This window comes from Pseudomonas emilianonis, assembly GCF_023072625.1.
GTDB lineage: Bacteria > Pseudomonadota > Gammaproteobacteria > Pseudomonadales > Pseudomonadaceae > Aquipseudomonas > Aquipseudomonas paraveronii.
The window spans coordinates 1-47512 of record NZ_JAKNRV010000006.1 but is presented as its reverse complement, the minus strand read 5'-3'; the positions used below and the strand labels follow the sequence as shown (position 1 = coordinate 47512).

Annotated in this window: 40 protein-coding genes, 1 tRNA gene and 2 pseudogenes; 11 read left to right on the top strand and 32 right to left on the bottom strand. The window is 57.1% G+C overall.

Annotated elements, in window-relative coordinates:
• From pqqF to L9Z73_RS01690, 4 genes are all read right to left on the bottom strand, one after another.
• On the bottom strand, positions 1 to 661 hold a 661-nt coding region (gene pqqF, locus L9Z73_RS01705; RefSeq protein WP_247395884.1), incomplete at its 3' end, for a pyrroloquinoline quinone biosynthesis protein PqqF.
• Positions 662 to 709: 48 nt separating this feature from the next.
• Positions 710 to 1504, bottom strand: coding sequence for a carbon-nitrogen hydrolase family protein (locus L9Z73_RS01700; RefSeq protein WP_247395881.1), 795 nt, complete (start codon positions 1502 to 1504; stop codon positions 710 to 712).
• 11 nt (positions 1505 to 1515) lie between these two features.
• Positions 1516 to 3198: a flavin monoamine oxidase family protein gene (locus L9Z73_RS01695; protein ID WP_247395886.1), complete on the bottom strand. Its 1683-nt coding sequence runs from the start codon at positions 3196 to 3198 to the stop codon at positions 1516 to 1518.
• 165 nt (positions 3199 to 3363) lie between these two features.
• Complete coding sequence (locus tag L9Z73_RS01690; RefSeq protein ID WP_017847827.1) at positions 3364 to 3810, bottom strand: Lrp/AsnC family transcriptional regulator; 447 nt, start codon at positions 3808 to 3810, stop codon at positions 3364 to 3366.
• 16 nt (positions 3811 to 3826) lie between these two features.
• On the opposite strand from L9Z73_RS01690, the pseudogene L9Z73_RS01685 reads away from it, so the two are divergent.
• From L9Z73_RS01685 to L9Z73_RS01670, 5 genes and pseudogenes are all read left to right on the top strand, one after another.
• Positions 3827 to 3994, top strand: a pseudogene (locus L9Z73_RS01685) (VOC family protein); the annotation flags it as partial.
• Between the two features lie 478 nt (positions 3995 to 4472).
• A complete protein-coding gene (locus L9Z73_RS01680) occupies positions 4473 to 5516 on the top strand; it encodes a DNA cytosine methyltransferase (protein ID WP_247395879.1) in 1044 nt (347 codons plus the stop codon).
• Between the two features lie 60 nt (positions 5517 to 5576).
• On the top strand, positions 5577 to 5849 hold the full coding sequence (locus L9Z73_RS31375; protein ID WP_430624272.1) for a hypothetical protein: 273 nt from the start codon (positions 5577 to 5579) through the stop codon (positions 5847 to 5849).
• A gap of 143 nt (positions 5850 to 5992) precedes the next feature.
• Positions 5993 to 8998, top strand: a complete 3006-nt coding sequence (locus L9Z73_RS01675) for an ATP-binding protein (RefSeq protein WP_247395878.1) — start codon at positions 5993 to 5995, stop codon at positions 8996 to 8998.
• Positions 8998 to 10707 (top strand): response regulator receiver domain, encoded by a 1710-nt coding sequence (locus tag L9Z73_RS01670; protein ID WP_247395876.1) that lies wholly within the window; start codon positions 8998 to 9000, stop codon positions 10705 to 10707. The genes L9Z73_RS01675 and L9Z73_RS01670 overlap by 1 nt, the downstream gene beginning before the upstream one ends.
• 264 nt (positions 10708 to 10971) lie before the next feature.
• Here the strand turns inward: L9Z73_RS01670 and L9Z73_RS01665 are convergent, their stop codons facing one another.
• From L9Z73_RS01665 to rpsU, 14 genes are all read right to left on the bottom strand, one after another.
• Positions 10972 to 11547, bottom strand: a complete 576-nt coding sequence (locus L9Z73_RS01665) for a plasmid mobilization protein (RefSeq protein WP_247395875.1) — start codon at positions 11545 to 11547, stop codon at positions 10972 to 10974.
• 480 nt (positions 11548 to 12027) lie between these two features.
• Positions 12028 to 12288, bottom strand: coding sequence for an antitoxin VbhA family protein (locus L9Z73_RS01660; RefSeq protein ID WP_247395873.1), 261 nt, complete (start codon positions 12286 to 12288; stop codon positions 12028 to 12030).
• 1183 nt (positions 12289 to 13471) lie between these two features.
• On the bottom strand, positions 13472 to 14506 hold the full coding sequence (locus tag L9Z73_RS01655; RefSeq protein WP_247395871.1) for a type IV secretion system protein: 1035 nt from the start codon (positions 14504 to 14506) through the stop codon (positions 13472 to 13474).
• Between the two features lie 43 nt (positions 14507 to 14549).
• Positions 14550 to 14822: an EexN family lipoprotein gene (locus L9Z73_RS01650; RefSeq protein ID WP_247395869.1), complete on the bottom strand. Its 273-nt coding sequence runs from the start codon at positions 14820 to 14822 to the stop codon at positions 14550 to 14552.
• The gene (locus L9Z73_RS01645; protein ID WP_247395867.1) at positions 14819 to 15289 is read right to left on the bottom strand and encodes a hypothetical protein; all 471 of its coding nucleotides are present in this window, start codon (positions 15287 to 15289) and stop codon (positions 14819 to 14821) included. The genes L9Z73_RS01650 and L9Z73_RS01645 overlap by 4 nt, the downstream gene beginning before the upstream one ends.
• 307 nt (positions 15290 to 15596) lie before the next feature.
• On the bottom strand, positions 15597 to 15851 hold the full coding sequence (locus tag L9Z73_RS01640) for a hypothetical protein (protein WP_247395865.1): 255 nt from the start codon (positions 15849 to 15851) through the stop codon (positions 15597 to 15599).
• A gap of 58 nt (positions 15852 to 15909) precedes the next feature.
• A complete protein-coding gene (locus tag L9Z73_RS01635; protein ID WP_247395863.1) occupies positions 15910 to 16689 on the bottom strand; it encodes a helix-turn-helix domain-containing protein in 780 nt (259 codons plus the stop codon).
• Positions 16686 to 16928 (bottom strand): plasmid-related protein, encoded by a 243-nt coding sequence (locus L9Z73_RS01630; protein ID WP_247395861.1) that lies wholly within the window; start codon positions 16926 to 16928, stop codon positions 16686 to 16688. Before L9Z73_RS01630 ends, L9Z73_RS01635 begins: the two co-directional genes overlap by 4 nt.
• A 255-nt stretch (positions 16929 to 17183) precedes the next feature.
• On the bottom strand, positions 17184 to 18239 hold the full coding sequence (locus L9Z73_RS01625; RefSeq protein ID WP_247395859.1) for a site-specific integrase: 1056 nt from the start codon (positions 18237 to 18239) through the stop codon (positions 17184 to 17186).
• A gap of 125 nt (positions 18240 to 18364) precedes the next feature.
• A tRNA-Ile gene (locus tag L9Z73_RS01620) sits at positions 18365 to 18441 on the bottom strand.
• 15 nt (positions 18442 to 18456) lie between these two features.
• Positions 18457 to 22200, bottom strand: coding sequence for a bifunctional diguanylate cyclase/phosphodiesterase (locus L9Z73_RS01615; RefSeq protein WP_247395857.1), 3744 nt, complete (start codon positions 22198 to 22200; stop codon positions 18457 to 18459).
• Between the two features lie 135 nt (positions 22201 to 22335).
• Positions 22336 to 24186: an RNA polymerase sigma factor RpoD gene (gene rpoD / locus L9Z73_RS01610; protein ID WP_247395855.1), complete on the bottom strand. Its 1851-nt coding sequence runs from the start codon at positions 24184 to 24186 to the stop codon at positions 22336 to 22338.
• A 67-nt stretch (positions 24187 to 24253) separates the two neighbouring features.
• Entirely contained in the window at positions 24254 to 26224 is a 1971-nt protein-coding gene (gene dnaG, locus L9Z73_RS01605; protein ID WP_247395854.1) for a DNA primase, read from the bottom strand.
• A 449-nt stretch (positions 26225 to 26673) separates the two neighbouring features.
• Positions 26674 to 26889, bottom strand: a complete 216-nt coding sequence (gene rpsU, locus L9Z73_RS01600; protein WP_002551877.1) for a 30S ribosomal protein S21 — start codon at positions 26887 to 26889, stop codon at positions 26674 to 26676.
• A gap of 203 nt (positions 26890 to 27092) precedes the next feature.
• Between rpsU and tsaD the strand changes: the two genes are divergently transcribed.
• Positions 27093 to 28118, top strand: a complete 1026-nt coding sequence (tsaD, locus tag L9Z73_RS01595; protein WP_247395853.1) for a tRNA (adenosine(37)-N6)-threonylcarbamoyltransferase complex transferase subunit TsaD — start codon at positions 27093 to 27095, stop codon at positions 28116 to 28118.
• A gap of 33 nt (positions 28119 to 28151) precedes the next feature.
• Here the strand turns inward: tsaD and plsY are convergent, their stop codons facing one another.
• A complete protein-coding gene (gene plsY / locus L9Z73_RS01590; RefSeq protein WP_247395852.1) occupies positions 28152 to 28721 on the bottom strand; it encodes a glycerol-3-phosphate 1-O-acyltransferase PlsY in 570 nt (189 codons plus the stop codon).
• Positions 28722 to 28793: 72 nt separating this feature from the next.
• Here plsY and folB point away from each other — a divergent pair, with 72 nt between their 5' ends.
• Together folB and folK are read left to right on the top strand one after the other, a co-directional pair.
• Positions 28794 to 29147, top strand: coding sequence for a dihydroneopterin aldolase (folB, locus tag L9Z73_RS01585; protein ID WP_026140135.1), 354 nt, complete (start codon positions 28794 to 28796; stop codon positions 29145 to 29147).
• Complete coding sequence (folK, locus tag L9Z73_RS01580; protein ID WP_247395851.1) at positions 29138 to 29656, top strand: 2-amino-4-hydroxy-6-hydroxymethyldihydropteridine diphosphokinase; 519 nt, start codon at positions 29138 to 29140, stop codon at positions 29654 to 29656. Before folB ends, folK begins: the two co-directional genes overlap by 10 nt.
• Here the strand turns inward: folK and L9Z73_RS01575 are convergent.
• The 11 genes and pseudogenes from L9Z73_RS01575 to L9Z73_RS01525 form a co-directional block, all read right to left on the bottom strand.
• Positions 29651 to 30880, bottom strand: a complete 1230-nt coding sequence (locus tag L9Z73_RS01575; protein ID WP_247395850.1) for a multifunctional CCA addition/repair protein — start codon at positions 30878 to 30880, stop codon at positions 29651 to 29653. The two genes, folK and L9Z73_RS01575, sit on opposite strands and share 6 nt — an antisense overlap.
• Before the next feature lie 63 nt (positions 30881 to 30943).
• Positions 30944 to 32506, bottom strand: a complete 1563-nt coding sequence (locus tag L9Z73_RS01570; protein WP_247395849.1) for a SpoVR family protein — start codon at positions 32504 to 32506, stop codon at positions 30944 to 30946.
• A complete protein-coding gene (locus tag L9Z73_RS01565; protein ID WP_247395848.1) occupies positions 32503 to 33774 on the bottom strand; it encodes a YeaH/YhbH family protein in 1272 nt (423 codons plus the stop codon). Before L9Z73_RS01565 ends, L9Z73_RS01570 begins: the two co-directional genes overlap by 4 nt.
• A gap of 113 nt (positions 33775 to 33887) precedes the next feature.
• Positions 33888 to 35810, bottom strand: a complete 1923-nt coding sequence (locus tag L9Z73_RS01560; protein ID WP_247395847.1) for a PrkA family serine protein kinase — start codon at positions 35808 to 35810, stop codon at positions 33888 to 33890.
• A 285-nt stretch (positions 35811 to 36095) separates the two neighbouring features.
• Positions 36096 to 36425, bottom strand: coding sequence for a thiosulfate sulfurtransferase GlpE (glpE, locus tag L9Z73_RS01555; protein ID WP_247395845.1), 330 nt, complete (start codon positions 36423 to 36425; stop codon positions 36096 to 36098).
• Between the two features lie 33 nt (positions 36426 to 36458).
• On the bottom strand, positions 36459 to 37310 hold the full coding sequence (locus L9Z73_RS01550) for a symmetrical bis(5'-nucleosyl)-tetraphosphatase (RefSeq protein WP_247395843.1): 852 nt from the start codon (positions 37308 to 37310) through the stop codon (positions 36459 to 36461).
• On the bottom strand, positions 37310 to 37690 hold the full coding sequence (gene apaG / locus L9Z73_RS01545) for a Co2+/Mg2+ efflux protein ApaG (protein WP_247395841.1): 381 nt from the start codon (positions 37688 to 37690) through the stop codon (positions 37310 to 37312). The genes L9Z73_RS01550 and apaG overlap by 1 nt, the downstream gene beginning before the upstream one ends.
• Before the next feature lie 87 nt (positions 37691 to 37777).
• A pseudogene (locus L9Z73_RS01540) lies at positions 37778 to 38557 on the bottom strand (ABC transporter ATP-binding protein); the annotation flags it as partial.
• Complete coding sequence (locus L9Z73_RS01535) at positions 38554 to 39411, bottom strand: ABC transporter permease (RefSeq protein WP_247395839.1); 858 nt, start codon at positions 39409 to 39411, stop codon at positions 38554 to 38556. The pseudogene L9Z73_RS01540 and the gene L9Z73_RS01535, both read right to left, overlap by 4 nt.
• Complete coding sequence (locus tag L9Z73_RS01530) at positions 39408 to 40355, bottom strand: ABC transporter permease (protein WP_247395838.1); 948 nt, start codon at positions 40353 to 40355, stop codon at positions 39408 to 39410. The genes L9Z73_RS01535 and L9Z73_RS01530 overlap by 4 nt, the downstream gene beginning before the upstream one ends.
• 3 nt (positions 40356 to 40358) lie before the next feature.
• Positions 40359 to 41246 carry a proline iminopeptidase-family hydrolase gene (locus tag L9Z73_RS01525; protein ID WP_247395837.1) on the bottom strand — a complete coding sequence of 296 codons (888 nt, stop codon included), beginning with the start codon at positions 41244 to 41246 and terminating at the stop codon, positions 40359 to 40361.
• Positions 41247 to 41430: 184 nt separating this feature from the next.
• Here L9Z73_RS01525 and L9Z73_RS01520 point away from each other — a divergent pair, with 184 nt between their 5' ends.
• Positions 41431 to 42195 carry a LuxR family transcriptional regulator gene (locus tag L9Z73_RS01520; RefSeq protein WP_247395836.1) on the top strand — a complete coding sequence of 255 codons (765 nt, stop codon included), beginning with the start codon at positions 41431 to 41433 and terminating at the stop codon, positions 42193 to 42195.
• A 93-nt stretch (positions 42196 to 42288) separates the two neighbouring features.
• Positions 42289 to 43221, top strand: a complete 933-nt coding sequence (locus L9Z73_RS01515; protein WP_247395835.1) for a proline iminopeptidase-family hydrolase — start codon at positions 42289 to 42291, stop codon at positions 43219 to 43221.
• 38 nt (positions 43222 to 43259) lie between these two features.
• On the opposite strand, the gene L9Z73_RS01510 is transcribed toward L9Z73_RS01515, so the two are convergent.
• Both L9Z73_RS01510 and punC read right to left on the bottom strand, forming a co-directional pair.
• Entirely contained in the window at positions 43260 to 44762 is a 1503-nt protein-coding gene (locus L9Z73_RS01510; RefSeq protein ID WP_247395834.1) for a nucleobase:cation symporter-2 family protein, read from the bottom strand.
• Between the two features lie 309 nt (positions 44763 to 45071).
• On the bottom strand, positions 45072 to 46256 hold the full coding sequence (punC, locus tag L9Z73_RS01505) for a purine nucleoside transporter PunC (RefSeq protein ID WP_247395833.1): 1185 nt from the start codon (positions 46254 to 46256) through the stop codon (positions 45072 to 45074).
• Between the two features lie 122 nt (positions 46257 to 46378).
• Here punC and punR point away from each other — a divergent pair, with 122 nt between their 5' ends.
• On the top strand, positions 46379 to 47293 hold the full coding sequence (punR, locus tag L9Z73_RS01500) for a DNA-binding transcriptional activator PunR (protein ID WP_247395832.1): 915 nt from the start codon (positions 46379 to 46381) through the stop codon (positions 47291 to 47293).
• Positions 47294 to 47512: the final 219 nt, after the last annotated feature.

The following is a 47512-nucleotide window of genomic DNA, read 5'->3' as shown; positions in this document are numbered from 1 at the left end:
GTCTCAGTTGCTCACCGAAGCGCCGCGCCAAGCGTTCGAGTTCTGCCAGCGGTTGCGGGCCGGCCAGGCTCAACGTCATTTGCCCCGACTGGTAGAAGTGTTGGTGGAAATCCCGCAACGCTTGCTGAAACGCCTGACGTTCCACCGGCAGGCTGTCGCGATTGCCCGCATGGAAGCCCCGAAGCGGATGATCGGCTGCCAGGCTTTCCAGCAGCGCGACCTGTTGTTGTGCGTTGGCGTCCTGGGACCAGGCGACAAATTCCGCGTGCAGCACTTCGCGCTCGCGCAGTTGATCGTCCAGCGCCAGGCGCGGATGGGTCAGCATATCGGCCAAGCGTTCGAGCCCGTCGGCGAAGGTCGGCAGCGGCAGTTCAAAGAAGAAATCCGTGGTGCGCTCACGCGTACTGGCATTGACCTGGCCACCGTGGCGCTGCACGTAGGTCATCAGCCCTTCTTCGGTCGGAAAACGCTCAGTGCCAAGAAACAATAAGTGTTCCAGAAAGTGCGCCAGGCCGGGCCACGCCAAAGGCACGTCATGGCTGCCGGCCGCCACCCGTAACACAGCGGCGCAGCGCTTTAAACGCGGTGCATGGCGCAGGGAAACCCGCAGGCCGTTGGCCAGGGTCAGGTGAAGGTGATGAGGCTGGGCCGGCGCAGGCATGGGCACTTCCGATACGAGGGAAGTGCCTATGCTAGCAAACCCTCCAGATCAGGGCTTGTGCAGCGTGCCGTACAGTTCGGGGCGACGGTCTTGCAGGTAGTCGTTGGCGGTGCGGGCATCGAGAATCGATTGGGGTTCCAGCGTGCCGACGATCAAGGCTTCATCCAGGCCGGCCTGGGCGATTCGCTGACCATCCGGTGCGGCGATGCTGCTTTGCCCGCAATACTGAATCTCGCCTTCGTGCCCGCAGTAGTTGGCGTAGGCCACGTAGCACTGGTTCTCAAAGGCCCGCGCCCGCACGGTGACGTCGGCGACAAAGTCGAACGGCACCATATTCGCGGTGGGCACCAGGATCAGAGTGGCGCCGGCCAGGGCCAGGCGCCGGGTGTTTTCCGGGAACTCCAGGTCGTAACAGATCAGCACGCCCAGTTTCCAGCCGTTGAGTTCCACCAGCGGAAAATCATCACCCCCGGCACTGAACATCGAATGATCGAGGTCGCCAAACAGGTGCGTCTTGCGGTAGTTGCACAGGCGCTGGCCATGAGCGTCGATCAACTGCACGGCGTTATAGATCTGCCCGTCCGCGGCGCGTTCCGGGTAGCCATACAGGATCGCCAGCCCGGCACTTTGCGCCAGTTCGGCAATCGTCTGCGCCGACTCGCCATCCTGCGCTTCGGCCAATGCGCCGACGGCTTCGGTGCCGATGTTGTAGCCGGTGAGGAACATCTCCGGCAGCACCAGCACGTCGGCGCCGGACGCCTCGTGCACGAGGCGGTGCAGGCGCTTGAGGTTGCCGGCCACATCCAGCGGCAGCGGTGGGCATTGGTACAGGGCGACACGCATGGCTTGGCTCCTTAATCGGCCAGGGCAATTGGCCCGATTTCATCGAACACATCACCCGGCCCTGGGTTCTCTGCGTGAGTGTGGCCGCCGAAGTGGGTCATGATGCCCCAGACGGCGTTCAACGAGGTTTGCACCGCGCCTTCGACCCAGGCAGGTGTCCAGGATACGTCATCGCCGGCGATAAAAATCCCACGTTGCTCGGCGGGCATGTCCTTCTGCATGAAGTGCGCGTACATCCGCTGGTTGTAGCGATAGTGACCGGGCAACGCACCTTTGAAAGCCCCGAGGAAATGCGGGTCGGCTTCCCAGGACACGGTGATCGGGTCGCCGATGATGCGCGCCTTGATGTCGACTTTCGGGTAGATCTTGTTCAGCGCGTCGAGGGCCAGCTTCACGCGTTTATCGATGGGCTGCGGGAGCATTTTCAGCGCATCGCTCATCCACGAGTACGACAGGCAGATCACGCCCGGCTTGTCGTCGCCGTTGTCGAACAGGTAAGTGCCACGGGTCAGGCGATCGGTGAGGGTCATGCTCATCAGGTCGCGGCCGGTTTCCGGGTCTTTGTCTTTCCAGAACGGGCGGTCGACCATCACGAAGGTCTTCGACGATTGCATATAGCGGGTGCGGTCCAGGGCCATCCACATTTTTTGCGAGAACAGGGTTTCGTCGCATTCGATCTGGGTGGTCAGCAGCCAGCTTTGGCATGTGGTCAGCACGGCGGCGTATTCGCGGGTATCGCCGTAGTTGTCGGTCACGGCGAAACGGCCGCCGGCCGCGTGGGCAATGCGTTTGACACCGGCCCGTGGCGCGCCGCTGTGCAACGAACTCAGGCTGGTGCCCGCTGGCCAGTGGGCGCAGCGCTCCGGCACATGGCGCCAGATACCCATGGGCACCTGTGCCACGCCGCCGACCACCAGGTGTTGATGGTCGTCGCAGTTGGTCATCACCACACGGAAGATTTCCAGCATGGAGTTGGGGAAGTCCGAGTCCCAGCCGCCGGTGCCGAAGCCGACCTGGCCGAACACTTCACGGTGATGGAACGACAACTTGGCGAAGGCCTTGGAGGTGGCGACGAAGTCGTAGAAGGTGCGGTCGTCCCACAGCGGCACGAGTTTATTCCACAGCGCTTTGAGGCGCGGTACGTCGCGGTCGCGGATGGCTTGCTGGATATCGCCGAACTGCGAGCCGGCTTCCAGGGCGTCGGCCCAGGCGTCAGCCACTTCCTGGAACAGCGCAGGCAAGTCGGACAGTTTTTGTGCGTAGTGGGTCTGGCCTTCCAGGTCGATGACCGTGCTGCCGGAAGCCGGCGTCAGCGGGTTGGGGAAGGGTTTGGTGTCCAGGCCAAGCTTGTCGACATAGTGGTAGAAGGCGGTGGACGACACCGGGAAACGCATACCGCCCAGTTCGGCGATGATGCCTTCGGCCCCTTCAAATGCCTGGGAGCGCAAGCGCCCGCCCATCTTCGAGGCCTCGTACACCACGGGCTTGAGGCCCAGCTTCATCAGCTCATAGGCGGCCACCAGGCCGGCAATCCCGGCGCCGACGATCGCCACTTCGGCGCCATGGTTGGCCGCCGGAATACTGCCCAGGCCGGCGGGGTGCTCGATCCAGTCATCAAACGCGAACGGGAAATCCGGGCCGAAGATGGTGATGGGTTTCTTACCGTCGGCGGGGTGGCGATTGGTCTTGCTGATGCTGCTGGACGGAATGCTCATGGCTGACCTTACTAGCGGCTCGCGGGACGTGCCCGCTGAGTATAGGAAAAGATGGCAGCCAGTTTAGGGAGCGTAGCGTTCGTAAATAAGACGCAAAGTGTCGTCGAATTGGATTGTTTTTAGTCAAAATGACGAGGTTGGTGGTCAGATTGGTTGTCTGCGATCGAGTTTGTTACTGAGGATGATCGACGTGGTGGTTTTTTCCACGCCATCGACGCTGCCGATCTGGTCCAGCAATTGATCGAGCTGCTCCGGCGAATCGGTGCGTAGCCATGCCACGTAATCGAACTCGCCGCTCACCGCGCACAGTTGCTGAACCTGGGCCATCGCACTGAGCTTGCGCAGCACGTCCTTGCCCGAACGCGCCTGCACGGTGATACCGACATACGCCTGCAAACCGCCATCCACCACACGCTGGCCAAGGCGCACGCCATAACCGGTAATCACCTGGGTTTTCTCCAGGCGTGCCAGGCGTGACGTCACCGTAGTTCGCGCAATACCCAACTGCCTGGCCAGCATGGCCACGCTCTCGCGGGCGTTGATCTGCAACGCGGCGATCAGTTGGCGGTCGATTTCATCGAGGACAGGCAAGGGCAGCTCCGGTGCGGACGGATGGGGGGCATATGTTACAGGCTTGCGTGGTCTTTTCATCGCCGGACACATTCGGTTCAAGGGCGAGGTGGGAGAGCGGGCGACGCTGTTCTTGTTTGACCCCTGCGGCAACGCGTTGGAGTTCAAGGCGTTCAGGGATATTGGGCGGTTGTTTGCGAAGTGAGTCTGTGGATGGTTGCGCTCGCTAAAACGGCAACGTCAGACACACAAAAGCCGCGCAATGCGCGGCTTTGGAGTTGGTGGGCCCACACGGACTTGAACCGTGGACCAAAGGATTATGAGTTGCTGGGCGAGCTGATATGCCTAGAGAAAGCGTCCGTAGGTGAACGTAGGTTGGCATAGCTGGCGGGCCCGTTTTTACAAGGGTTGAGCGTATTCTTGAGAAGCTTAAGCAAGCTGAGTACTGTACTGCAGATGTACTTATCTTGCACTCGTGCTTCTGATTGAGCATATTTTATCAGCCACGTTTTGTAGCGAAGAAAGGCTAGGGCACGATCCAGCCGACTTTGCCTTCATTCTGCCGTGCATCGGGACACTTTGGGCCTCGAACCTAGTATCCTAAGGGGCTTTAGGTACGTGAAAACTCTTGTGCTAATCACATTTTTCGTGTGCAAGAAGCATTCACTAGTCAGGAACACCCCATGGTCAGCAAAGCTCGAAAACCCCTTGCTCTCGATTTGTTCAGCGGTTCGGGTGCCGTCACCCTCGGGCTTAAGCAGGCCGGGTTCAACGTCGTTGGAGCTGTTGATCTCAATCCGGGAGCCTGCGAAACCTACCGGGCCAATCACCCGGATGTGATGCTAATTGAGGAGGACATCCGCAAAGTTTCTCCAGATGCCTTCTCAAGCGTAATCCCAGGGAACCTTGATCTTCTGGTTGTATGTGCGCCTTGCCAGCCTTTTAGCAGCCAAAATCGCCGTAGAAGCCCAAGTGACGCGCGTAATGATCTCGTCAGTACTGCCATTCCCTTTATTGAGCGCTTTTCACCTTCCATCGTCTTTTTAGAAAATGTGCCAGGGTTGGAGTCTAGTGATGTTTTCGGTGGCTTCAAAAACTGGCTTGAGGATGACGGTTATAGAGTATCGAAGCCGATGCGCATCGATGCGGCAGAGTTAGGAGTCCCTCAACGACGTACTCGTATGATTCTTGTTGCCGCTAAGGGAGTGTCCCTAGACCGGGCGATTGACATAGCAAAGTCGGGAAAAAAAACCGTCAAAGACACAATCGGAGATCTTCCAACTCCCCCAATTGGGCGTCCGCCCGAGGGGCACGACCCGTTGCACTTTGCTCGCAAACACTCGGCACTCAACATACTTAGGCTTCAGCACATTCCTGAAGACGGGGGTGGTCGCGAATCACTACCACTGCATCTTCAGCTCGCATGCCATAGGAGGAGCAAAAAGTCTTCTTTCTCCGATACGTATGGGCGTATGCGGTGGAGTGATGTATCTCCGACATTGACGACGGGTTGTACGGATATAACCAGGGGTCGTTTTGCACATCCGAAAGAGCACAGGGCTATAACATTGCGTGAAGCCGCGAGGCTTCAGTCATTTCCTGATCACTATATGTTCAAGGGTAATGCTGCCCAAGTCTCTACTCAGATTGGTAACGCGGTCCCGCCTGCAATGATGAAAGCCATAGGAGTAAGCCTGAAAGCTGCCCTTTTTATACAGGGTGACTGAGCTTGTGAAAAACAAGACGCAGCACCGCCCTCGCCATCCTCGGAGGCGGCGTCAGTGCGAATGAAGCGCGCTCGCATGAAGTGTGCAGGGCATGAACAGGCCGTTCGTAAACTCCTTTTTGCAATTGGCTTTCGCTATAGGATTAACTACAAACCAAAGAGCTTGGCTATAGGAGGAGCGAACATAGATATTGCATTCCAGAGGATCAAGCTCGCTGTATTGATTGATGGATGCTTTTGGCGCGGTTGTCCTGAGCACTGTACGATCCCTAAGGCGAACAGCGAGTGGTGGGCTGAGAAGCTTGAAGGCAATCGTATCGGGATGAGCGAGTAACCGGGGCACTGAAAGCGGAGGGGTGGACGGTGCTTCTTTTCTGGACTCATGATTTGCCAGGGGATATTGCGGAAGCGATCCAGTGCGCTATGAAACAACTCAAAAACTAAAGAGCTAGCTACGTTTAAGCCTCAGGAGTAATCATGACCCAGCTCAAGGTTAGAGCTAGAGCCGTCGACATGCTCGGTCGACAGCAAATTGCAGGTATCCCAACTGCGATTCACGAGCTTTTCAAAAATGCGCATGACGCTTACGCGGAGAGAGTAGAGGTCGATTTTTTCCGGCGTACCCGGGTTCTCGTCTTGCGCGACGATGGATACGGAATGACCCGGAGCGATTTGGAAAATCGGTGGCTTACCCTCGGTACTGAATCAAGAGTGAATGCCAACCGAGACGAAATCGAGGAAGAAACTGAAGAGGAAACTGAAGAGGAAGTTTGGAGGAAGTGGCGAGGCCCCAAAAAACTTCCCAAGCGGGTAATCATGGGCGAGAAAGGTATTGGCCGCCTCGCAATTGCTGTCATTGCCCCCATCACCATTTTAATGACTCGCGCAAGCCGTCCTGACGGCCTCCATAACCTTGTTGTGGCTCTGATTCATTGGGGGATATTTGAGCAGCCGGGAATAGACATCGGCGCTATTGATATTCCGATAGAGGAATTTTCAGGCGGCATTCTTCCTACAAAAAATGATATAGCTAAACTGATAGATAAAGTCAGTGAGAACCTGAAGTCTTTAAAAAACAGAATTGACCCTGATGTATTTATACAGTTACACCAAAATTTGGATTTGGCTAGAACTATAGGGCCAGACAAAATAGATGAAAACCTGAATCAGGGCCGAGATCAGCCGCTTACTCTTACTGGTGAGGGGTACGGCACCCATTTTATTGTTTTACCAGTTGCTCCTGAGCTAGATGACGATATTGATGGAGGCGCGGACAAGGAGGCGTCAAAGCTAGAGCGAAATCTTCTCGGTTTTTCCAATCTTATGAGTGGTGATGAGCCTGTAATTAAAACTGAGTTTCGTGATCATCACCTTTCTGAGGTTGAGGAATTAATCGGACCGTCTGTTTTTTTTACTGAAGATGATTTTACGAAGACGGACCATTTGTTTGAGGGCGACTTTGATGAAAATGGTCAGTTTATCGGCGATGTGATGATCTATGGAAAGCCTCGAAAATTCGTTTGTAATTGGAATGACGGGCGAGGTCGTCGACCTCGTTGTGGAAGCTTTTCAATTCGTTACGGCTACATACAAGGTAATCCGAAGGAATCTAGTCTAAATTCTCAGGATTGGACCGAGATGAGTTCCAAGCTAGAGCGACTTGGTGGTGTCTATATTTATCGGGATGGTATTAGAGTGTTGCCGTATGGGAATACGGATTATGACTTTTTAGAAATTGAAAAGCGAAGAACTAAGTCTGCGGGAGATTGGTTTTTTTCTTATCGTAGAGGTTTTGGCTATATATCTATTGGTCATGAGAATAATACATCTCTTACGGAAAAAGCAGGGCGTGAGGGGTTTCGAGAGAATCAAGCGTATCGTGATTTTAGATCGGTTTTAATCAATTTTTTTCAACAGTTAGCGCTCGAATTTTTTCGAGAAACTTCACCTCAGGGAGACTACTGGGAGGTGAAGAAGGAAATAAGTGCGCAAGCTGAGCTTTTGAAAAAGCAGAAGAAAAAAGCCGATGGTAGACGTACTGTTTTCGAAAAGGAATTGGAAGACTTTTCAAGTGAGTATGAAAGTGATTTCTATGAGCTTGAAGCTGAGCGTATATCTAGAAGTCTAGCGGAACGTCTAGATTTGCTTTTGGAAGAGAGGGACCAAGGGCAGCTTGCTGTTAAGTTAAGACTTTTGGAACTCGATGTGCGAAGTCAGTTTAGAACTCTGTATAATAAGTCTATTATTATGCGACCTAGGGGGCTGTCTTTACCCAAAAGGTTGGAAAAAGAATGGGCCGCTTATGAGCGCATGAGCTTAGAAGTCAGAGAAACCGTACTGGATCCATTGCGTCTAGAAATTGACGAAAAACTTCAAAAGGCAGCGCACGGCAATCTAGCGGAAGCCCAGCGTCGAGAAATAGCCATTCAGAGTATTGAGCGAGAACGAGACTCTACAGTTAAAGAACTTGTAGGTCTGCGCCGTGAGGCGTTTCAGGCATCTGATAAGATGCAACAGTCCTTGAAACAAGTGCTGCAATCTGAGTTTTCAGACCTCCGCGCAAACATTGAAACTCTTGTTGCCGAGTTCACTCAGCGTTCGGCGGAAAAACCAGAAGAACTTGACCATGTACGCCACGAAATAGAACAACAGATTGGGAACCTTAGAAAGCAGGAGTCCGAACTCTTTGATTCGTTTAGGCGCCAGATGATTGAACTGTCTGAAGGGATCGAAGAACGTGAGACTTTAGATGACCGCTTTGCTGCATTAGAAAGCCGAAATCAGTTGCTGGAAGAACAACTGGATTTTTATTCGGACTTCGCTCAGATGGGAATGTCTGTTGGTATTCTTCAGCACGAATTTGAGCGAGCGGCTCGGGGCATCAGAGTCGCAATGGCTGACTTTAAACCATGGGCAGATCGTAATCCCCCGTTATTCAAGATTTATAAAAATCTTCGTGAGCATATAGAGCACCTTGATGGCTACCTAAAGGTACTGGATCCTCTAGGTCGAAGAATGCATCGCTCAACTGTAGAGCTTTCCGGGGACGAGATACTGAATGTTATTCGTAGAGTTTTCAACGAGTCGCTAAAAGATGGCGAAGTTGAGCTGATAGCTACTAATGCATTTCGTGATAAAAAAGTGAAATGTAGGTCATCTGCGTTGCTTGGGGCATTCATAAATGTTGTCGATAACGCTATTTATTGGGTGGCTAGCCGCTCTGAAAATTTGCGAAAGATAATTTTAGATGCTGATGATGATGGCTTTTTAATTTCAAACACAGGACCAGGGGTTGAGGAGAGAATGCGAGATCAGATATTTGATTTCGGTACGAGTAAAAAGCCTGGTGGACGGGGTATGGGGCTTGCGATTAGTAGGGAAACCCTTCTCCGAGAGAACTTTACGATTGAGCTTGAAAAGACTGGTTTGGACGTGAATCCGGTATTCAGGATTAAGCCGATGGATAAGCAGGGAGAAGTATGATGCAAGCTGAAGTACTTGGAGAAGCAGCCCCGGCAGTTAATCCGCAAGAAGACTGGTTTAAACACTGTTTGTCCTCTGCGAGAAAATTTTTAAAAAATGCTGTTGTGATTGATAATGAACCGTTCGTTGAGAGCAAACGTAAAGTTTCAATTGACGAGTTTCGCATAGTGGCTCCAGATGACGGAATGGGCGACACAACCATTTTTGAAGCAGTAGTTCCAGTTGAGTTGGTGGCGGAAGAGCAAGAATATACTATTGATCCGCACAGGCTAGATGTTCGGAAAGTATCTGACGCATTTGCAGAGGAAGGTTTAAATTGTGCCTTTGTTTTACCTGATGATAATGACTTTAATGAAGAGATAGTTGTTAAGCGAGTTCTTAATGCTGCACTTATTTCTGATATCGTAGTCATTGACTGGTATTTGTACGGTGACTCTCCAAATCTTACTAGAAGGATTTTGAAAGAGATCGCGTTAAGTGATGTTGCAGAAAATGGCCGTCTGCGTTTCATTTGTATATATACAGGTCAGCCTGTAGTTGATCAGGTGTATATGGATGTTAGAGAGTCTCTTGGCGGGGGCGGCATATATGTTGAAGTGGTCGACGAAGGTGTGTTTTTTTCTAAAGAGCAAAGCTATCTCGTTACAGTCATAAATAAAGCCGCCGTACTTCCTTCTGATCTGCCAAGTAATCTGGTTTGCTCTTTTACTCGGTTTGCAGACGGCTTAATGCCGTCTTTTGCTCTTGCAGCTGTAGGGGCTATTAGAAAAAACATACATCATATGGTCACCCGTTTTGATAAAGGGCTTGATTCTGCATATGTGGCAAATCGTTTGATTACAAATCCGCCTGAAGATGTAGCTGAGTTGATGCGGGAGCTTTTAGTCTCTGAGTGTGATAATGCAGTAGGCCTTGAATCCGTTGCAGATCAGTACCTTGATAAGGAGGCAGTGGAGAAGTGGCTAAATATAAAAGAAGGTGAGATTGTTTCGCAAGCTTACGGAAAAAAGCAAGTTGATAAAACGTTACTTTATCTTTTGCTGAAAAACGGTATTGATGATAAGGGTGCGCGAACCGATGCAGGCGATTTGATCAGTCTGCCTGGGGAGCACCGGAATAAAGTTTCAATCTCTCTTGCCGGGGATGAAGAGAAGTCTAAAGAGGCGGAGCTTTCATTTTCTCGGCTCGTAGTTTTCAAACGAGAGGCTTTTGGAGACACCAAGCTCATAGGCACTGAGGGCTGGCTACCTTCCTTGACGACGGGTACTCTACTTAGGATGCAAGATGGTGAGGCTAGGCGGTATTTTATATGCCTTACACCTGCGTGCGATACGCTGAGACTGTTGAAAGAAACTCCCTTTGTTTTTCTCGAAGCTGTGATTGATGATAGTCGTTATAGCTTAATTCTTAAAGAGGAAGAAGGTAACAGTCGAGGGCTGTATTTTCGGGAAAAGCACCCAACGCTTATGACTTATTCTTTTCTGCCTACAGGTAACTCTCAGCGGGTGAGAGGAGAACAGCATAAGCCTGAAGGTGGTAAAACTTTCTTCACGTTCTCTTCGACAAGTAACCAGCAAAGATTTACATGGTTGGGTGAGGTTCGCTATGCGAGGGCTGCAAGTGAAATGGCCAAGCTTGCAGGTAATTGGATGAGGATAGGGATAAATGATTCAGAGTATTTACGATTAATTGAGTGCGGGAAATTCTAGTGCTTGAACTAGGAGGCCTCGTTCGTTAATGCCCTAGGGGGGGGGCTGGTAAGGTTATTTACTGACTTATAGGGATCTCGAGCCGTGGTTGGGTATGTTCTTTCCATCGGCTCGGGCAAGCTGTATTTGAGTTCGCACAGCGTGGTACTCAATACTCCAACGTTCAAGGCTGGCGCGGGCTTCGTTGTACTTTCAAATCAACCCGCTTAAGGCTTCGATCCTCTCTCTCACTCTGAGGCCGCAGGGCACTTGGTGCCGGGTATGTTACGAGGTGATCTTCCACCGACTCAAGCTAGCGTCTTGGAGTTCAGCAACAATTTCGGTATGGCTGTAGATGTAGTCCGAAAGCTGCTTTATTTCCATGGCTGAAATCTCCTGGCTGCCTCCCTCATTCAGTTTTTTAGCTAGCTGGTTCAGGTTTCTCCCGATGGCTCTGAGCTGACCTGATGAATCCCAAAGCGCCTTAGTAATCTCCATGGTGAATTGGGGCTGATTGGTCAAACTAGCTCGTACGCAATTGATTACCCACCGTTGTGCTGAGCAGCCCTCGGCTTCTGAACGTGTCACGATCTCATGGTGTTCACTTGGCGTTAATCGAACCTCAAGCCGTTGTTTCGGACCTTCGTCGGGATCGCCTGCGATTTGCCCTGATATCCAATTTTGAACGCCTGTGGGCATTTCATCTTGGATGACGTAGCGCATTAGCGCCCGGATCATGCCGTGCTGGGAGCTTCCTTTTTTCTCGCAGTGCGCCTCCCAATCTGATTTCAGGTCAGCCGGTATGCGTACACGGTAAACGGCGCTATCCCTCGTGGCGCCGATGCTAGGTTTGCGCGGCATTTACATTTTTCCTTCGGCATTAAAAACTGACCATATCAGTAGTGAACCACAATTTGCCGGCGAACGCCTATCCTGCACTAGTACTGCATCGTCTTCAAAATTTGTTCATGAACAAGGTTTTGTGAGAGAGGCTTGGTCACGGATTCAACTCGAGTATCTTTTGGGATTGGCCTTTGCTGCGGTAATAGGTGTGGCATTCAGCACGTTCATGGAGGCGGATGGCCCTCTCCAGTGTTCGGGCCGCAGTGTTTAATTGACGAGGTGCTACCGGGGTATTTTTCCGGTGCTTTGCCTATCCTGCACTAGATCTCCTTGCGACCGAATCCTTGTTCATGAACAACCTTTGGGCGCCTATTAACCGGCGATCTGCCTATCCTGCATTAGTGCTCCACGGGATTTAGTACTTGTTCATGAACAAGCTTTTTCTGGTTCGATGCGCGCACGCCTGCAATGAACATATGGGCATCTGTGGATCTCATTTCACTGAGCGTGTTCTAGCCGCGAGGTCGCTACAAATTCTTCCAGATCAATCTCGCCGCTTATGTAACGCTCGCCGAGGCGCTTCATACCGTCAGTGATTTCAAATGCAGACAGGTTTGTTGAGGCGTTGGCAAAGGCTACGGCTTCCCTTCGCTTGCTCCGCTCAGCCTCCGAGAGTTGGTATACCTTGGGATGGTCAATTCCAGCTGACAGTTCGATGTTGTTTTGATGTTGATCGGTTTTTTGGTCTTCCGAACTCATAGCGGTTCCTGATGGTTTTTTGAGAATTCTTGATCATGTAAAGGATAGCGGTTTGAGGCAGTCTCAGCAGTTAGTGATCTTGGTTGGCCCCCACACGAACGCGAAGCTCACGTCTGCGAAAGTACCAAGGTTTTTGCTGGATGTGGCGTCAAGGGCGGCACCGGAGGCCGCATGCGGAGCGGAGCCGAAGGCGAGCACCGAACGGGTGAGGATGACGGGCGTAGCCGTACCCTTGACTCCACAGGAAGCGCTCAGCCTATCGCTAGGGGTAGGTCAAGGGCTCCGCCCGCCGTGCCTGCCCCGCAGCCAGTCCGGCAAGTTCGGACACGGGATGCAACCGAAGGGGTTGCCCAAGCGGAGCGCGGAGCTTTAAGACCGGTGTTCAAACATTTCCATCGTTTGGATTACTGACCGGTGCAAGCGTCTTCTCCGGTGCCTTACTGGGGAGAACCTCGGTTAGACTAGTGGTTCTTCAAGGAAGCTTTTCAAAGGAGTGAATCGGTGCAAACCAACCAAACCGTCAGTTGCCCACATTGCATGAACAACGTTCCATGGGGCGCCTCAGTTTGTAGAGGCTGTCATGCTGAAATTTCCTATGGCACCCCTCGGGCAAGTATCGTCGTTTTCATTATCGTTTCGGTGGCAGCAGGCTGGTATGCGGCGAAGCTCGTTCACGATCACCTGTCTACCAATTCGACAGTGTTGTGGGTTGTTTTCGGGATTGTCTTCGCACTGGTAGGCGTTCTGTCCATAAAGATCTGTAAGCGCCTTTACACCGGCAGGACCTGGTTTCGACGGATCTACCGAACCAAGTGACCATCCGTCCCGGGATTGGTTTGCACGTATGAGTCATCAAGACAAGAACGCTGAAATTGTCTTGTTTTTGCGATTAGTTCATTAGATTCATAGTGTTAACGTTCTTCCATATCCCATCCCCCCGCCCTTCCCGCAAGCGGGAAGGGAGCGAGTCGCCCTCTGTCGTCAAGGGTGCAGGGGAGGCCTCCGGCCTTGATCCCCTACACCCATGCCGTGAGCGTTGGTCGCTTCTGCCGCGTCAAGGGGCCGAGTCCTCGTCGCTACGCTCCTGCGGGCCGCACCAACCCCTTGACCCGTCATCCGCTTGCTGAAAGTACTCAGAAAAAGACCCCGTTGAAACGAGGTCTGATCAGTCGTGAGTCACGGGCTACTGATTTACTTTGCCTCCAGTAGCACTTCCCCAGTTTTTGCCCATGTTCTGCATGACGTGCTGTCGGTACGCTGGATTCCAGGCTGTATTCCCAGCCGCGAGGTGGTTCAATCGTCCAGCTGTGACCATCTGGCCCGACTGCATGTCACGGCGCGTTGACTGTCTGTTGAGACCCTTGGTGATTGGTGCCATGGCGCCGTTTGCGATTCCGCGCAAGGTCAGTGCCGCACTCGATATACCTCCCGCAAGGCCTCCTGCAACGCCATGGGCTTGATACATCATGTAGAGCACGACGATGGTTGTAACCAGTAGCTCCAGGAACGTTGCGATTGGGTAATCGGCTGGGTTTGCCAATATGCTGGCAGCTATCGAGGAAAAGTATTTGATCCCAAAGCTGAGAACCGTACTAACCAGTGCCGTTTGCATGATGTAAGTGATGACCTGGGCAAACCAGCTATCGAACCACTTGGACGTGAACTGTCCAAACAGCAGCATCATGATGAAGACTGGCCCGATTCCGAGCATGATCGACAGCATGCCTTTTGCGACAATAATCATAGCTCCTGCCGGAACTGCGATGAGCAGCGTAGCGGCATAGACGATCAGGGCGTTCAGCCCATCCCACATAATCATTCCGATTTCGTAGGAGTGGCGTTGCCCCATTTTCGACAACATGTCTGCACCTATCTGCCAGCCGTCCGACATTGCCTTGTCAATGACTTGGAAAACCGAGTCTGAGATTGATGGATCACTCGTCGCTGTAAAGGCGGCCGTGACTCCTGTTTCAAGCCCCCTCAATGCCTCTACTACCCACGACATGTAGGTGTCGGCTTGCATGGCCAACCCGCTGATGAGCAGGAATTTTCCGCATGTTTTGAGAAAATGAGAGGCAGACTGCTCAATCGTTCCCGTGATCATCATGTAGCCGACCATCGTCAAATATAGCGTTCCGCCTATCGTCACGGTGAGCGTGAAATCCTCAATCACTCGACTCGAAGTGATGCTGATGAACGTATGGAGGGTTTGATCCATTGACCCTCCTATCCATTCAAATATTCCTGTTTTGGTCGCCATTCTATTTTCCCTGAGAAGAGAAATTCATGGGTTCACGCTGCTTGTACTCACGATTCTCAAGCACCAATGCGTTTGCGGCAGTTTTCGCGTTGACGCAGTTCGGGGTCAGAGCAAGCTCGCCAGGATTTGCCTTACACCTTTCCAGAACCTTAAGTCTTTCAGGCGCGTTTGCTTTGTACCAATCAACCGTCTGCACGGGCTCTTGTTTGCCACAGCCTGAGAGGGTGGCGGTTACGATCATTAGGACCGCGGGTGTAGTCAGGAGGGATTTCATTTTTCGTCCTTGGATTGAATGACGTTGAGGGTCCGTTCAGCGTGGATTGGTTTCGTGTGGGCGTGCGCGCGGTAGCCTAACTCAGTGGATTCGATAATTTGAAGCGCGGCGATGGTGCGTAGAACGCTTTCCCTTGTGCCTGCCCAGCTTCCGGCAAGTCGATCAAGAGTGTTATGCAGGACGGCAACTGAGGCACCTAGGCTCCCAGCTGCCAAGATGACGCCCAGTAGAGGAGGCATAGGTACTGATTGTCTAGGAAGGGTTATGCCAAGCCAGTCGATGAGCGCCATCGAGATAGGTACCAGTGCGAGGACTGCCGCCATGATGTCGCGCTTTAGCAGCATTGGTGCGCGTCGGGAGAGTTCGCGCATAAACCCCATGCTATCAGCGCAGATCCAAAATCTACGGATGGATATGATCAAGAATGCGCTCAGGACGAGCATGGGTAAGTAAACATATGAAATCATGGTGTTCCTCCTCGGATTATGGGGGAACGCAGAGCTGTCTCTCCAGCCGTCCGGCGACTCTTTTTATCGAGCTACTGTTCCCGCCAGTCAGGGCTTGTTTAAGGCCCGTATCCAGTACGCCTTTGCGGCGCTCTTGGGATGTGGTCTATACGGCGCGTCTTTCCGCTGCTTGTCCGGTGGCTCTTTCTATCGAGCTACTATTCCCACCTGTCAGGGACTTTCTTTTCAGCCCCAGCACCCAGTACGCAGAAGCATTCTTAGGGTATAAATTAGCTGCGCTCAGTATTTGATTGCTTCATTTATGTAATCAAGACCAAAACTTTCGATCAATCATAATCTGGTCAGAAATATAAGGGATATTTGCAAGCTCATCTAAAGCCATTTCTACTGTCCTAAACCAGTATGGGCGGTTTTCTTCGTCGATGACGGTGTGGTCGATTACCCCGTCCGATACGCTTAGCGCAAAGCCGTTCTTGTAGTGTGCTCGTAGGATAACTTGTATGTCGCCTGTTCTGTCCAAGCTGTCGCAATAGCTTTCCAGTTGTCTAAAATGAAGTGGCATTATTTTATCCTTTCAATACTGTTGATTTGATGCGCGGTTTTCTGATGATGTTGGCGCGTCACTGAAGGTGTGTTTTGTTGCGTGTTTGTCGTTTCAAAGCATTCATGCTTTCTTTTTTATTATCAGTACGGATCCACAATGGTTTGTCGCTGTTGTAAGGTTCGATTGGATCTTCAACTTTAGGCTTCGGCCTGCTCGGCTTTGCAAGCGCGCAAAAATTACCTTTCAAATAATTTTTCTTTAGTCCATAAAACCACCTTTGAGGTGTTGTGATAATTATCCCAGATTTCAGTGCTTCAGATAGTTCATCAAGAAGCATTTGGTGATCCTGTCTCGGAACGTCGTTTAAGAGCTGAACAATCCATGCGCTATCACCAGCTTTTAGACGCTTGGGGAAACGAAGATCATCATCTGCTGTTTGTTGTAGTTCTTTTTTTGGTTCCGTTGGTAGTTCTTGGCATGTCATCGCTGTGTCATGCCCCCCGTGACACGTTGCTGACCGGGGCAGGGGTGTCACAGCTGTCATCCCCCCTATGACATCTCTGTCAGTTGGGGCTAAGGCTTGCGCGGAAGTAAGGTTTATGAAGTACCTATTCGTCGTCTGACCACCATCGCGGCGGTATTTTTTTTGGATGGTTAATAGGCCCGCTCGCTCAAACTCTTTAATGTGACGTTGTACTGTTCTGGAAGAAATACCGCAAAAGCTTGCGAGAGTTTTCACGCCTGGCCAACCTTTACCCTTTTCGCTTGCATGTTTGGCTAATGCCATCATTACAAGCTTGGCGGTCGTAGACTCAAATTCGTGCGTCCAGACCCAGTCATAGGCTTTGTAGCTCATTGCAAATTTCCCAGAGGACTCACCTCAATATTCAAGTTAAGGGCGTCATTGATCTGCATTGTCCTAAAATATACGCGGCGGCCGATCCTGATCATTGCCGGTTTGAGTTTTCGGGAAATATCGGTGTCTGAATATAGAGAGACCCTTACTCCATCAGGCGAGCGCCCTAGTAGAATGGCAATGTCCGGGATGCTCATCAAAGGGCCAAAACGGTTCAGTAGATACTCTTCAGTTGTCATGTGTAAGTTCGCCATGGTGGGAGAAATTCAGCGAATTTTTACGCGGTGATTTGCTGGTGTCAAACCAAGTGGTGACGCGTATCGACCAGTTGGTAGTTGTGCTGTCGCCATATTGCTACCAAGATTATATATGCTGGTTTTCTTGAGGTTGGCTAGGCCCTTGTAATTCAAGGGCTCGTATCGATGTCTAGGTTATTTTTGAAATAAATGTAAATTTTTGTGTTTTTTTTGATGATTTAGCTTCAAGGGTTACTGTTATCTTGAGATTTTATCCAGCTTCTCAACTAGGTCTTCAGCCCGAAGGTGCGTATATCGCTTGAGCATCTGCATCGACTTGTGACCACTGATGGCCGAAACCTCTTGGTCAGAAAGCCCGCCTTCGACAAGCCGACTCACAGCCTCATGGCGCAGATCGTGAAACCTGAAGTCAGGTAGATCGAGCTTCTTCTTCAGCTGACCCCAAATTTTGGTGAAGGTATACGGCCGACGCTTCCCGTCCTTACCTGGCTCACCAAAAAACACCAGATTGCAGTCGATTGGGCGCACCGGATTATCCATCGCAGCTTTGAATACTTCAGTGGCGCGCTTGCTCAGTGGAACGGTTCGGGGGCCGTCGTTCTTCGTGTCTGAGAGACGTATAACACGCTTTGCCAGATCCACTTGAGGTCGTCGTAGGGATGAGATCTCAGACGAGCGCATACCCGTTTCCAGAGCGATGCAAACAATCCAGCCCAACATAGGGTTGCTGTGTCGATTCACTGCCGCGAGCAGAAGACGTTCTTCCTCCGGCGATAACCTTCGGTCGCGACCATCCCCAGGGCTTGGCTTACGGATGTTCAGCACTGGGTTGAACGTCAGACCCAAACCCCACTCCTGAATCGCTACCGTGTACAGGTGGCTCAATAGGGCCAGTTCGAGACGCACGGTGTTGTTGCTGATGGTCCCACCACGGCTGGGTTCGTTTAGGCGCTTGTCACGATAACCAGCGATGATTTCAGCGGAGAGGGCAGCCATCGAGTATTTGCCCAGGTGCTCGATCAGCTTCTTGGCTTTCGAGGTTTCACCACGCTGAGTCGTGGGCTTCTTGGTGGGGGTTATGTCGCTCAGATAGCGCTTGAGTGCAGCCTCTAGCGTCATTTTCTCCGAGCCGCTACGCCGGATGTACACGCCACGCACCATTTCTTCTTCGGTACGCCTCGACCAGTCCTCCGCATCACGCTTTGTGCGGAAGGTTTTGGCGACAGTGGGCCAGCCATTTTTACGAATGAGCGCCTTCCAGGTGCCGGAAGGGGTTTTGACGAGAGTAGCCATGAGAGGGGGCTCCTAGGCGGCTGGCGAACCAGCACTGTACCTAAATTGTACCCTTGGACCATAGGACTGTATCTGTGATGGTTCCGCCAGAAACGCTAAAGCCGCGCAATGCGCGGCTTTGGAGTTGGTGGGCCCACACGGACTTGAACCGTGGACCAAAGGATTATGAGTCCTCTGCTCTGACCAACTGAGCTATAGGCCCTTAACAGGTCGCGGATTATAGCGATGGTTTCTCCACTGTGCTATCCGAAAAATCCTGAACCTTCATACGAAGAAACGTCGCGGCAAAAAGCTCCGGTGGCAGGGGCAGGCTGACGATGTAGCCTTGCATCTGTTCGCAGCCTTCGGCGGCGAGGAAGGTTTGTTGTGCGGGGGTCTCCACGCCTTCGGCAATGATGGTGAATTGCATGCTGTGGCCCAGGGCAATGATGGCGCGCACGATCGCCACGTCGTGGGGGTCGTCGGGCAGGCCACGGATGAAGGATTGGTCGATTTTCAGGAAGTCCAGTGGCAGGCGCTTGAGGTAGCTGAGGGATGAATAGCCGGTGCCGAAATCATCGATCGCCAGTTGTACGCCAAGGTGTTTGAGCTGGTGCAGCACGTCCAGCGCTTCTTCGGCCTGGCTCATGATGAAGTTTTCGGTGATCTCCAGTTGCAGGCAGCCCGGTTCGAGACGGTAATCGCGCAGTAACTGTTCGATGCGTGACAGCAGGTTGGGCTGGCGCAGTTGTGCGCCGGCGAGGTTGACTGACAGCGGGCCGAAGCGCTCGAAGGCGGTTTGCCAGGCGTGCATTTGTTGGCAGGCCTGTTCCAGGACCCAATCGCCGATTTGCAGGATCATGCCGTTCTCTTCGGCCAGGGCGATGAAGTGTTCGGGCGACACGTCGCCGAAGGTCGGGTGGCGCCAGCGGATCAGGGCTTCGGCGCCGATCAGTTGTTGGGTCTCCAGGCTCAGTTTGGGCTGGTAATACAGGCTCAGCTCATCGCGCTCGATCGCCCGGCGCAGTTCGTGCTCCAGCGCCACGCGTTCTTTGGCCTGGGCGGTCAGGTCGCGGGTGTAGCCTTCCACGCGGTTGCGACCCTTGGCTTTGGAACGGTACATCGCGGCGTCGGCGTTTTTGACCAGGGTGGCGACGTCCGTGCCGTCCTGGGGGTACAGGCTGGTACCGATGCTGGCGCTGATAAAAAACTCGTGTTCGCCCGCCTGGAATGGCGGGGTGAAGCAGGCCAGCAGTTTATTGGCCAGGTACTGGGCGTCGCTGGCTTGCTGCAGGCCGGGCAGGAGGATGATGAATTCGTCGCCGCCCAGGCGGGCGACGGTGTCGATGTCGCGCAGTTGCTCCTTGAGGCGCACGGCGATGTTCTGGAGCAGCAGATCGCCAATCGGGTGGCCGAGGCTGTCGTTGATGTGTTTGAAGCGGTCCAGGTCGAGGAACAGCACGGCGCCCTGGTGGCCGCTCTCCTGTTGATTGGTGAGCGCGGCCTGTAGCCGATTTTCAAACAGCGTTCGGTTGGGCAGTCCGGTCAGCGGGTCGTGATGGGCCTGGTAGTCGAGGCGCGCTTGGGCGTGTTTCAGGCTGGAGATGTCGGCAAACACCGCGACGAAGTGCGTGATCGCCTGGTCGCGGTTGCGCACGGCGCTGATGGTCAGCCAACTGGGGTAGACCTCGCCGTTCTTGCGGCGGTTGGCGATCTCGCCTTGCCAATGCCCATAGGTGGTCAACTGGTGCCACATCGCGGCATAGAACGCGCTGTCATGCAGGCCGGAGGCGAGCAGGCGCGGGGTGTGGCCGAGGGCCTCGGCTTCGCTGTAGCCGGTGATTTCGCTGAAGGCGCGGTTAACGGCGCTGATGTTTTGTCGGGTGTCGGTGATCAACACGCCTTCGGCGGTGCTTTCGAAGACGGTGGCGGCCTGTTGCAGTTTTTCCTGCATCTGTTGGCGTTCGGTGATGTCCCGGGCGATGGTCAGCATGCAATCGTCATTGCCGATGGGCAGCGGGCTGCTGGACACCTCGCAGAGCCGAATCTGCCCGTCGCTGCGGCGGATATGGCAGATGAAATCGCGGACAGACCCGTCGCGTTGCAGCAGCTCCAGCATGTGTTTGCGTTCGTTGAGGTCTACCCAGATGCCCAGGTCCAAGGTCGACTGGTCAAGGGAGGTTGCGGCGGGGAAGCCGGTAATGCGGCTGAACCCCTCGTTGACCTCAATCAGCAGACCGTCGCTCTGACGGCTCAGCAGCAAACCGTCGGGCGAGGCGTGGAAGGCCTTGGCGAATTTTTCTTCAGACGTTTGCAACTGTTGCTGGGTTTCCTTGAGCTCGGTGATGTCGCGCACCACCACTACCAAGGCTTCGGTCGTGTCGAGCTGGAATGGCTCGGCGGAAATCAGCCCGGTAAAGGCTTGGCCGTTGCTGCGCAGGAAGGGCATTTCCAGGTTGCGAATGCTGGTGGACTGCACCCGTTTCAACAGCTCCAGGCCGATGCCCGGGATACCCCAGATATTCAGCGTAGTAGCGGTTTTACCGATCACGTCCTCGGCCTTCAGGCCTACTTGATCCTCAAACGCTTTGTTGACCTCCAGCAGGCAGCCATCGGACATCCGTGCGATCACCAGGATGTCGGGGCACTGCTGGAACACCGAGGCAAACTTTTGCTCGGATAACTGCAACGCCTCTTCCGTGCGCTTGGCTTCGCTGATATCGATCATCAAACCGCGCAGCACCGGTTCATGGCCGTGTTCGATCAGGCTGACAATGTCGCGTACCCACAGGCACCGGCCGTCGGCGGTGATCACTCGGTAATCGACGCTGTGATCGCGGTTAGCGCGGGTTTCGCGGTAGCAATAGGCTTCTGTGCGCGTCAGGTCGGCGGGGTGAATGATGTTGCGCCAGAAGCCTGGAATCAGCCAATGGGCGCTAGGGTAGCCGAGTAATTCTTCGGCATGCGGCGACACGTAGCTGTAGGTGAAATCGGCAATGCTGGCCTCCCAGGCAATGGCGGACAAGCTTTCCACCAGGCCGCGATAGTGATATTCGCTGCTGCGCAATTCCTGCTCGAGGGCGACACGCCGGGAAATTTCTGAACTGAGCCGACGATTGATCCTAATCACGATGACCAATACGGTGCTCAGCAGCAGTATCGTGGGCAGGCCATACGTCAGCAGATCCGTCCAGAACGTGTGGTGATCGGTGAGGCTGCCGCCCCAGTGTTGCTGGATCGCTTGCGTTTCTTCCGGGCTGAGGTCGGCAAGGACCTTGTCCAAAATCCCCACCAGCATTTTGTTGTCACGAGGCACGCCCATTGCGAGTTGGTAGCGGTAGGGCGTTTCACCGCTGACGTACAAGCCATCGAGCTTGAGCTGGCGCAGGCTCCACACGATCGAGGCCAGGTCGCCGACCACCGCGTCCACTTCATCAGTGGCCAGCGCTTGCAGGGTCGAGCTCACATTCGGCATGGCCACCAGGTTGAGGTCGGGGTGGTGGGTGCGCAGCAATTCATGGGGCGCGTAGTTTTCCACCACGGCAATCTTGAGCCCGTAGAGGTCCTTCAGGTTGCGCGGTTGCGCACCGCCTTCATGGGCGAGGATGACGATGGGGAAATCCAGGTATGGCCGCGTGAACGCCATATAGGCCTGGCGCTCGGGGGTGGACATGATGCCCGGCAGCAGGTCGAGCTGGTTGTTGCGGGCCTGCTCGAGTACAGCGCTCCAGTTTATCGGCTCGATCAGCTTGATCCTGACGCCCAGGCGGTCCTGGACCAGGCGCACGTAATCCGCCGCCAAGCCTTGGTAGCGGCCATTCTCGTCGCGGTATTCGAAGGGTGGCCAGGAGGCATCCACCCCCAGGCGCAGCTCCTGATGGTCCGCCAACCAGCCCCGCTCATCCTCCGTGAGAGTCAAGGCGCCAGCCGTTGCGGTCCAGGTCAGCAGCGACAGCAACAGCACAGTCGGCAATCTGGGCATAACGGTCTCGTTATGGCACGGGGAATGTTTCGAGTGTAGACGGGCATTGCGGGGGTGGGGAGTTGCGCGGCGGTGAATCTATAGAAAGTAATCGGTAGAAAGCAAAACCCCCGGCCTGGGCCGGGGGTTTTGGGATCACTCGTCGAGGAAGGAGCGCAGATGCTCGCTTCGCGTCGGGTGGCGCAACTTGCGCAGCGCCTTGGCTTCGATCTGACGAATCCGCTCGCGGGTCACGTCAAACTGTTTACCGACTTCCTCAAGGGTGTGGTCGGTATTCATGTCGATGCCAAAACGCATGCGCAGTACCTTGGCTTCACGGGCAGTGAGGCCGGACAGTACGTCGCGAGTCGCTTCTTTAAGGCTCTCAACGGTGGCGACATCGATTGGCGACTGCATTGTCGAGTCTTCGATGAAGTCACCCAGGTGGGAGTCTTCGTCATCACCGATCGGGGTTTCCATGGAGATCGGCTCTTTAGCGATCTTCAATACCTTGCGGATTTTATCCTCAGGCATTTCCATGCGTTCGCCCAGCTCTTCCGGGGTCGGTTCGCGACCCATTTCCTGCAACATCTGCCGGGAAATACGGTTGAGCTTGTTGATGGTCTCGATCATGTGCACCGGAATACGGATGGTGCGGGCCTGGTCGGCGATCGAGCGAGTGATCGCCTGACGAATCCACCAGGTGGCATAGGTCGAGAACTTGTAGCCGCGACGGTATTCGAACTTATCCACAGCCTTCATCAAGCCGATGTTGCCTTCCTGGATCAGATCGAGGAATTGCAGGCCACGGTTGGTGTACTTCTTGGCGATGGAGATCACCAGACGCAAGTTCGCTTCAACCATCTCTTTCTTCGCGCGGCGGGCCTTGGCCTCACCGATCGACATGCGACGGTTGATGTCCTTGATCTCGGCAATCGTCAGACCGGTTTCGGTCTGAAGTGCGGTCAACTTGTGCTGGCAGCGGATGATATCGGGCTGCAGGCGACCAATGGCTTCAGCGTATTTCGCCTTGCCCTTGGCCAGTGCGTCGGTCCAGCTTTCGTCAACTTCGTTGCCCGGGAACTGGCGCAGGAAGTCGGTACGCGGCATGCGCGCATCACGAACGCAGAGCTGCATGATCGCCCGCTCTTGTGCGCGCAGACGCTCAAGGGCACTGCGAACGCGTTCAACCAGGCCTTCGAATTGCTTCGGCACCAGCTTGATCGGCATGAACAGCTCAGCCAGCGCCACCAGCTCGGCAATCGTCAGCTTGTTGGAGCGACCGTGCTTTTTCAGAGCCTTGCGGGTGATTTCCATTTGATCGGAAACCGCGCCGAAACGCTGGGCAGCGACGATCGGGTCTGGACCGCTTTCGACTTCATCTTCGTCATCGGTGCTGGCTTCAGCGTCGTCCTCTTCGGCATCGTCGTCCGCTTTCACGGCTTTCGGGTCGACAGGCGGCGGCACTTCGGCAGCAGGTGGCGCAATGCCGTCGTCCGGGTCGATATAACCGCTCAGGACGTCGGACAGGCGGCCACCTTCGGTGGTGACGCGAGTGTACTCGGAGAGAATGTGGTCTACCGTGCCAGGGAAGTGCGCGATTGCGCCCATCACTTCACGGATACCCTCTTCAATACGCTTGGCGATTTCAATTTCGCCTTCGCGTGTCAGCAACTCGACGGTACCCATTTCACGCATATACATGCGCACAGGGTCAGTCGTGCGACCGATGTCGGTCTCCACCGCGGCCAACGCGGCAGCGGCTTCTTCAGCTGCTGCCTCGTCGGTATCGGAGTCGGCCAACATAAGGGCGTCCGCATCCGGAGCACTCTCGTGTACGGGGATCCCCATGTCATTAATCATGCGGATGATGTCTTCCACCTGCTCTGGATCTGAAATATCCTCAGGCAGGTGGTCGTTGACCTCTGCGTAAGTCAGATACTTCTGCTCACGACCCAGGGTGATCAACTCTTTGATACGAGACTGCTGTTGCGCTTTTCCGGACATAACACCCTATCCACTGAAGGTCTTGGCGGGCAAAAAACAAGCCGAGGATTATACCCGAGCTACGACCTCACGCGCCAGTTAAGGTCGGGTTTGATGCGGAAACATTCTGTTTTAAGAGGTCGCGCATCTGTTTTGCTATCTGAATTTGCTCTTCAGCCGATAATCCCGGCTGCCTCGCTCTCTTGATGAGTTCATCGAGGGTCTGCGTGTGCTGACCCGCAGATAACCTAGTAATGGTGTCTAAAAACTGTTGTTCAAGGTTATCGCCGTCAATTAGCCACTCCTTTTCCGCGAGGGCTTTCAACAAACGACCTTGTTCGGTGCCATGCCAGCGGGCCATCAGTTGGATGGAGTTTAGCTTAGGATTTTTCTGCACGGCCTCGATCAGTGCGATCAGGACCTGGGCATAGGTGTTGCTCTCGTTGGCAAAGTGCTCGGCACTCTCCACCTTGCCCGCCAATTGCGGGTGGTGGATGAGCGTGCGCAGGGCAATCAGCGTAGGTGCTTCTACGGCCACCGGCGTGCGCGGGGCGTAGGCCTCGTCGCGATCACCACGCTTGCCGTTTTTGCTCCAGGGTTTCTTGTCCCATTTCTTGCCGCCGGCGCCGGGCTTTTTCGGTGTCCACTCCTGCTGGGGCGTGTAGGCCTCCTGCGGTTGGTGGAAGTCGGAATAGTCCGGCATAGCGTCGTAATCCATGCCTGGGTCGTAGGCGGGCGGTGCATCTTGCGGCGCGCTGTGGACCAGTTGGCTGACCGCTTCGCCGCTCAGTCCGGTGATTTCCAGCAGGCGCTGGCGCATCAGGATGCGCAGGTTGGCGCCCGGCACTTTGTCGATCAGCGGCGCTGCGAGGGTGGCCATGTGCGCCTTGCCTTCGAGGGAGCGCGGGTCGGCTTCTTCGGTCAGTTGCTGGAAGAAATAGTCCGCCAGCGGTTGCGCGTGTTGATTGATGCGCGCGCGGAAGGCGTCGGTGCCTTCGGAGCGGACCAGGGTGTCCGGGTCTTCGCCTTCGGGCAGGAACAAAAAGCGTGCGCGGCGTCCATCCTGCAGGCACGGCAGCGTGGCTTCGAGGGCGCGCCAGGCGGCGTTGCGGCCGGCCTGGTCGCCGTCGAAACAGAACAGCACGCTGGGCACTACACGGAACAGGCGCTTCAAGTGTTCTTCGCTGGTGGCGGTGCCCAGGGTCGCCACGGCATTGCGCAGGCCTTGCTGGGCGAGGGCGATCACGTCCATATAGCCTTCAACCACGATGATCTCGTCGAGGTTGCGGTTGTTCTTGCGCGCTTCGAACAGGCCGTAGAGTTCCTGGCCCTTGTGAAACACTGGGGTTTCCGGCGAGTTGAGGTACTTGGGCTTGTCGTCCCCGAGTACCCGGCCACCGAAGGCGATGATCCGGCCGCGGCTTTCGCGGATCGGGAACATCACGCGGTCGCGGAAGCGGTCGTAGCGTTTGCCGGTCTCGGCGTTTTCCACCAGCAGGCCGGCGTCGATCATGGCTTTTTGCTGGAGCGTGTCGCTGCTCAGGTGTTTGTACAGGTTGTCCCAGCCCGGCGGGGCGAAGCCCAGGCCGAAGTCGCGGGCGATTTCGCCGGTGAGGCCGCGACCCTTGAGGTAGTCGACGGCGGCCTTGCGCTGCGGATGGCTCTTGAGCGCCTGGCGATAAAAGTCGGCGGCGGCGGTCAGTAGTGGGTACAGCGGCGAATCGGTGGGTTGTCGCGGTTTGTGCGGGCGGCCACTTTCTTCGCGGGGAATTTCCATGCCGGCGGCTTTGGCCAGTTCCTCGACGGCCTGGGGGAAGTCCAGGTTGTCGTGGTCCATGATAAAGCCGAGGGCGTTGCCGCCCGCGCCGCAGCCGAAGCAGTAGTAGAACTGCTTGTCGGGGCTGACGCTGAACGACGGGGTCTTTTCCTTGTGAAACGGGCAGCAGGCGGTGTAGTTCTTGCCCGCCTTCTTCATTTGCAGGCGCGAGCTGACCACATCGACGATGTCGGTGCGGTTCAGAAGGTCGTCAATAAAGCTCTGGGGAATTAGCCCGGCCATGGCGTTCTCGTCATCACTGCGTGGGAATGAGGGCCCGTGAAGTGCTCAAGCGCACGTATCGTATGGCTCGACCATCAATCGTCTGCTTGGGCTGTCAGGAAGTGTATCTGCCGAACATTCACTGACGTTAATTTCTATTCAGTCTGTTCGGCGAAGAAATGTCGCCCCGGCGTCCGGTTCAGGCCAATGGCGGGCCTCGGAAGCGCATCGATGGGCACAGCCGACACAGTCGATCGTCTGCTTGAAGAAATTAAGTGTGCTCGTCAGTAGCCTTGTTAGACTCGTCAGAAGAGACGCGCACCGCTGGCAGAAGAGCCAGTCCTGACGTGTGAAGCTGTGTCTCGGTCGCGTGTGCGGCGTCGACGATGAAGCATCAAGCGATATCCGCAAATGCCAACAGCCCGGCTGAGGGCCGGGCTTGGCAGAAGCTTGCTACGAACGTCTGTGTATTAGTACAGACGAACGGCGCGGCGCTGCTCGCGCTGAACTTTCTTGGCGTGACGCTTAACAGCGGCTGCTGCTTTACGCTTACGCTCAGAAGTTGGCTTCTCGTAAAATTCGCGGCTACGAACTTCAGCCAGAACACCGGCTTTTTCGCAGGAGCGCTTGAAACGACGCAGAGCTACGTCGAAGGGTTCGTTCTCTTTTACTTTGACGGCTGGCATCCAGAGCTACCTTCTTTCATTACCGGGAATCAACGTTCTCGTCGCAAAAAATTCGCGGCTGAGGTCGTCGGTTTTTAAGGGTTGCGGATGTTAACCCCTCATTGCCAGGAATGCAAAGCCTCTGATCGAAAACCGCTAGTCGGGAGGGGGTGTGGCGACTATTATGCGCGCCTTCGAATTCAGCCTCTACAAGGCGCAAACCCATGCTAGTACTGGGACTTGAAACCTCCTGCGACGAAACCGGTGTCGCACTTTACGACAGTGAACGCGGGCTTTTGGCCGATGCACTGTTCAGTCAGATCGACCTGCACCGTGCCTATGGCGGCGTGGTGCCGGAGCTTGCCAGCCGTGATCACGTCAAGCGCATGCTGCCGTTGATTCGCCAGGTGCTCGACGAGGCCGGCTGCGTGCCGACCGAGATCGATGCGATCGCCTACACCGCCGGCCCCGGATTGGTCGGAGCCCTGCTGGTTGGGGCTTCTTGCGCCCAGGCGCTGGCATTTGCCTGGGACATTCCGGCCCTCGGCGTACACCATATGGAAGGCCATCTGCTGGCGCCGATGCTGGAAAAAACACCGCCACAGTTCCCGTTCGTCGCTTTGTTGGTTTCGGGGGGGCATACGCAGCTGGTTCAGGTCGATGGGATCGGTCAATACACGCTGCTGGGCGAGTCCCTGGACGACGCCGCCGGCGAAGCATTCGACAAGACCGCGAAGATGATGGGCCTCAATTATCCCGGCGGTCCGGAAATCGCGCGCCTGGCTGAAAAGGGTGTCGCCGGCCGCTTCACCTTTCCGCGGCCGATGTGTGATCGCCCGGGCCTGATGTTCAGCTTCAGCGGCTTGAAAACCTCCGCCTTGAACACCTGGCAGCACAGCGTCAGCGCCGGGGACGACAGTGAGCAAGCCCGTTGCGACATCGCGCTGGCGTTCCAGCAGGCCGTGGTGGAGACTTTGACCATCAAGTGCAAGCGCGCCCTGAAACAGGCGGGTATGCAGCGCCTGGTGATCGCAGGCGGCGTCAGCGCCAACAAGGCTTTGCGCGCGTCCCTGGAGAAAATGCTCGGCGACATGAAGGGCGATGTGTTCTACGCGCGCCCTGAGTTCTGCACCGACAACGGCGCGATGATCGCTTATGCCGGCTGCCAGCGCCTGCAGGCCGGACAGCACGAAAGCCTGGCGATCAGCGTGCAGGCACGCTGGCCGATGGAGCAGTTGTCGCCGTTGTGAGTGCTCAAGGTGAGCGGGATTCATCAGCCGGATTTAAAAATGCCGTTCGCGCCCGGCAAATAGGTCGCGTAAATTGCCGCGATGGCGCCAGACGATCAGCAGGGTCAGCACGCTCATCGGCAACAGCGCCGCCGGTTCCTGCCAGGCCAGCAACGGCAGGGTGAGCGGCGTGGCGATCAGCGCGGCCAGCGAGCTGGTGCGGGTCAGGTAGAACGTCAGCAGCCAGGCGAGCACCGCCAGCAGCGCCGCCGGAGGGTAAATCCCCAGCAGCATGCCGGCAGCCGTGGCGACACCCTTGCCGCCGCGAAAACGAAAGTACAACGGAAACAGATGGCCGAGGACGGCGCACACGCCAATCCAGGCTTGCTGTTGCAGGGTAAGGCCGGCGAGGCTGGCGATCAGTACGGGCAGCAGGCCCTTGCAGGCGTCGCCCAGCAGCGTCAGGACGGCGAGCTTCTTGCCGGCCAGGCGCAACATGTTGGTGGCGCCGGCATTGCCTGAGCCACTCATTCGCGGGTCGGGATTTCCCGTCAGGCGGCTGAGCAAAATGGCGAAGGACAGCGAGCCGAGCAGGTAGGCGAGAATCGCCAGTGACCAAAACATGCTAACTATTCCGGGCGAGGACGCCCTGATTCTAACGGGGCATCGCGCCCTTGTCGTGCTGCGGAGAAGAGCTTGGACAGAGTGTTTATCGAAGGCCTGGAAGTCGACACCGTGATCGGGGCCTACGACTGGGAGCGCGGCATCAAGCAATGCCTGCGCCTGGACCTGAGTTTCGCCTGGGACAACCGCCCGGCCGCCGCGGGTGACGACCTCACTCTGGCGCTGGATTACGCCAGTGTGTCCGCGCGCATCCAGGCCTTTGCCGAGCAGTCGCAATACCAGTTGGTGGAAACCTTTGCCGAGCGTCTGGCCGAAGTGCTGATGAGCGAATTCCAGATTCCCTGGCTGCACCTCAAATTGACCAAGCCGGGGGCCGTGCCGGCCGCCAAGGGCGTGGGCGTGGAGATCGAGCGCGGATGTCGCTAACTCAGGTTTACCTTGGTCTTGGCAGCAATATCGAGCGCGAGCCCCATCTGCGTGCGGGCCTGGATGCGCTGGCGAGCTTCTTGATCGACGTGCGCTGCTCGGCGGTGTTCGAGAGCCAGCCGGTGGGCATCAAGAGCGGGCCGTTCTTCAACCTGGTGGTGTCGGCTTTTACCGACCTGTCGTTGATGGAGCTGGATCGCCGGTTGAAATCCATTGAGGCCGACAATGGCCGTTATGCGCCGGATCGCAAAGGCCTGCCGCTGGATATCGATGTGCTGTTGTACGGTGACCTGGTGGGCAACTTCGATGGCCTGATCCTGCCGCGTGCAGAAATCCTGAAAAACGCCTTCGTGCTGTGGCCGCTGTCGATGATGGCGCCGGATCGTGTACACCCTGAGGTGGGCAAGACGCTGGCTGAGCTGTGGCGGGATGCGCAGATCGATCAGGTGCTGGCGCCCGTCGGATTCGAATGGCAGGGCCAGCAACTGACGCCGAGCACGCTCCTATAGGGCGTGTTGGTCCTTGTAGGCTTTCAATGTCTTGAGCCGTTCGCGCTTCAGGGCCTCGCCCAACTCGGGGCCTTTAAAGCCCTTTTCCAGCAACGGCGCCACCGCGACCTCGCGCGCGGCCTTTGCGGCGCCGCGTAAATAATCTGCCTGTGGATAACTGCGTTGCTCGAAGCCTGTGCGGCCACGGGCGTCCATTTCGCAGGCGACCACAAACTCTTCAAAACGCTGCGGCCGGCGGTAAACGTCAAAACTCTGCAGCAACTCCAGCAATGTCGAGGCTTTCAACTCCAGCGCGCGATGACCATGGGTGTGGTATTGGCCCACCAGTAGCGCCAGTTCCTGGCAGTCCTTGGGTGCCTTGAAGCGTTCATTGATCGCTTTGATCAGCTTCAAGCCGCGCTGCTCGTGGGCAATATGCTGCGGCAACTTATCCACAGGCGTCAGGCCTTTGCCGACGTCATGGAGCAGGCAGGCCCAGCGCACCGTCAGGGGCTGATGATGCACGGCGGCCTGCCGGAGCACGCTCAAGGTGTGAACACCGGTGTCGATCTCGGGATGATGGGCTGCGGGCTGCGGCACGCCAAACAGTGCGTCGACTTCCGGCATCAAGGTTTTCAGAGCGGCGCAATCGCGCAGCACCTGGATGAACACCTGGGGTTGATCTTCCATCAGGGCGCGGGAAATTTCTTTCCAGCTGCGCTCTGGCGTCAAGGCTTGGAGTTCACCGGATTCGCTGAGTTGACGCATCAGGTCCAGGGTTTGCGGGGCTACCGTAAAACCCAGGTGGGCGTAGCGCGCAGCAAAGCGCGCAACCCGCAATACACGTAGGGGATCTTCGGCGAATGCCGGGGAAACGTGGCGTAAAATGCGTGCTTCAAGGTCGCGCTGGCCGTGATAGGGGTCGGTCAGCCTGCCGTCGTCGTCCTCTGCCATGGCGTTGATGGTCAGGTCGCGGCGGATCAGGTCTTCTTCCAGCGTGACTTCGGGGCTGGCGTGAAACACAAAGCCGCCATAGCCCCGGCCACTCTTGCGCTCGGTACGGGCGAGGGCGTACTCGTCGCCGTTTTTCGGGTCGAGGAATACCGGAAAGTCCGCGCCCACCGGCTTGTAGCCCTTGGCGAGCATTTCCTCGGTCGTTGCGCCGACGACGACGCGGTCAATATCGGTGACCTTGATGCCGAGAAGGCGATCACGCACCGCGCCGCCGACTGTGTAGATTTTCATGAAAAAGCCTCCATTAGCCGCACAGGATAACGCCTGTGTCCGGCCAATGGAGGCTTTGCCGTTTCAGAGATGAACTGCGGCCAGGTCCAGGCGGCCGTAGTCGTTGTCGTTGTGATCGCTGCGCGGTGGTACGTGGTGGGTTTTCATCACCTGATCGCCCTGCAGGGTTTCCAGGTGGATATCGAACCCCCATAGCCGATGCAGGTGCTTGAGCACTTCCTCGGTGGACTCGCCCAGGGGTTTGCGGTCGTGCTGCTGGTGACGCAGGGTCAGCGAGCGGTCGCCGCGCACATCGATGCTGTAGATCTGCACGTTGGGCTCGCGGTTACCCAGGTTGTATTGCGCCGCCAGGGTTTCGCGGATGGTGCGGTAGCCGGGTTCGTCGTGGATGGCCGGCACCGTGAGGTCGTCCTTGAGGTCGTCATCAAGGATGCTGAACAGCTTGAGGTCGCGAATCACCTTGGGCGACAGGTATTGCAGGATGAAACTCTCATCCTTGAAGCTGCTCATGGCGAACTTGATGGTTGATAGCCAGTCGGTGCCGGCGATTTCCGGGAACCAATGGCGGTCTTCTTCGGTGGGGTGTTCGCACATGCGCCGGATGTCGCGGTACATGGCAAAACCCAGCGCATAGGGGTTGATGCCGCTGTAATACGGGCTGTCGAAGCCGGGTTGCAACACCACGCTGGTGTGGGAAGTGAGGAACTCCATCATGAAACCGTCGGTGACCAGGCCTTCGTCGTACAGATCGTTGATCAGGGTGTAGTGCCAGAACGTCGCCCAGCCTTCGTTCATCACTTGGGTCTGGCGCTGTGGGTAAAAGTACTGGGCGATCTTACGCACGATGCGCACGATTTCCCGTTGCCACGGCTCTAGCAGGGGCGCGTGCTTTTCCAGGAAATACAGGATGTTTTCCTGAGGTTCGGCGGGGAAGCGTGCATTGTCCTTGTCGTTGTTTTTGCCGGCGCGTTTGGGAATGGTGCGCCATAGGTCATTGATCTGCTTCTGCAGGTGTTCTTCACGCTCCTTCTGGCGCAGGCGTTCTTCTTCAGCAGAAATCGGGTAAGGGCGTTTGTAGCGATCGACGCCGTAGTTCATCAGGGCATGGCAGGAGTCGAGTAAGTCTTCCACCGCATCGATGCCGTGGCGCTCCTCGCACTGCATGATGTACTGCTTGGCAAACACCAGATAATCGATGATGGAACTGGCGTCGGTCCACGTGCGAAACAGGTAGTTGCCCTTAAAGAAGCTGTTATGCCCGTAGCAGGCATGAGCCACCACCAGTGCCTGCATGCAGATGGTGTTTTCTTCCATCAGGTAGGCGATGCACGGGTCGGAGTTGATGACGATCTCGTAGGCCAGGCCCATCTGGCCGCGGCTGTACGATTTTTCAGTGCTGAGGAAGTGTTTGCCGTAGGACCAATGGTGGTAGCCCAGGGGCATGCCGACCGAGGCGTAGGCGTCCATCATCTGTTCGGCGGTGATCACTTCGATCTGGTTGGGGTAGGTGTCCAGGGCATAACCGGCCGCGATACGGCTGATTTCCCGGTCGTAGGCCTGGATCAGTTCAAAGGTCCACTCGGACCCGGTGGAAATGGGTTGGCGCTTCTGCTCTTTGGCGGTCATGTCACTAACCTGCGCTGGAAGAGTTCACGGAAGACCGGGTAGATATCGCCGGCCGAGACCAATTGCTGCTGGGCGAATGTATCGGCGAAGGCTTCGCCGATGCGCTCGTATTCGAACCACAGCGCCTGGTGCTCACGAGGGGTGATCTCGACATAAGTGTAGTACTGCACGAATGGCATGATCTGGTTGATCAAGATATCGCGGCAGATCGGCGAGTCGTCGTTCCAGTTGTCGCCGTCGGAGGCCTGCGCTGCGTAGATATTCCAATCGTTGGCCGGGTAGCGCTCGGCCATGATTTCCTGCATCAGTTTCAACGCGCTGGAGACGATGGTGCCGCCGGTTTCCCGCGAGTAGAAGAACTCTTCTTCGTCGACTTCCCGGGCGCTGGTGTGGTGGCGGATGAAGACCACATCGATCTTGTCGTAGTTTCGCTTGAGGAACAGGTACAGCAGGATGAAAAAGCGCTTGGCGATGTCTTTGGTGGCCTGGGTCATGGAGCCAGACACGTCCATCAGGCAGAACATCACCGCCTTGGAGCTTGGGTTGGGTTGTTTGACCAGCAAGTTGTATTTCAAGTCGAAGGTGTCGAGGAACGGCACGCGGTGGATGCGCGCGCTGAGCTTCTCGATTTCTGCCTCGATTGCCTGTATATCGCCGAAGTTGTCAGGCTCTTCGCGCTTCATGCGCTCCAACTCTTCTTTGGCCTCTCTCAGTTTGGCGCGGCTGCTGCCGGACAGGGCGATACGCCGGGCATGAGCCGAACGCAGGGTGCGGATAATGTTGATTCGCGAAGGGTTGCCTTCATTGCTGATCCCGGCGCGCACGGTCTTGAACGTGTCGGTGCCGGTCAGGTTGCGCTTGACCAGGTTGGGCAGTTCCAGGTCTTCGAACATGAATTCGAGGAATTCTTCCTGGGTGATCTGGAACACGAACTCATCCATGCCTTCGCCGGAGTTACCCGCCTTGCCGGGGCCCTTGCCGCCGCCACCGCCTTGGGGGCGCTGGATATGTTCGCCGGTGGTGAATTCCTTGTTGCCCGGATGCACCACCGTCTGCTTGCCGCCCCGGCCGTGGTGCAGCACCGGTTCGTCGATGTCGCGTCCGGGAATGCTGATTTGTTCGCCATGCTCCATGTCGGTGATGGAGCGGCGGCTGACGGCCTCTTCAACGGCCTTTTTGATGTGATCACGGTAACGCCGCAGGAAACGTTGACGGTTTACCGTGCTCTTGTTCTTGCCATTGAGGCGTCGGTCGATCACATAGCTCATGGGGAGCCCTCCGGGCAGCTTCACGTTACAAGCTTCAAGCCGCGAGCTGGAAGCTTAGAGACAAGCGGTCGACTGCCAGGCCGTGGGCCTGGCATTGCACGCCTGTCGCTGCCTTACTGCGATTTGCGCACCCGCAGATACCACTCGGAGAGCAGTCGTACCTGTTTGTCGGTGTAGCCACGCTCGACCATCCGTGTGACGAAGTCGTTGTGTTTTTGCTGATCCTCCTTGCTGGCCTTGGCGTTGAAGCTGATGACCGGCAGCAGATCCTCGGTGTTGGAGAACATTTTCTTCTCGATGACCACCCGCAGCTTCTCGTAGCTGAGCCAGGTGGGGTTCTTGCCGTTGTTGTTGGCGCGGGCGCGCAGCACGAAGTTGACGATTTCGTTGCGGAAATCCTTCGGATTGCTGATGCCGGCCGGTTTTTCGATCTTTTCCAGTTCCTCGTTGAGGGCCACACGGTTGAGGATTTCGCCGGTTTCGGGGTCGCGGTATTCCTGGTCCTGAATCCAGAAGTCGGCATACAGCACGTAGCGGTCGAAGATGTTCTGACCGTACTCGCTGTAGGACTCCAGGTACGCGGTCTGGATTTCCTTGCCGATAAACTCGATATAGCGCGGCGCCAGGTATTCCTTGAGGAAGCGCAGGTAGCGTTCGCGGGTTTCGGCCTGGAATTGTTCCTGTTCGATCTGCTGCTCCAGCACATAGAGCAAGTGGACCGGGTTGGCGGCGATCTCGTGAGGGTCGAAGTTAAACACTTTGGACAGGATCTTGAACGCAAAGCGCGTCGACAGGCCGTTCATGCCCTCATCCACGCCAGCGGTGTCGCGGTATTCCTGGATCGACTTGGCCTTGGGATCGGTGTCCTTCAGGTTTTCGCCGTCGTACACGCGCATCTTCGAATAGATATTCGAGTTCTCCGGCTCCTTGAGGCGCGACAACACGGTGAATTGCGCGAGCATCTTCAAGGTGTCGGGCGCGCAATGGGCTTTGGCCAGGGAGCTGTTGAACAGCAGCTTGTCGTAGATCTTGATTTCATCGCTGACCCGCAGGCAATACGGCACCTTGACGATGTAGATCCGGTCGATGAAGGCTTCGTTGTTCTTGTTGTTGCGGAAGGTGTGCCATTCCGATTCGTTGGAGTGGGCCAGCAGAATCCCGGTGAACGGAATCGCGCCGAGGCCTTCGGTGCTGTTGTAGTTGCCTTCCTGGGTGGCGGTGAGCAGTGGGTGCAGCACTTTGATTGGGGCCTTGAACATCTCCACGAATTCCATCAGGCCCTGGTTGGCCCGGCACAGTGCGCCCGAGTAGCTGTAGGCGTCGGCGTCGTTCTGTGGGAATTCTTCGAGTTTGCGGATATCGACTTTACCCACCAGCGCCGAGATGTCCTGGTTGTTCTCGTCGCCCGGCTCGGTCTTGGCCACGCCGATCTGGTTGAGGATCGACGGGTAGAGTTTCACCACGCGGAACTGGCTGATATCACCGCCGAACTCGGACAGGCGTTTGGTGGCCCACGGCGACATGATGGTGTTGAGGTAGCGCCGTGGGATGCCGAAGTCTTCTTCGAGAATCGCGCCATCTTCCGTGGCGTTGAACAGGCCCAGGGGCGACTCGAAGACCGGTGAGCCCTTGATGGCGTAGAAGGGCACTTTCTCGATTAGTTGTTTGAGTTTTTCGGCCAGCGACGATTTGCCGCCGCCAACAGGACCGAGCAGGTAGAGGATCTGTTTCTTCTCTTCCAGGCCTTGGGCCGCGTGTCGGAAGTAGGAGACGATCTGGTCGATGCACTCTTCCATGCCGTGGAAGTCTTCAAAGGCCGGGTAGCGGCGGATCACCTTGTTCGAGAAGATTCGCGACAGGCGCGAGTTATTGGAGGTGTCCACCAACTGCGGCTCGCCAATTGCCAGTAACAAGCGTTCGGCGGCAGACGCGTAGGTGCTGCGGTCGCTTTTGCACAGCTCGAGATACTCTTGCAGCGTGAGTTCTTCCTGCTGTGTGGACTCGAAGCGTTGTTGGAAGTGGCTAAAGATACTCATGACGTCGTCACCTCGCTCGATACGTGGAGCCGACGCCGGATCAATCAGTCGATGCTGGCAGTCATTGACGATCGCCAATGGCCGTTTTCCCCCCAGAACACCCTGTAACGCTACCGATGACCCGCACGCCGGTGTACCGGCTCTCCCCTGATTCGGATGGCCTGCGCTTAAGGATAGTTCGGAATCTGCGAGGTAAAGGCGTGATACACAATTTGTTTGGCTGCGCCGTTCGTCAGAAGCGGCGCAAGCCCAAGCGTCACGCGGGGTAGCGGGGTGTGAAAAAAATTATTGCGAATCGCCAGCGGCAATTTCTGCAGGATAGGTCGTGCGCCACAGCTCAAAGCCGCCGTCCAGACTATAGACGTCGGAGAAGCCTTGGCTGATGAGATAGGCGGCCGCGCTCTGGCTGGAGTTGCCGTGGTAGCAGGCCACGATCACGGGTGCGTCGAGGTCGGCGGCGCGGATGAAGTCGGCGATGTTGTTGTTGTCCAGGTGTCGGGCGCCTTTGATGTGGTTCAGGGCGTAGGTCTGGGGGTCACGAATATCCACCACCACCGCGCCTTGTTCGCGCAGGGCCTTGGCTTGTTCGGGTGGGATACGTTTGAATTCGCTCATGGCGGGCTCCTTGGGCTTGGCGGCTCGCGGCGTCTAGCGCTTGGCGGCAACCGGCGGGGTAAGGGGAGTAGGGGAGGGGCACTGGCAGGTCAGACGCTCGCCGGTGTCGATGTTCATCAGGGTCATGGCGCCGCCCCACACGCAGCCGGTGTCGAGGGCGAACACGCCGGGTTCATCGCATTTGCCTTCGAGGGCCGCCCAGTGACCGAAGATGATCTTCGTGTCGCGGGTCTTGCGTTCCTTGTGGGCGAACCACGGCTTGTAGCCGGGCAGCGCGGTGTCGGCGCCTTCCTTGCTCTTGAGGTCCAGCTTGCCGTCGGCGGTGCAGAAGCGCATGCGTGTGAAATAGTTGGTGATCACGCGCAGGCGGGCGACGCCCGTCAGCTCGTTGTCCCATTTCACTGGCTCATTGCCGTACATGCCGTCGAGGTAGGCGATGTACCGGTTGTCATCGGCAATGGCGCTTTCGACTTCGGCAGCGCACTTGAGGGCTTTTTTCAGCGTCCACTGCGGTGGAATACCGGCGTGGACCAGCACCATGTCGCGGTGCTCGTCGTAGTGCATGATCTTTTGCCTGCGCAGCCAGTCCAGCAGGTCGACTCGGTCCGGCGCTTCGAGGATTTCCCGCAGGGTATCGCCCTTTTTCAGACGCTCGATGTTACTGCCAGCCGCCAGCAGGTGCAGGTCGTGGTTGCCCAGTACGCACACCAGGGAATCGCGCAGGCCATGTAAGTAGCGCAGGGTCTCCAGGGATTCGGGGCCACGATTGACCAGGTCGCCCACCAGCCACAGGCGATCGTTCGCCGGGTCGAAGGCCACGCGTTCGAGCAGGAACTTGAGGGGTTCCAGGCAGCCTTGCAGGTCGCCGACTGCATAGGTTGCCATCAGTGCAGGGCTCCGGGCACGGCGAGACGAAATGGCTGGATGATCGCGTCGAACAGTTTGCCGTCGGTGGCTTTCATTTGATACGAGCCTTGCATGGTGCCGACCTTGGACGTCATCACCGTGCCGCTGCTGTAGGTATGGCTGGCACCGCTATCGATCAGCGGTTGCTGGCCGACAACGCCGGCACCACGCACTTCCTCCACTTGACCGTCACCGTCGGTGATCACCCAGTGGCGTGACAGCAGCTTGGCCGGCACCAGCCCGTTGTTTTTCACCGTGACGGTGTAGGCAAAGGCGAAACGGTTGTGTTCGGGTTGCGATTGGTCCGCCAGGAAGCGGGTAACGACGCTGACGTCGATCTGGTAGCGAGGATCGGACATGCAAGAGGCCTTAAAAGCAAAAGCGGAGGACAGCAGATGCGGATCAGTCTAGGCCAAGAGGTGTGCACTAGGCCAGACATGCTGTCTGGCCGGCTGGCAGTCGATCAGGCCCGCGGTATACGGGTGCCGGGGATGAGCGAGCAGCTCGTATTTACTGCCGTGCTCGCACAGGCGCCCGGCGTACATCACCGCGATGGCGTCGCAGGTTTGCGCCACCACGCCGAGGTCGTGGGTGATCATGATGATCGACAGGCCGCGCTGGTCGCGCAGGTCGAGCAACAACCGCAGGATTTGCGCCTGCACAGTCACATCGAGGGCCGTGGTGGGTTCGTCGGCAATCAGCACTCTCGGGTTGCAGCCCAATGCCACGGCGATCATGGCGCGCTGGCGCATGCCGCCGGAAAACTCATGGGGGTAGTTGTCGACCCGTGCCTGGGGATCGGGAATACCCACTTGGCGCAACACCTCGATGGCTTGCCGGCGCGCGTCTTTTTTCGACGCGCCTTGATGCAGACGGATGCCCTCGGCGATCTGCTCACCGATGCGCATCAGCGGGTCGAGGTGGCTGCTGGGGTTCTGGAAAATCATGCCCAATTGCCCGCCGCGTACCGCGCGCATGCCCGCGTCGTCCAGTTGCAGCAAGTCCTGGCCAGCCAGGCGCACCGCGCCGCCCTGCACCCGCAGGTTGGGCGACGGCAACAGGCGTATCAACCCGCGACAGGCCATGGTCTTGCCCGAACCGCTTTCGCCCACCAGGCCGAGGATTTCGCCTTCGGCCAAGTCGAAGGAGACGCGGTCGACCAGGGTCACCTCGCGCCCGGCATTGTTGGCAATCACGCTCAGGTCGCGCACTTGAAGCAGGCTCATGCGCGCTCTCCCAGCACTTGCGCCACGCCATCGGCCAGCAGGCTGAAGCCCATCGCCAAGGTCACGATGGCCAGGCCCGGGAAGGTGCAGATCCACCAGGCGGTGGTAATAAAGGCTTGCCCTTCGGCGACCATCGTCCCCCACTCGGCGGTCGGCGGTTGCACGCCCAGGCCCAGGTAACTCACGGCCGCGCCATTGAGCAGGACCAGCACCGCGTCGGACATGGAAAACACAATCGAACCAAACATCGCATTCGGCAGCAAATGCCGGAACAGAATGCGCCCGTGACCAAAGCCGAGGCTTTTCGCCGCCAGGGCGAAGTCACTTTCCTTGAGCACCAGGATCTGCGAGCGGATCAACCGCGCATACGACACCCAGCCCACCAGCGCCATGGCGATATAGAAACTCTTCAAGCCCGGACCGAGGATGGCCATGATTGCCAGCATCAACACCAGGAACGGGAACGCCAGGATCACGTCGATGATGCGCATGCAGACGCTGTCGAAACGCCCGCCGATATAGCCGGAGACCGCGCCGATAAAGGTGCCGATCATGAACGGGAAGATCACCCCGACAATCGCCAATTGCAGGTCGATGCGTGCGCCCCAGATCACCCGCGAAAGAATGTCGCGACCGTAATTATCCGTACCAAAGGGATGGCCCAGGCTCGGCCCAAGCAAACTGATATCGGTATTCTGCGCAATCGGGTCGAACGGCGCGAGCCACGGCGCAAACAGCGCCAGGCCTAGCCACGTCAACAGAATCAGCAAACCCCACGTGGCAGTCAGTCGACCGTCGCGAAAACCAAAGCGCAGGCGCAGACGCCATGGGGCAATCAATGGACGACTGCTCATTGCATCTTCACCCGCGGGTCGAGGGCGACGGTCACCACATCCGCCACAAAGTTGACCAGCACCGTCGCACAGGCCAGCACCATGGCCACGCCCTGCACCACCATGTAGTCGCGGGTAAAGATGCCGCGCACCAGCAACTGGCCGATGCCGGGAATGGCGAACAGGCTTTCGATGACCACCGTGCCGCTGATCAGCCAACCGATATTCACCGCCAGCAGGTTGACCGCCGGCACCAGGGAATTGGGCAGCACGTGCCGGCGAAACACCGCTGCTTCCGACAACCCGCGCGCCCGGGCGGCGGTGACAGGGTCCGCCTGCAACTCCATCAACATGCTCGCCCGCAGGTTGCGCACCAGCACCGCCGACAGGGCCAGGGCGATGGTCAGGCACGGCAGGACCATATGGTGCGCCTTGTCCAGCCAGGTGCGACCGTAGCCGGACACCGGAAACAGGCCCCATTGCACACTGAACAGCAGGATCAGCATCAACCCCAGCCAAAACGCCGGCATGCCCAGGCCAACGGTGGTGAACACGCGGATCAGGTTGTCCGCCCAACCGCCTTTGTGACGCGCCGCGACGGTGGCCAGCGGCACTGCAATCAGCAGCGCCAGCAGCACACTGCCGAGCACCAGCACCAGGGTCGGCTCGATACGGGTGACGATCAGCTTCAACGCATCGACCTTGTACAGCAGCGATTGGCCGAGGTCGCCCTTGAGCAGGTTTTTCAGGAAGTAAAAATATTGCAGCCACAGGGGCTGGTCGAGCCCGAACTGTGCGCGGATCTTCAGCAACGCATCCGGCGTGCTGCGCGAGCCGAGCAGCGCGCGCGCCGGGTCACCGGGAATCGAGCGCACCAGCACGAAGGTGATCAGGCTGATGCCAAACAGCACCGGCAGCAATTGCAGCGGCCGGGACAGCACGAAACGGTAGCGCGCCAGGTTCATCCGTCAGCCTCGGTGACGCGCGAGGAAGTCCAGCAGTACCGGAAAGTACGCCTGGGGCTCTTCATAAAATGGCATATGACTGCTGTTGGGGAACACATGCAATTCGGCGTGCCGGGCGGCCAGTTTCATGCGCAGGGCGCAGGCTGGGGTGAGTTCGTCGTGCTGGCCGGTGGTGATCAGCATTGGCATGTTGAAATCGGCCATCTCGGCGATGCGGTTCCAGTCCTTGAGGTTGCCGATATACAGAAATTCGTTGGGGCCCTGCATGGTTTCGTAGGGGCCCATGTTCCAGTCGTCGAGGGAGCGCCGGAGCGGCGCCGGCCATTCGTCCAGGCGGCACACGTGGCGGTAGGTGAGCAAGGTGATCGCGGCCTGGTACTGCGGGTGATCCAGCGTGCCCATCGCTTCATGGCGCTGCATCATCGCCACGGTTTCGCTGCCGAGGGCGCCGCGCAGGCGTTCAAGCTCCCGGGAGAGGTGCGGAATGTCGCCGACGGTGTTTTCCAGGATCAGGCTTTTCAGCGCATCGGGGTAACGGATAGCGTATTCGATGCCCAGCCAGCCGCCCCAGGAATGCCCGAGCAGATGCACACGGCCCAGGCCCAGGGTTTGGCGCACGGTTTCGACTTCTTCGACATAACGGCCGATTTCCCACAGGGAAACATCGGTCGGTCTGGCTGAAGCACCGGTGCCAAGCTGGTCGAATGCAACCACTCGCAGGTCATGCTCTTTGAGCCAGCCATGGGCGTCGCGCAAGTAGTCACACGGCAGCCCCGGCCCGCCGTTGAGGCACAACAGCACCTCATCGCCTTCGCCAAAGCTGTAGACCACGAGGTCATGGCCATCGACTTGCACGGTGTACTGCTGGTCGGGGGCTATTTCACGCCACATGCATACGTTCCTTGTGTGGTATCGGCCTGGCGGGTTGCGGCCGCTTATGAGGCCATAAGCTACCGAGGATGCCGTGCATCCATAACCTAGTATTTCTTATAGGTTTGGCCTGGCAGTCCTTCGCCGGGGCGTGGCATTCTACTTGCAGCAAGTCGAGATTCATATGAATTCGGGAGCAGAACGGATGCTGGCCAAGCTAACTGCCTTCAATCACCGTCTCATGCCGGGCAGGAGCCTGGATGAGCAGATGGACAATACGTTTATCCTCGCCCAACAGCTGGGTTTCGATGCGCTGGTGTATGACTATTCGCCGGTGCCCATCGACCTCAACGGTGCGTTGATCACACCTTCTGTGCTGCAACTGCGCAACACCCCTTCCGATTGGCACGCCTTATGGTGCAGCGAAGGGTTTTACCAGATCGATCCGGTGCAGCACCTGGCCTTGAGCACGGTGTCGCCGTTTGTCTGGTCCTACGAGGCCAAGGCGCAAACCGCGCTGCAGAAGATCATGGACCCGTGCCACGCCCCCGTCTCGTCTTACCTGCATGATCAGCAACTGACCTGCGGCGTCAGCGTGCCGATTCACCTGCCCCAGGGCGGCTTCGCATCGTTGACCGGCTTGCGCACCGGCAAGGCGCACACGGTGCTGGAGGATGCGCAGCAAACCTTGTCGGATTTCAACCTGATTTCCCATGCATTGCAGGAAGCGGCCTACCCGCTGTTCAGCAATGAACTACGCACCTACCCGCATATCCGTCTGACCAAACGTGAGCGCGAGTGCCTGAAATGGGCCGCCGACGGCCTGACCGCCGCCGAAATCGCCACGCAACTGAGCCGCTCACTGGCGGTAGTCACCCTGCATCTCGCCTCGGCGATGCACAAACTGGGGGCAAAAAATCGCGTACAGGCCGTGGTGCGCGCCACCCATTACCGCTTGCTGGAGGGTTGACCCTCGGCAAAACCTAGCTGTTTTGCTAGTTACCTAAACGTTCTGTGCCGATTATCGTGTCCCTGATCCTTTTTTTTCAAAGCAGGGTACGAAATGGAATTCATCGAGAAAGTCCGCGAAGGGTACGCGCCCTTCGGCCCCTATCAGACCTGGTACCGCATCACCGGCGACCTGACCTCCGGCCGTACACCGTTGGTGATCATCCACGGCGGTCCCGGCTGCACCCATGACTATGTCGACGCCTTCAAGGACGTTGCCGCCAGCGGCCATGCTGTCATCCACTACGACCAACTGGGCAACGGCCGCTCCACGCACTTGCCCGACAAAGACCCGTCCTTCTGGACTGTCAGCCTGTTCCTCGACGAACTGAACAACCTGCTGGACCACCTGCAAATCAGCCAGAACTACGCAATTCTCGGGCAATCCTGGGGCGGTATGCTCGGCAGCGAACATGCGATTCTGCAACCCAAGGGCCTGCGTGCGTTTATCCCGGCCAACTCGCCCACCTGCATGCGCACCTGGGTCAGCGAAGCCAACCGCCTGCGTAAGCTGTTGCCAGAAGGCGTGCATGAAACCCTGCTCAAACATGAAGCCGCCGGCACCTACCAAGACCCTGAGTATCTCGCCGCCTCGCGAATTTTCTACGACCAGCACGTCTGCCGGGTCAACCCATGGCCAGACGAGGTCGCGCGCACTTTCGCCCAGGTCGATGCAGACCCGACCGTGTACCACGCCATGAGCGGCCCGACCGAGTTCCATGTGATGGGCAGTTTGAAGGATTGGAACGTGATTGGCCGTCTGTCGGCGATCAAGGTGCCGACCCTGGTGATCTCCGGCCGGCATGACGAAGCCACACCGTTGGTGGTCAAGCCGTTCCTGGATGAAATCGCGGATGTGCGCTGGGCGCTGTTTGAAGACTCCAGCCACATGCCCCATGTGGAAGAACGCCAGGCGTGCATGGGGACCGTGGTGAAGTTTTTGGACGAGGCGTGTTCTGTGCCGCACAAAGCCCTTAAGGCTGGCTGAGGTCCACTGTGGGAGCGAGTTTGCTCGCTCCCACCCATTCAGGCCTCGCTGGTCTCGGCCTTCGGCGCTTTTTTCGACACCTCGGCCAGCAGCGGAATCTCCTTCCCTTCGGCATCAAACAGCTTGCCACCCCTGAAGTAATCGCCTTCGCGCAAGACTGCCACGTCCTGGAAACACAGGCTGCGCTCGGTCCCCGCCACAAACACCGACTGCTGGTCCGAGTTGCCGGCAGTGAAGTGGTTGAACGTCAGGTTCAGCAGAATCGCCATGATCGCCGACGAGCTGATGCCCGAATGAAAAATGGTCGCGAACCAGCCGGGAAAGTGATCATAGAAATTCGGCGCGGCAATGGGGATCATGCCGAAGCCGATCGAGGTGGCAACGATGATCAGGTTCATGTTGTTGCGGTAATCCACCTTGGACAAGGTGCGAATACCGCTCGCCGCCACGGTGCCGAACAACACGATCCCGGCACCGCCCAATACCGAGGTCGGCACTGCCGCAATCACCCGCCCCATAAACGGCAGCAGGCCGAGGATGACCAGGAACACTCCGCCCGTCGCGACCACAAACCGACTTTTCACCCCGGTAACCGCGACCAGGCCGACGTTCTGGGCGAACGCGCTCTGGGTAAACGAACCAAAAATCGGCGCAAACATGCTCGACAGCATGTCGGCACGCAAGCCGTTACCCAGGCGTTTGGAGTCGACTTTGGTGTCGATGATCTCGCCCACGGCCAGGATGTCCGCCGAGGTCTCCACCAGCGTCACCATCACCACAATGCACATGGAAATGATCGCCGCCACATGAAAGGTCGGCACGCCGAAATGAAAGGGCGCAGGGAAGCCGAACATCGGCCCCTGGCTCACGCCGGAAAAGTCCGCCATGCCGAGGAACACCGCAATCACGGTGCCGATCACCATCGCCAACAGGATTGATAACCGCGAGATCGCCGCGCTGCCGATTTTGCTCAACAACAACACCAGCACCAGGGTCAGCGCGGCCAGGCCGACATTCGCCATGCTGCCGAAATCCGCCGCGTGGCTGTTGCCGCCCATGGCCCAGCGCGCGGCCACCGGCATCAGGGTCAGGCCGATGGTCGTGATCACAATGCCGGTCACCAACGGCGGGAAAAACCGGGTGATCCGCGAGAACACCGGCGTGATCAGTAGCCCGATAAACGACGCAGCCATCACCGCCCCGAGAATCGCCGGCACCCCACCGGCGCCATCACTGCCGACAATCGCCACCATCGTCGCCACCCCGGAAAACGACACGCCCTGCACCAGCGGCAACTGACAGCCAAAGAACGGCAGGCCAAGGGTTTGCAACAGCGTGGCCAGGCCACCGGCAAACAGCGACGCGGCGATCAACAGGCCAATATCCGCCGGCGACGACCCGGCCGCCTGACCAATAATCAACGGCACGGCAACGATGCCGCCATACATAGTGAGCACATGCTGCAGGCCGTAAGCCATGTTGGCGGCGACGCCGAGATTCTCATCTTCGGGCCGTTGCGGTGACGCCTTCGGGATAGTCATGGTGAGCGGGTCTCTGTTTTTGTTGTGGGGCCACTGTATGCAATAACCGGACTATATGTCCATAGAGTTGTATACAATCACCCGAACAAGATCCCATCCCACGGTGTTACAAAATCGCCAATCGCACGTCGACGACCACGCTGAATATGGCAGTGACGCTCCAGGGCGTATCGCTCAAGACGCTGAAGAAACCGCAATCACGTGTGGGCGTTGACGTGCCTGCGATGCAGACAACGCGGCGCATCAGGTTCACCGAGCCGATACCAGCGCAGGCAAGCCAGTTCCCACATGTTGGAATGCATTGCCAACTCAAGCGTTTTCCAGCTGCGAATGATCGGTTTTCGGCCGCGCCAGCCAATAGCCCAGCACCGCCAGCGGTGCGGTCGCCAGCATCACAATCACGGTGATCAGCAGCGGCTGCTCGAGCATCGACGACACCAACAGGCTGCTGAGAAAACACAGGCCCAGTTGCAGGGTGTTTTGCAGCGCCGCCGCCTTGCCGGAGTTTTCCGCAAACGGCATCAGCGCATTCGCCACCACGATGGGGTAACTGGCACCGTTGACCAGGGCCATCAGGCAGAACGGAATCAGCAAGGTGGTCAGGGTCGGCACGCTCAAGGTGGCGACCAGGTACAACGCGAGCATGCTGATGCAGTAGACCACCAGCAGCCAGGGCAACAGCGTCTTGCCCTGGAACCGCTGCAAAGCGCTGCGGCAACTGTAACCACCGATCAGGAACGCGAGGGTCGGCAGCACATAACTCAGGCCAATGTCATTCGGGCTGTAGCCCATGTCGCCAAGGATGAACGGCGAGGCGGTCAACCAGGCGAAGAAACTGGCGGAGCAGGCGGCAAAGATCATGACGTTGCCGGTGAACACGCGCGAGCCAAGCAACTGCCCATAACCGAGGCGCGTAGGTTCGCCCTCCTCCGCCAGCCGTTTCGGTGCAGTGCGCAGGAATAGAGTCGGCAGCAGCAACAGCAGCGACACCCCCAGCAACACCGCGAAAATCGCCTGCCAACCAAAGTGATTCAACACCATGGCGCCCAGCAGTGGCGCCAGGGCCGGCGATAACGACATCAGCGGCATGATGCTGGCAAACACGCGGTGAGCCTTATCGGCCGGGTAGCGGTCAATCACCAGCGCCTGCCAGCTCACAGCAGCGGAACACACGCCAATCGCCTGGATAAAGCGCAGTGCCAGCAACTGCGCTGCGGTCTCGACCCAGAACATGCCGATACAACCCAGCACGAACAGGCTCAGGCCCGTGAGCAGGATCGGTTTGCGCCCCAGTCGGTCAGACAACGGCCCCCACAACAACTGCCCCACGGCAAAGCCGGCGAGGAAAATACTCAAGCTGGCGCCCACTGCGCCCGCGCCGATCTGTAATTGCTCGCCCATGGCGCCGAACGCCGGCAAGTACATGTCCATGGCGAGATAACCGAGCATGCTCAGCCCCGCCAGGTACCAGGTGAAACCAAAAGAATTTTTCATTGAAGCCTTGTAGATCTTGCCATCAAACAATTTGCTGACTACTAACCATTATGAAGCTGACAATTTCTCTGTGAAGCGAGAATAATTGGACACTTCTATCAATTAATTTGAAGGCAGCCGCCATGTGGTCCGAATATTCCCTGGATGTGGTCGATGCCGTCGCACGCCATGGCAGCTTCAGCGCCGCCGCCCAGGAATTGCACCGAGTGCCGTCAGCCATCAGCTACACGGTGCGTCAGTTGGAAGAATGGCTGGCCGTGCCCCTATTTGTGCGGCGCCATCGTGACGTAGAGCTCACCCCCGCCGGCCGTCTATTTATAGACGAAGCCCGCAGCGTGATGAAAACCATGCTCGGCACACGGCGCCTGTGCCAGCAAGTGGCCAATGGCTGGAGCGGCCAGTTGAAGGTCGCAGTGGACTCTATCGTCAAGCCGCAGCGCTGCCGGCAGTTGGTGCTGGATTTCTATCGGCAGTTCCCAGACGTGGAATTGCTGCTGGAGTACGAGGTGTACAACGGCGTGTGGGATGCCCTCGCCGATGAGCGCACCGACATCGTGATCGGCGCCACCAGCGCGGTGCCGGTGGCGAGTCACTTCACGTTTCGCGATATGGGCCTGTTGAACTGGTTGTGTGTGGTCAGCGCGAAACACCCGCTGGCGGCGCTGGACGGTTTGCTCAGTGACGATCAACTGCGCCCGTTCGCGTCCCTGTGCATGACCGACACGTCGCGCAACCTGCCCAAGCGCGATACCTGGACCCTGGACAACCAGCGCCGTCTGGTAGTGCCGAACTGGGCCTCGGCCATTGACTGCCTGCGCGACGGTCTGTGCGTCGGCATGGCGCCGGCGCATCAGGTGTTGCCGTGGATCGAACGTGGAGAGTTGGTCGCGCTGCAACTGCGCCGGCCGTTCCCGGCCAGCCCGTCATGCGTGGCGTGGGCGCAGAACAAACTGTCCCCGGCGATGAGTTGGTTGCTGGAATACCTGGGGGATAGCGAGACGATGAACCAAGAGTGGTTGAATGGGAGTGACCTCTGAAGATCAGCGGAATCCCTTGTGGAAGGGGCTTGCTCCCGATCACTGTGTCAGTCGGCCAATCTGCAACTGACACACCGCCATCGGGGGCAAGCTGAACTGGTCAAGTAATTTTGGACACCAGTTAAGGTTTCACGCCGCCAGTTTCTCCATAGCTACCGGCGACCGGTAGCCGTTGTAGCTATGGAGCCTGACGTTGTTGTATCGCATCACATAACGCTG

Excerpts from the sequence above, each read along its gene's own strand:
- L9Z73_RS01675 (WP_247395878.1), top strand. The coding sequence starts at position 5,993 with ATGACCCAGCTCAAGGTTAGAGCTAGAGCCGTCGACATGCTCGGTCGA.
- L9Z73_RS01575 (WP_247395850.1), bottom strand. The coding sequence starts at position 30,880 with ATGAAAATCTACACAGTCGGCGGCGCGGTGCGTGATCGCCTTCTCGGC.
- L9Z73_RS01520 (WP_247395836.1), top strand. The coding sequence starts at position 41,431 with ATGCTGGCCAAGCTAACTGCCTTCAATCACCGTCTCATGCCGGGCAGG.
- L9Z73_RS01510 (WP_247395834.1), bottom strand. The coding sequence starts at position 44,762 with ATGACTATCCCGAAGGCGTCACCGCAACGGCCCGAAGATGAGAATCTC.
- L9Z73_RS01645 (WP_247395867.1), bottom strand. The coding sequence starts at position 15,289 with ATGATTTCATATGTTTACTTACCCATGCTCGTCCTGAGCGCATTCTTG.
- L9Z73_RS01615 (WP_247395857.1), bottom strand. The coding sequence starts at position 22,200 with ATGCCCAGATTGCCGACTGTGCTGTTGCTGTCGCTGCTGACCTGGACC.
- L9Z73_RS01560 (WP_247395847.1), bottom strand. The coding sequence starts at position 35,810 with ATGAGTATCTTTAGCCACTTCCAACAACGCTTCGAGTCCACACAGCAG.
- tsaD (WP_247395853.1), top strand. The coding sequence starts at position 27,093 with ATGCTAGTACTGGGACTTGAAACCTCCTGCGACGAAACCGGTGTCGCA.
- apaG (WP_247395841.1), bottom strand. The coding sequence starts at position 37,690 with ATGTCCGATCCTCGCTACCAGATCGACGTCAGCGTCGTTACCCGCTTC.
- L9Z73_RS01570 (WP_247395849.1), bottom strand. The coding sequence starts at position 32,506 with ATGACCGCCAAAGAGCAGAAGCGCCAACCCATTTCCACCGGGTCCGAG.
- rpsU (WP_002551877.1), bottom strand. The coding sequence starts at position 26,889 with ATGCCAGCCGTCAAAGTAAAAGAGAACGAACCCTTCGACGTAGCTCTG.
- L9Z73_RS01565 (WP_247395848.1), bottom strand. The coding sequence starts at position 33,774 with ATGAGCTATGTGATCGACCGACGCCTCAATGGCAAGAACAAGAGCACG.
- L9Z73_RS01665 (WP_247395875.1), bottom strand. The coding sequence starts at position 11,547 with ATGCCGCGCAAACCTAGCATCGGCGCCACGAGGGATAGCGCCGTTTAC.
- glpE (WP_247395845.1), bottom strand. The coding sequence starts at position 36,425 with ATGAGCGAATTCAAACGTATCCCACCCGAACAAGCCAAGGCCCTGCGC.
- L9Z73_RS01655 (WP_247395871.1), bottom strand. The coding sequence starts at position 14,506 with ATGGATCAAACCCTCCATACGTTCATCAGCATCACTTCGAGTCGAGTG.
- rpoD (WP_247395855.1), bottom strand. The coding sequence starts at position 24,186 with ATGTCCGGAAAAGCGCAACAGCAGTCTCGTATCAAAGAGTTGATCACC.
- L9Z73_RS01550 (WP_247395843.1), bottom strand. The coding sequence starts at position 37,310 with ATGGCAACCTATGCAGTCGGCGACCTGCAAGGCTGCCTGGAACCCCTC.
- L9Z73_RS01650 (WP_247395869.1), bottom strand. The coding sequence starts at position 14,822 with ATGAAATCCCTCCTGACTACACCCGCGGTCCTAATGATCGTAACCGCC.
- L9Z73_RS01625 (WP_247395859.1), bottom strand. The coding sequence starts at position 18,239 with ATGGCTACTCTCGTCAAAACCCCTTCCGGCACCTGGAAGGCGCTCATT.
- L9Z73_RS01680 (WP_247395879.1), top strand. The coding sequence starts at position 4,473 with ATGGTCAGCAAAGCTCGAAAACCCCTTGCTCTCGATTTGTTCAGCGGT.
- dnaG (WP_247395854.1), bottom strand. The coding sequence starts at position 26,224 with ATGGCCGGGCTAATTCCCCAGAGCTTTATTGACGACCTTCTGAACCGC.
- L9Z73_RS01660 (WP_247395873.1), bottom strand. The coding sequence starts at position 12,288 with ATGAGTTCGGAAGACCAAAAAACCGATCAACATCAAAACAACATCGAA.
- L9Z73_RS01530 (WP_247395838.1), bottom strand. The coding sequence starts at position 40,355 with ATGAACCTGGCGCGCTACCGTTTCGTGCTGTCCCGGCCGCTGCAATTG.
- L9Z73_RS31375 (WP_430624272.1), top strand. The coding sequence starts at position 5,577 with ATGAAGCGCGCTCGCATGAAGTGTGCAGGGCATGAACAGGCCGTTCGT.
- L9Z73_RS01700 (WP_247395881.1), bottom strand. The coding sequence starts at position 1,504 with ATGCGTGTCGCCCTGTACCAATGCCCACCGCTGCCGCTGGATGTGGCC.
- L9Z73_RS01525 (WP_247395837.1), bottom strand. The coding sequence starts at position 41,246 with ATGTGGCGTGAAATAGCCCCCGACCAGCAGTACACCGTGCAAGTCGAT.
- L9Z73_RS01670 (WP_247395876.1), top strand. The coding sequence starts at position 8,998 with ATGCAAGCTGAAGTACTTGGAGAAGCAGCCCCGGCAGTTAATCCGCAA.
- L9Z73_RS01535 (WP_247395839.1), bottom strand. The coding sequence starts at position 39,411 with ATGAGCAGTCGTCCATTGATTGCCCCATGGCGTCTGCGCCTGCGCTTT.
- punR (WP_247395832.1), top strand. The coding sequence starts at position 46,379 with ATGTGGTCCGAATATTCCCTGGATGTGGTCGATGCCGTCGCACGCCAT.
- plsY (WP_247395852.1), bottom strand. The coding sequence starts at position 28,721 with ATGTTTTGGTCACTGGCGATTCTCGCCTACCTGCTCGGCTCGCTGTCC.
- L9Z73_RS01515 (WP_247395835.1), top strand. The coding sequence starts at position 42,289 with ATGGAATTCATCGAGAAAGTCCGCGAAGGGTACGCGCCCTTCGGCCCC.
- L9Z73_RS01640 (WP_247395865.1), bottom strand. The coding sequence starts at position 15,851 with ATGCCACTTCATTTTAGACAACTGGAAAGCTATTGCGACAGCTTGGAC.
- L9Z73_RS01630 (WP_247395861.1), bottom strand. The coding sequence starts at position 16,928 with ATGACAACTGAAGAGTATCTACTGAACCGTTTTGGCCCTTTGATGAGC.
- L9Z73_RS01635 (WP_247395863.1), bottom strand. The coding sequence starts at position 16,689 with ATGAGCTACAAAGCCTATGACTGGGTCTGGACGCACGAATTTGAGTCT.
- folK (WP_247395851.1), top strand. The coding sequence starts at position 29,138 with ATGTCGCTAACTCAGGTTTACCTTGGTCTTGGCAGCAATATCGAGCGC.
- punC (WP_247395833.1), bottom strand. The coding sequence starts at position 46,256 with ATGAAAAATTCTTTTGGTTTCACCTGGTACCTGGCGGGGCTGAGCATG.